At 46.4% G+C, this 57,671-nt stretch carries 50 protein-coding genes (2 of these 50 cut by a window edge); 22 read left to right on the forward strand and 28 right to left on the reverse strand.

Features of this window, described 5'->3' with window-relative positions:
• Positions 1-911, reverse strand: the 5' portion of a protein-coding gene (locus tag H8K55_RS05155) for a LysR family transcriptional regulator (RefSeq protein ID WP_186941014.1). 4 nt of this gene lie to the left of the window's left edge; the window shows 911 of its 915 coding nt (coding positions 1-911); its start codon is at positions 909-911; the stop codon falls past the left edge of the window.
• 183 nt (positions 912-1,094) lie between these two features.
• On the opposite strand from H8K55_RS05155, the gene hmgA reads away from it, so the two are divergent.
• The 6 genes from hmgA to H8K55_RS05185 all read left to right on the forward strand — a co-directional run bounded on the left by hmgA (position 1,095) and on the right by H8K55_RS05185 (position 8,696).
• The gene (gene hmgA / locus H8K55_RS05160; RefSeq protein ID WP_186941015.1) at positions 1,095-2,390 is read left to right on the forward strand and encodes a homogentisate 1,2-dioxygenase; all 1,296 of its coding nucleotides are present in this window, start codon (positions 1,095-1,097) and stop codon (positions 2,388-2,390) included.
• A 141-nt stretch (positions 2,391-2,531) separates the two neighbouring features.
• Positions 2,532-3,860, forward strand: a complete 1,329-nt coding sequence (fahA, locus tag H8K55_RS05165; protein ID WP_186941016.1) for a fumarylacetoacetase — start codon at positions 2,532-2,534, stop codon at positions 3,858-3,860.
• 236 nt (positions 3,861-4,096) lie between these two features.
• Positions 4,097-4,495, forward strand: coding sequence for a hypothetical protein (locus tag H8K55_RS05170; protein WP_186941017.1), 399 nt, complete (start codon positions 4,097-4,099; stop codon positions 4,493-4,495).
• A gap of 165 nt (positions 4,496-4,660) precedes the next feature.
• Positions 4,661-5,410, forward strand: coding sequence for a transporter substrate-binding domain-containing protein (locus tag H8K55_RS05175; protein WP_186941018.1), 750 nt, complete (start codon positions 4,661-4,663; stop codon positions 5,408-5,410).
• Positions 5,411-6,308: 898 nt separating this feature from the next.
• Positions 6,309-8,177 carry a pre-peptidase C-terminal domain-containing protein gene (locus H8K55_RS05180; protein ID WP_186941019.1) on the forward strand — a complete coding sequence of 623 codons (1,869 nt, stop codon included), beginning with the start codon at positions 6,309-6,311 and terminating at the stop codon, positions 8,175-8,177.
• 183 nt (positions 8,178-8,360) lie between these two features.
• Positions 8,361-8,696 carry a zinc ribbon domain-containing protein YjdM gene (locus H8K55_RS05185; protein ID WP_186941020.1) on the forward strand — a complete coding sequence of 112 codons (336 nt, stop codon included), beginning with the start codon at positions 8,361-8,363 and terminating at the stop codon, positions 8,694-8,696.
• A 60-nt stretch (positions 8,697-8,756) separates the two neighbouring features.
• Here the strand turns inward: H8K55_RS05185 and H8K55_RS05190 are convergent, their stop codons facing one another.
• From H8K55_RS05190 to H8K55_RS05210, 5 genes are all read right to left on the reverse strand, one after another.
• A complete protein-coding gene (locus tag H8K55_RS05190) occupies positions 8,757-9,140 on the reverse strand; it encodes a TonB-dependent receptor (protein ID WP_186941021.1) in 384 nt (127 codons plus the stop codon).
• A 151-nt stretch (positions 9,141-9,291) separates the two neighbouring features.
• Entirely contained in the window at positions 9,292-9,462 is a 171-nt protein-coding gene (locus H8K55_RS05195) for a hypothetical protein (RefSeq protein WP_186941022.1), read from the reverse strand.
• A 404-nt stretch (positions 9,463-9,866) separates the two neighbouring features.
• A complete protein-coding gene (locus tag H8K55_RS05200) occupies positions 9,867-11,360 on the reverse strand; it encodes a M4 family metallopeptidase (protein WP_186941023.1) in 1,494 nt (497 codons plus the stop codon).
• A gap of 466 nt (positions 11,361-11,826) precedes the next feature.
• Entirely contained in the window at positions 11,827-12,630 is an 804-nt protein-coding gene (locus tag H8K55_RS05205; protein WP_186941024.1) for a LytR/AlgR family response regulator transcription factor, read from the reverse strand.
• A 147-nt stretch (positions 12,631-12,777) separates the two neighbouring features.
• Positions 12,778-13,983, reverse strand: coding sequence for a sensor histidine kinase (locus H8K55_RS05210; protein WP_186941025.1), 1,206 nt, complete (start codon positions 13,981-13,983; stop codon positions 12,778-12,780).
• 278 nt (positions 13,984-14,261) lie between these two features.
• On the opposite strand from H8K55_RS05210, the gene H8K55_RS05215 reads away from it, so the two are divergent.
• A complete protein-coding gene (locus H8K55_RS05215) occupies positions 14,262-14,819 on the forward strand; it encodes a cytochrome b (protein WP_186941026.1) in 558 nt (185 codons plus the stop codon).
• 141 nt (positions 14,820-14,960) lie between these two features.
• Here H8K55_RS05215 and H8K55_RS05220 read toward each other — a convergent pair whose 3' ends face one another.
• From H8K55_RS05220 to H8K55_RS05240, 5 genes are all read right to left on the reverse strand, one after another.
• Positions 14,961-15,941 carry an alpha/beta hydrolase gene (locus H8K55_RS05220; RefSeq protein ID WP_222612370.1) on the reverse strand — a complete coding sequence of 327 codons (981 nt, stop codon included), beginning with the start codon at positions 15,939-15,941 and terminating at the stop codon, positions 14,961-14,963.
• Between the two features lie 473 nt (positions 15,942-16,414).
• The gene (locus H8K55_RS05225) at positions 16,415-17,176 is read right to left on the reverse strand and encodes a putative metalloprotease CJM1_0395 family protein (protein ID WP_186941197.1); all 762 of its coding nucleotides are present in this window, start codon (positions 17,174-17,176) and stop codon (positions 16,415-16,417) included.
• A 172-nt stretch (positions 17,177-17,348) separates the two neighbouring features.
• Positions 17,349-18,128: a substrate-binding periplasmic protein gene (locus H8K55_RS05230; protein ID WP_186941027.1), complete on the reverse strand. Its 780-nt coding sequence runs from the start codon at positions 18,126-18,128 to the stop codon at positions 17,349-17,351.
• 257 nt (positions 18,129-18,385) lie between these two features.
• Positions 18,386-19,576 (reverse strand): pyridoxal phosphate-dependent aminotransferase, encoded by a 1,191-nt coding sequence (locus H8K55_RS05235; protein ID WP_186941028.1) that lies wholly within the window; start codon positions 19,574-19,576, stop codon positions 18,386-18,388.
• Between the two features lie 166 nt (positions 19,577-19,742).
• Entirely contained in the window at positions 19,743-23,426 is a 3,684-nt protein-coding gene (locus tag H8K55_RS05240) for an ATP-binding protein (protein ID WP_186941029.1), read from the reverse strand.
• Positions 23,427-23,757: 331 nt separating this feature from the next.
• Here H8K55_RS05240 and corA point away from each other — a divergent pair, with 331 nt between their 5' ends.
• The 4 genes from corA to H8K55_RS21555 all read left to right on the forward strand — a co-directional run bounded on the left by corA (position 23,758) and on the right by H8K55_RS21555 (position 27,568).
• Positions 23,758-24,723: a magnesium/cobalt transporter CorA gene (corA, locus tag H8K55_RS05245; protein WP_186941030.1), complete on the forward strand. Its 966-nt coding sequence runs from the start codon at positions 23,758-23,760 to the stop codon at positions 24,721-24,723.
• Between the two features lie 260 nt (positions 24,724-24,983).
• Positions 24,984-26,513, forward strand: coding sequence for an ATP-binding protein (locus H8K55_RS05250; protein WP_186941031.1), 1,530 nt, complete (start codon positions 24,984-24,986; stop codon positions 26,511-26,513).
• Entirely contained in the window at positions 26,510-27,199 is a 690-nt protein-coding gene (locus H8K55_RS05255; RefSeq protein ID WP_186941032.1) for a response regulator, read from the forward strand. Before H8K55_RS05250 ends, H8K55_RS05255 begins: the two co-directional genes overlap by 4 nt.
• Before the next feature lie 108 nt (positions 27,200-27,307).
• Positions 27,308-27,568, forward strand: a complete 261-nt coding sequence (locus H8K55_RS21555) for a KUP/HAK/KT family potassium transporter (protein ID WP_329604998.1) — start codon at positions 27,308-27,310, stop codon at positions 27,566-27,568.
• A gap of 122 nt (positions 27,569-27,690) precedes the next feature.
• Here H8K55_RS21555 and H8K55_RS21560 read toward each other — a convergent pair whose 3' ends face one another.
• Positions 27,691-28,026: a DUF2845 domain-containing protein gene (locus H8K55_RS21560; RefSeq protein WP_222612372.1), complete on the reverse strand. Its 336-nt coding sequence runs from the start codon at positions 28,024-28,026 to the stop codon at positions 27,691-27,693.
• Between the two features lie 732 nt (positions 28,027-28,758).
• On the opposite strand from H8K55_RS21560, the gene H8K55_RS05265 reads away from it, so the two are divergent.
• Positions 28,759-31,602: a TonB-dependent receptor domain-containing protein gene (locus H8K55_RS05265; protein WP_186941033.1), complete on the forward strand. Its 2,844-nt coding sequence runs from the start codon at positions 28,759-28,761 to the stop codon at positions 31,600-31,602.
• Positions 31,603-31,882: 280 nt separating this feature from the next.
• Positions 31,883-32,647, forward strand: coding sequence for an SDR family oxidoreductase (locus tag H8K55_RS05270; RefSeq protein ID WP_186941034.1), 765 nt, complete (start codon positions 31,883-31,885; stop codon positions 32,645-32,647).
• On the opposite strand, the gene H8K55_RS05275 is transcribed toward H8K55_RS05270, so the two are convergent.
• Entirely contained in the window at positions 32,634-32,966 is a 333-nt protein-coding gene (locus H8K55_RS05275; protein WP_186941035.1) for a hypothetical protein, read from the reverse strand. The two genes, H8K55_RS05270 and H8K55_RS05275, sit on opposite strands and share 14 nt — an antisense overlap.
• A 151-nt stretch (positions 32,967-33,117) precedes the next feature.
• Here H8K55_RS05275 and H8K55_RS05280 point away from each other — a divergent pair, with 151 nt between their 5' ends.
• Positions 33,118-35,010, forward strand: coding sequence for a potassium transporter Kup (locus H8K55_RS05280; RefSeq protein ID WP_186941036.1), 1,893 nt, complete (start codon positions 33,118-33,120; stop codon positions 35,008-35,010).
• Positions 35,011-35,137: 127 nt separating this feature from the next.
• Here the strand turns inward: H8K55_RS05280 and H8K55_RS05285 are convergent, their stop codons facing one another.
• On the reverse strand, positions 35,138-35,854 hold the full coding sequence (locus tag H8K55_RS05285; RefSeq protein ID WP_230408490.1) for a hypothetical protein: 717 nt from the start codon (positions 35,852-35,854) through the stop codon (positions 35,138-35,140).
• A gap of 246 nt (positions 35,855-36,100) precedes the next feature.
• Positions 36,101-36,493, reverse strand: a complete 393-nt coding sequence (locus H8K55_RS05290) for a DUF2845 domain-containing protein (RefSeq protein WP_186941037.1) — start codon at positions 36,491-36,493, stop codon at positions 36,101-36,103.
• Positions 36,494-36,876: 383 nt separating this feature from the next.
• On the opposite strand from H8K55_RS05290, the gene H8K55_RS05295 reads away from it, so the two are divergent.
• Positions 36,877-37,266, forward strand: coding sequence for a MarR family winged helix-turn-helix transcriptional regulator (locus H8K55_RS05295; protein ID WP_186941038.1), 390 nt, complete (start codon positions 36,877-36,879; stop codon positions 37,264-37,266).
• 33 nt (positions 37,267-37,299) lie between these two features.
• On the opposite strand, the gene H8K55_RS05300 is transcribed toward H8K55_RS05295, so the two are convergent.
• The 6 genes from H8K55_RS05300 to H8K55_RS05325 form a co-directional block, all read right to left on the reverse strand.
• Positions 37,300-37,803, reverse strand: a complete 504-nt coding sequence (locus tag H8K55_RS05300; protein WP_186941039.1) for a GNAT family N-acetyltransferase — start codon at positions 37,801-37,803, stop codon at positions 37,300-37,302.
• 127 nt (positions 37,804-37,930) lie between these two features.
• Positions 37,931-38,263, reverse strand: a complete 333-nt coding sequence (locus H8K55_RS05305) for a hypothetical protein (protein WP_186941040.1) — start codon at positions 38,261-38,263, stop codon at positions 37,931-37,933.
• 99 nt (positions 38,264-38,362) lie between these two features.
• On the reverse strand, positions 38,363-38,875 hold the full coding sequence (locus H8K55_RS05310; RefSeq protein ID WP_186941041.1) for a GNAT family N-acetyltransferase: 513 nt from the start codon (positions 38,873-38,875) through the stop codon (positions 38,363-38,365).
• A gap of 119 nt (positions 38,876-38,994) precedes the next feature.
• Entirely contained in the window at positions 38,995-39,543 is a 549-nt protein-coding gene (locus H8K55_RS05315) for a hypothetical protein (protein WP_186941042.1), read from the reverse strand.
• Positions 39,544-39,571: 28 nt separating this feature from the next.
• Positions 39,572-40,255 (reverse strand): hypothetical protein, encoded by a 684-nt coding sequence (locus tag H8K55_RS05320; RefSeq protein ID WP_186941043.1) that lies wholly within the window; start codon positions 40,253-40,255, stop codon positions 39,572-39,574.
• A 199-nt stretch (positions 40,256-40,454) separates the two neighbouring features.
• Positions 40,455-41,345, reverse strand: coding sequence for a LysR family transcriptional regulator (locus H8K55_RS05325; RefSeq protein ID WP_186941044.1), 891 nt, complete (start codon positions 41,343-41,345; stop codon positions 40,455-40,457).
• A 289-nt stretch (positions 41,346-41,634) separates the two neighbouring features.
• Here H8K55_RS05325 and H8K55_RS05330 point away from each other — a divergent pair, with 289 nt between their 5' ends.
• Complete coding sequence (locus tag H8K55_RS05330) at positions 41,635-42,687, forward strand: pre-peptidase C-terminal domain-containing protein (RefSeq protein ID WP_186941045.1); 1,053 nt, start codon at positions 41,635-41,637, stop codon at positions 42,685-42,687.
• 154 nt (positions 42,688-42,841) lie between these two features.
• On the opposite strand, the gene H8K55_RS05335 is transcribed toward H8K55_RS05330, so the two are convergent.
• Positions 42,842-43,663 (reverse strand): class I SAM-dependent methyltransferase, encoded by an 822-nt coding sequence (locus tag H8K55_RS05335; protein WP_186941046.1) that lies wholly within the window; start codon positions 43,661-43,663, stop codon positions 42,842-42,844.
• 262 nt (positions 43,664-43,925) lie between these two features.
• On the opposite strand from H8K55_RS05335, the gene H8K55_RS05340 reads away from it, so the two are divergent.
• Positions 43,926-44,744 (forward strand): alpha/beta hydrolase, encoded by an 819-nt coding sequence (locus H8K55_RS05340; RefSeq protein ID WP_186941047.1) that lies wholly within the window; start codon positions 43,926-43,928, stop codon positions 44,742-44,744.
• 74 nt (positions 44,745-44,818) lie between these two features.
• Here the strand turns inward: H8K55_RS05340 and H8K55_RS05345 are convergent, their stop codons facing one another.
• Positions 44,819-45,709 (reverse strand): alpha/beta hydrolase, encoded by an 891-nt coding sequence (locus H8K55_RS05345; RefSeq protein WP_186941048.1) that lies wholly within the window; start codon positions 45,707-45,709, stop codon positions 44,819-44,821.
• A 226-nt stretch (positions 45,710-45,935) separates the two neighbouring features.
• On the opposite strand from H8K55_RS05345, the gene H8K55_RS05350 reads away from it, so the two are divergent.
• The 3 genes from H8K55_RS05350 (at position 45,936) to H8K55_RS05360 (ending at position 49,894) form a co-directional block, all read left to right on the forward strand.
• On the forward strand, positions 45,936-46,664 hold the full coding sequence (locus H8K55_RS05350) for a hypothetical protein (protein WP_186941049.1): 729 nt from the start codon (positions 45,936-45,938) through the stop codon (positions 46,662-46,664).
• A 369-nt stretch (positions 46,665-47,033) separates the two neighbouring features.
• Positions 47,034-47,498: a 2OG-Fe(II) oxygenase gene (locus H8K55_RS05355; protein ID WP_329604999.1), complete on the forward strand. Its 465-nt coding sequence runs from the start codon at positions 47,034-47,036 to the stop codon at positions 47,496-47,498.
• Between the two features lie 293 nt (positions 47,499-47,791).
• The gene (locus tag H8K55_RS05360) at positions 47,792-49,894 is read left to right on the forward strand and encodes an SPFH domain-containing protein (protein WP_186941050.1); all 2,103 of its coding nucleotides are present in this window, start codon (positions 47,792-47,794) and stop codon (positions 49,892-49,894) included.
• 83 nt (positions 49,895-49,977) lie between these two features.
• Here the strand turns inward: H8K55_RS05360 and H8K55_RS05365 are convergent, their stop codons facing one another.
• Complete coding sequence (locus tag H8K55_RS05365; protein WP_186941051.1) at positions 49,978-50,433, reverse strand: Lrp/AsnC family transcriptional regulator; 456 nt, start codon at positions 50,431-50,433, stop codon at positions 49,978-49,980.
• Positions 50,434-50,598: 165 nt separating this feature from the next.
• On the opposite strand from H8K55_RS05365, the gene H8K55_RS05370 reads away from it, so the two are divergent.
• Positions 50,599-51,108, forward strand: coding sequence for a hypothetical protein (locus H8K55_RS05370; RefSeq protein ID WP_186941052.1), 510 nt, complete (start codon positions 50,599-50,601; stop codon positions 51,106-51,108).
• A 158-nt stretch (positions 51,109-51,266) separates the two neighbouring features.
• Here H8K55_RS05370 and H8K55_RS05375 read toward each other — a convergent pair whose 3' ends face one another.
• Entirely contained in the window at positions 51,267-52,265 is a 999-nt protein-coding gene (locus tag H8K55_RS05375) for a hypothetical protein (protein ID WP_186941053.1), read from the reverse strand.
• Between the two features lie 476 nt (positions 52,266-52,741).
• Here H8K55_RS05375 and H8K55_RS05380 point away from each other — a divergent pair, with 476 nt between their 5' ends.
• On the forward strand, positions 52,742-53,212 hold the full coding sequence (locus H8K55_RS05380) for a hypothetical protein (protein ID WP_222612374.1): 471 nt from the start codon (positions 52,742-52,744) through the stop codon (positions 53,210-53,212).
• Positions 53,213-53,474: 262 nt separating this feature from the next.
• Here the strand turns inward: H8K55_RS05380 and H8K55_RS05385 are convergent, their stop codons facing one another.
• The 3 genes from H8K55_RS05385 to H8K55_RS05395 form a co-directional block, all read right to left on the reverse strand.
• On the reverse strand, positions 53,475-53,975 hold the full coding sequence (locus H8K55_RS05385; RefSeq protein ID WP_186941055.1) for a hypothetical protein: 501 nt from the start codon (positions 53,973-53,975) through the stop codon (positions 53,475-53,477).
• Positions 53,976-54,193: 218 nt separating this feature from the next.
• A complete protein-coding gene (locus H8K55_RS05390) occupies positions 54,194-54,862 on the reverse strand; it encodes a hypothetical protein (RefSeq protein ID WP_186941056.1) in 669 nt (222 codons plus the stop codon).
• A 301-nt stretch (positions 54,863-55,163) separates the two neighbouring features.
• Positions 55,164-57,671 carry the 3' portion of a methylmalonyl-CoA mutase family protein gene (locus H8K55_RS05395; RefSeq protein WP_186941057.1) on the reverse strand. It continues 876 nt past the right edge of the window, so the window shows 2,508 of its 3,384 coding nt (coding positions 877-3,384); its start codon lies off the right edge, out of view — the gene reads right to left on this strand; the stop codon is at positions 55,164-55,166.

Consider the following 57,671-nt stretch of genomic DNA (forward strand, 5'->3'; position numbering starts at 1 on the left):
CGTTTACTGTCGGAAAAACACTCAACCAATAAATTGCGCAGCCACTGATTGCCCTCATCTTGTGCAAAACGCCGATGCCAAAAAATATTCGTTTGCAGCGTCGGCAATTTGATGGGTGGCTTGCTATAACTCAATCGAAACGGCGCAGCTGCGCTGGCAGCAAGTTTTTGCGGTACGATGACCACCAGATTGGTGCTACTAACAATATATGGTACCGACGAAAAATGTGGCACGGTAAAGCTATTGCTGGCAGTGATCCCAACCTTTTCCAAGCTTTGATTGATCTTGTCGTAGGGATTTTCACGCGTCGATACGATCAAATGTTCAGCACTCAAAAATTCCTTGCTCGACGTGCCTTCACGCATAAGCGGATGATCTTGCCGATACATACAAACATAGTCTTGCCGAAATAAGCGACGATGATAGAGCGCATCGGAAACCTGATCAAACGCACCTAAGCTTAAGTCTATGCGCCCGGTTTCCATTTCTGCCATCAAATCAACATTATTTGCGCGCACTGTTGCGATCTGCACTTGTGGTGCAAATCGTCGGCATTGCTCTACCAAGATAGGCATAAAATACATTTCACCAACATCGGTCATCGCAATCATGAATTGACGCTGACTGCTGGCTGCGTCAAATGATGCGTGTTGATTTAATGCCTTCGTAATGTGACTAAGTGCTGCGGCAACAGGATCGGCTAGTTGCTGGGCTAAAGGTGTTGGCTGCATACCCTGCGACGTGCGCACAAATAATTCGTCATCCAAAGCCTTACGCAAACGTGCAAGCGCATTGCTCACCGCGGGTTGCGATAAATTGAGCTTGCGCGCAACACTGGAAATTTGCCGCTCTTGAAACACTTCCTGAAATATCACCAGCAAGTTCAAGTCTATATCTTTAGCTTCTATCATTTTCGCCCCGCAAGGATTGCACCATTATTGATTTCATGAATGATCTACATTTTAGTATTTCTATCGCAAGAAGGACAGGTTTGCACTACATTAGCGAATATCACAAGAGTCTGCGCCCCACTTTTGGTGGAATGCGCTACCAATTTCTAGACCAATTGAGTTTAGTCTCACTATGGAAAGACAATGAATACACATTACATGACTGGTTTCGCGAATGAATTTGCGACCGAGGCATTACCTGGTGCCTTGCCGCATAATCAAAATTCGCCGCAAAAATGCGCCTATGGTTTATATGCCGAACAAATTTCCGGTACGGCATTTACTGCACCTCGCCATACGAATCGTCGTTCATGGACTTACCGCATTCGCCCAGCGGCGATGCACCAGCCATTTACGCAAATTGAGAATGGCTCGATGACCAATGATTTTGCGCAAGTGCCAAGTAGCCCAAATCAACTACGCTGGGATCCGCAAGCTATGCCTGCGACGCCAACCGATTTTATTGAAGGTTGGTTGACCATGGCGGGCAATGGTTCTGCCGACGCGCAAACCGGCTGTGCAATCCATTTATACGCGGCCAATCGCGACATGACGGATAAATTTTTCTACAACGCCGATGCCGAATTACTCATCATTCCGCAGCAAGGCCGTTTGCACATTAAAACGGAAATGGGTTTGATCGATATTGAACCGCAAGAAATCGCGGTCATCCCGCGCGGCATCCGTTTTCAAGTCAGCTTACCGGATGGCGACGCACGTGGTTATGTCTGTGAAAATTTTGGTGTCATGTTAAAGCTGCCAGATCTCGGTGTGATCGGATCGAATGGTCTCGCTAATCCACGCGATTTTCTGACACCAACAGCTTGGTATGAAGATCGCGAAGGCGATTTCGAATTAGTCGCTAAATTCAGTGGCAATTTATGGCGTGCGAAAATCGGCCACTCTCCACTCGACGTGGTTGCCTGGCATGGCAACATGGCACCGTACAAATACGATTTGCGTCACTTTAATACGATAGGCTCAATTAGTTATGATCATCCAGATCCGTCGATCTTTTTGGTCTTGCAATCGCCTAGCAATACACCAGGTGTGGATACGATAGACTTTGTGATTTTCCCACCACGTTGGTTGGCCGCCGAAAACACTTTCCGCCCACCTTGGTTCCATCGCAATATTGCCAGTGAATTTATGGGTTTGATTCACGGTCAATACGACGCGAAATCAACAGGTTTCCGTCCGGGTGGTGCAAGCTTACATAACTGCATGAGCGGTCATGGTCCAGATGCGCCGACCTTTGAAAAGGCCAGTAATATGGATACCAGCACACCACATAAAGTCGATGACACGATGGCGTTTATGATAGAAACCTGTACTATCCTTAAACCAAGTCGTGCAGCGATGAGTTCCCCGCAATTGCAAGCGGACTATTTCCAATGCTGGCAAGGAATTAAGAAGAATTTTAATCCTTCACAAAAATAAATCATTCACTTACTTTTGTGAAGTAAAGCAAAGCTAAGATCACAACAACGCACCATGTACGCAAAACGCAGAGAGAAAATGATCGCTCTGCGTTTTCTGCTTACTGCGTTTGAACATTTTGTCTAATAAAGAAAGTCCACTATGTCTGTACAACTGAATGAAACGCACAACCCAGCATTACGTAGCTGGGTCGCTTCTGCAAATGATGGTCACACCGATTTCCCGATTCAGAATTTGCCATTCGCCGTTTTTCGCCGCGCTGGTAGCAATGAACAATTTCGCATAGGTGTGGCGATTGGCGATCAGATTCTGGATCTCAGTATCGCCTTGCACGCCGGTGTTTTTGCCGACATCAGCAATGCCGCGTTAGCACATGCGTTAACAGCGTCGACTTTGAATGCACTCATGGACTTGGGCAATCAAGTTTCCGCACAAGTGCGCCTGGCGCTGTCAAAAGCGCTGCGCGAAGCTGCTGTCGCGCAAAAGCAATTAGTCGGCACTCTGGTAGCGCAAGCGGATGCTGAATATGCCTTGCCCGCACAGATCGGTGACTACACTGATTTTTACACCTCGATACATCATGCGACCTCGGTTGGTAAATTATTTCGCCCAGATAATCCATTACTGCCAAACTACAAATGGGTACCGATTGGCTATCACGGTCGCTCTTCGTCCATCGGCGTATCCGGCCAACAATTCCGTCGTCCTGTCGGTCAAACCATGCCACCGAATGCGACCACGCCATCGTTCGGCCCGGCCAAGCGTATGGATTATGAATGCGAAGTCGGTGTGTTTATTGGTCAAGGAAATGCACTGGGTGAAGTGATTGATATCGATCACGCGGAACAACATGTCTTCGGCATGTGCCTGCTCAATGACTGGTCTGCACGCGACGTACAAGGCTGGGAATATCAACCGTTGGGTCCCTTCTTGGCAAAAAATTTCGCATCAACGATTTCACCATGGGTCGTCACTTTAGAAGCCTTAGCACCGTATCGTAAGGCATGGAGTCGCGATGCGACTGATCCACAGCCTTTACCCTATCTGGACAATGCAGACTTACGCAGTACCGGCGCTTTCGATATTCAACTCGAAGTCTTATTGCAAACCGAAAAGATGCGCGCCGACGGTACACCAGCGCAACGCTTGTCAGTATCCAATTTTAGCCATTCATATTGGACGGTTTCACAAATGGTCACGCATCACACAGTCAATGGTTGTAATTTGCGCGCAGGTGATTTCTTGGGTTCTGGTACGCAATCAGGACCGCTCGCGGAAGAAGCGGGTTCTTTATTGGAACTGACCGAAGGCGGCAAGAAACCCATCGTCTTTAGCAATGGTGAGCAACGCATTTTTATCGAAGATGGCGACAGTATTATCATGCGTGGTTGGGCACAAAAAGATGGTGCTCCGCGTATCGGTTTTGGCCAGGTTGAAGGTCGCTTATTGCCAGCCCGACATATAGTTTAAGTTCCACTTTTTTTCTCACGACTTGGCGCGCAAATTTTGCGCGCTTTTTTTGTTCCCAAAATGGCGACACGGTCTAAATAGCCGACCTATACTCACTTACTTGCACCAAAACCACCTTTTCCACGCAATTGATCAAGCGGATATCACTTTTTCCTTCTCTAAAGTTCGAGAATTTGCTTAAATAGCTGCACGTATTGAGATTTCTATTTTGGCCTATCATTTTCAGGAAAACCATGGTGCCTTCACTTAAACTAATTAAATTTATTACGACAATTGCTCTCGTGTGCACTGGACTGCCTGGCTGCGCCTCAGGAAAGCCTGGATCTACGAATCAAGCCAAGGCTGCGCCAGCGCCCGGATCGACTTCATCTACAGGCACACCGATCTACGCCCCAATCAGCAAAGCAAGCCCAGAATCAGCCAATGCCATCAAGATTGAAAGAGTCCCGTTTGAGTTAGGCGTTTCGTCTGTCACTGTAGAACGTATTGCCAAACAGAATAGCTGTCAGTCGCAAAAAGGTGCTGGCTTACTCTACAAAAAAGGGCCAATAGAAGTGTATCGTGTTGAATGTGAAGATGGACAAGAAATCAAAGCCCGTTGTGAGATGCGTCAATGCGAGATTTTCAAGCCTTAGTACGATTCACCAAGGTTCAAATTAAGGTGAAAATTAAAACGCCAATGCCAATGAGTGAATAGACTGAAATCAGCGCTGTCAGCAATTTGGCCTACGCATAGCAGACTCATGCAAAGTGCCCCATGAACTCAAGGCCATCGACAACATTGTGAAAGCGAAAATCAGATGCGATTACGCCATCATGTTTTATCCGTATTGTTGACCTCATGTTGCTTGTCGACCTTGCCATCCCAAGCGCAGACATTAACCATTGCATGGCGCGAAAAGCCACCGCATCAATATATAGAAAACGGGCAGGAAAAAGGCATACTGTTAATGCTGGCAAAGCACGTGTTTGCTGACAGTAAATTAAAAACAATATTTGTCGAAGAACCCGCGAAAAGAATCTGGCAAAACTTTAAAAATGGGAAAAAAAATTACTGTTCGTTTGGCTGGTACAAAATCGCTGAACGCGAAGCGCTGGTGCAATACAGTGACAGCTTTTACAAAGATCCTCCGCACACCTTACTCGTTGGGAATAGCTCGCTAACACAAGTGCGCACGCACAAAAATCTAAAATCCTTGCTCGCAGATCCTAGTTTAAGTTTGGCTATTGTGGACGGTGTTTCCTATGGTGACCAACTAGATCAATTATTTTTATCTAGCAAAAACAAAATTATCCGCAGCAGTGCCGCGCCTATGATTATGGTCAGAATGATCAATGCAAATCGTGCGTCCATGATGTTAATCGACAAGGATGACTGGCACTATTTAAGCAGCAAAGATGAGCAATTAAGTGAGCTTACACAAGTGGATGTAGAAGGCATGCCCGCGGGTCTTGATCGGTACATCGTCTGCAGTAAAGATGTGGCGTCAGATACCATGATTAGAATTAACAGTTCACTAGCAAAAATCAGCGGCACGAAAACCAAATAGAGTTATATGGTTGTTCTCACTGAACAGCAGCCAGTTTTTCCCTAACAGTATCAGGCAATTTTTGCATTCGTAATTGCCATCATATTTGCGCCCATATTTGTGTCCATATTCGCATTTTCACTCGCCGTCTCTGGCTATGACGCATACCTCGTAACACGTTAGATTGCCACCAATTCTTCTGCATGCGATTATCAAACCTAAGCTAAGGCGTTCGCTAACCACAGTCCTTGGTACCCCTGCCATCCAAACTCTGCAAACACAGAAACATCTGTAAAAGTAGTGACTTTGCGGCTAAGCACTTCTATGCAAATCATCACAGGCACAATAGCAGTGCTTGGGCCAAATCACTTGGTCTCTCCAGATAAACCACTAAACCCTTCACATAGTACCGTGCCGACATGCTGCGATGCTAATTCATGAAATTGCAAGTAGACGAGTACGTTTCGAAAAAGAGCGCGGACTCGCACAAGATTGACAAAAAACCACAGTCATATAGTCACAATATTAAGTAATTTTTAGTAACTTATCCTATTACAAAAACAAACTAAAAACTTAATTAGATGTTACAAGATCACAAATGACAGAATTATGCTTTGAGCTTTGCCCTCAAATAAAATTTATCTAAAAGTCATGCTGTTTGTATATACAAATTAGATCAAATTCAATATACCAAAAGTATATTGAATTAGCTTCAATTTCTGTTTAACTCTGTGCTCGCTCTACTTTTCATGGGTAATTTATCTGTGCAGATTCAAGCAGATTTCCCATTTTGGGCGAATGCCGACCATAGTGGAATACGAAACACAAGCATGCACATCACGGCGACCGGCATCTAAGTCATCAACTCAGTAAATAAGCACAAACAAATCAACAAACAAAACCTATAGAGGGGACAAACATGAAAAAAACATCGTCGCATTCTCATTCGCATTCACATTTCGTATTGCGCTCTGGCTTGCTCGCGGCATTATTAGTCAGCGCAGTTAGCGCCATCGCCGCCGACACACCCGCCGCACGTCAGGAAATCGGCAGCGCCGATGCTCTGATCCGCACATTAGCAAATCAACACGCCAATCCCAACACCCGTGCATTGCTATCCCTGAATAACAATGCTGCACAAACTAAGCATTTAGATACCGACATCACTGACTACCACTTCAAAGATGGTATTTTGTCCGTCTCAGGTAAAGCGCGCGGTTCAGCCAATTCCAGTTTCTACTTGAAAGGCAGTGCTAAGAATTTGCATGGCTATTTGATCAAACATGACGAGAAAAAAGCCTACGAATACAGCACTGATGCGAAAGGCATAGTAAGCGTCACCGAAGTAGCGATCAGCAAAGTCATTCCCGATTTGGATGAGCGCTGGTTGAAAGCGACTACTGTCAATAATCTTGCTGGTGCAATTCATCCTGTTTACAGCCCTATGGCATCACGCCAGGCGCCCCATATTGGCCCCTACAATAACGAAGACGTCACCAAGCTAGAAAGTAAGCCTGGCAGCCCATGGGTGTTCTACCTGAATCACTCTGCTGTCATGAGCGGCAGCACCCCACTCAATGGCGTGACCAAAGAAAACATGTATCGCGCCTGGCAAATCGTGGCGGATCAATATTCGATGTACAACATCAACATCACCACTAATCCAACTGTCTACAACACAGCTAAATCAGCGAATATCTTGCGCACAGGCGTGATCAATTTCGTGAATCAAGATGGTCGCTCCAACGCGCCACTAAGCGCATTCGGCACCACTTCTGCCGGCACTTTGTATCGCAACCCTGCAAGTGGTTTTGACTACGGTTACGGCATAGGGATGACTGCCGCACATGAAGTCGGCCATCAGATGGGTATGAACCATGATCACGGCGGCACTGGCGGCGAATACTTTGAAGGCATTGCCGCCTATCAGTGGGGCCCTATCATGGGCAACTATTGGATGGGTGCCAACTGGGCAGCTAGCCGCTGGACCTGGAGCAAGGGTGAATACAATACTGCGACTAATTTCGAAGATGATTTGCGTATCATGAACGTCAATGAATCTATCCCTTACGTGACTGACGATAATCCCTCAGGCAAAGCATTGGCGCTGGATGCTGCTGGAAATATCAATCCACAGACTAACTTTGGTCAAATCGAAAAAACCGGTGACACCGATGCATTCACTTTCACGGTGACAGGCAATGGCAAATTGGATTTAAAAATCGACCCGATTGAATACTTCGGTATGTTAGACGTCGATGCGAAAATTTATAACGCAGCTGGGACACTCATTTCCAGTAGCAATAAAGCAGTAAATCGCTCAGCTGAATTTATCGGCCTCAATTTAAGTGCAGGTGATTATCGTCTGGTCATCGCTGGTGGGGCGGAAGGTACGCCACAAAATGGTTTCTCTAACTATTCCTCACTCGGCTATTACGCGATGAAGGGAACATTGGTCGGTAGCACACCGCCAGCCGATGTAATGCTCAGCAGCGGTGTCGGACTCGCTAACCAAAGCGCGGCGACTGGCACATGGAAATACTATGCGATTGATGTACCTGCAGGTAAAACTAGCGTGGTATTTTCATTAAATGGTGCAAATGGAGACGCCGATTTGTATTCACAACTGAGCGTGAAACCAACGACGGCTGCGTACAAGTGCAAATCAGATGGTGCTACTTCAGTTGAAACCTGTACCGTCAATGCACCAAGCGCAGGCCGTTATTATGTTGGCGTGTACGCTTATGCTGCGTTCAGTGCTTTAACCGTGAAAGCCACAATTAACTAAGCTAGCAATATCCCATAGTTAAAGTAATTGAACTGGCGGTGAATTAAAACCTCACCGCCTTTTTTATTGCTCAGTCTCGCAAGATCTTCACTTAAATTCGAGCTACATCAAACATCGTGATGGCAATTTCAAAGAACTGGTCGGTTATACTAACGGGTCTAACGCATTTCTATGAAAGAAATTATGTCTCAGCTACCAGCCTGCCCAGTTTGCGGCATGGAAAACACCTATCCCGATGGTGACAATTATGTGTGCGCCGATTGCGGCCACGAATGGCCTATGCAAGCTGCGGCCGAAGAATCCGATGAGCGCATCGTCAAAGATTCCAACGGCAATGTCTTAGCCGATGGCGATGCCGTGGTCTTGATCAAGGATTTGAAAGTGAAAGGCTCTTCGATTACCTTGAAACAAGGCAGCAAAGTGAAAAGTATCCGCTTGGTCGGTGGCGATCATGAAGTCGATTGCAAAATGGATGCCGGAAACTTTATGTTGAAAGCTTGTTACCTGAAAAAGGTATAAAACAAAACGGCGCGAACCTGTACACAACAAGTCGCGCCGCTCTTCGATACAGATGAGTATCTATTTGGATGTAGGGGCGCGCAGCACCATCCACAACATCATCAACACGCCCACCAGCACCGCTAGCGAAGAACCCGACAATAAAGGTTCAAGTTTGCTTTCAGCGACAAAATTTCCATACAGCAGAAATAAGCCCGAACCTATGCCAACGGCACCCAAATGATGCAGCACGAATTGCACTCGAGCTAGGGCACCCGTAAATCCCACCAGCCACAACTTATGGATAATTGCGTAAATCATCGATACGACAAAGCCAATCAATAAAATATGTGCGTGCGTGACATGCTGTCCATGATCATGCGACGCTGCCATGAAAATCCCTAAACACATCCCTATCGCAGCAAAACCCAAAGCAGAAATCAAATACTTTCTATCGAAGCCCATCTCTGTCTCCTTATTTTTTATGCAGTGTTTTATTGTAGAGTGCTTGCCACTTTTTTCAGCAAGCGCATTCAGCTTACGCACGGGAAGAAAGCCTGTCTATCTGAAATCAAAACACTGTCGTAAAAAGACTAAAATTCGACATTATTAGGACTTATGGCTTAGGACCTAGGCAAAATTGTGCTGGCCGAAACTTCATTGCGTAAGGTGCGCCGTGCGCACCATACACATTGACTGCGGCTTCGGTGCGCACGGCGCATACATGGACGCCTCCCGTTTGCAAGGGCATTGTCAAATAAAAATAGACGGAGTCGATTTCAGCCATACATTCGGTCTTTATTGCAGTCGATTGATGACTGCTGACACATGATGAAACACGCTGATGGTCGCTCAATCACCCTATCGTGCTTATCGCACAGTGCGTCTGGCGAGCTTTTGACCATCCTGGTCTGACCTGTCCTGTATTCCCTACTTTGGCACATTGCGATGCCGTTTGGTGGGGAGGCGTCCATTTCATTACCCTACGCGATGAGGCGCTAGTCAATGCAATGTTGCGTCAGTCGCAAAGCTATTCAATCTTCTCAATTTGACTTTGAATTTATACAAAAATAAAACTCAAATTATCACCTACAGCAATATCGTCTACAGAAAAACTTGGAAACAAAACGACAGACGAAAAAAAACGCCTGATGTTGCCACCAGGCGCTCTAAATTACACTGCCGAAAATCTTAAGGCGCGCAGCTTACACCTACCGCGGCGAATGCTGCTGTTACGTCAGCTTTCACGTAACCACGATTCACTGCAGCTTTTTCTACACCGCATGCACCTTGGTTAAATGTGCTGCTTGCAGTCCAGTACAGACGATTTGCATCGGCCATGACTTGGAAGGCTTTTTGTACATTCCAACCAGTTTTAGTCGCCAACAAGTAGAACGCTTTGTTGTACACACCGCTGGAGTAATGCACATCTAAAGTACTTGTGTACTTAGAGGCATTGTCGATAGAACGGCCATCTTGTGGTGGGTTAGCCATATAACGCAATGCGCCAGATGCTTTGAAAATCTCTTGACCAACCAAGAAATCGTTCGAACCTTTCATGTAGAACTCTGCTGCTTCACCCGCCATATCGGAGAAGGCTTCGTTCATACCGCCAGACATACCAGAGTAGACCAAGCCAGAATTTTGCTCAGTAAAGCCATGGCTCACTTCATGCGAAGTAACGTCCAAAGATACCAATGGATAGAAAGTCGTTGCACCGTCGCCGAAATACATTGCTGTACCATCCCAGAATGCATTTTCGTACGCACGTTTGTAATGCACGCGCATCAACAGTTTTTGACTGATTGGACGCACGCCTACCCAAGCTTGGTACATATTGAAAACCACGCCACCGAAGTAGTGTGCGTCATTCATTGGTGCGTAGCCACCATTGATCGTTTTCACTGTGTTGCGTGGGCAAGTAAAACTATGTGGTGCGGATGGCACTTTGGTCAATGAATTCATGTTGTAGGTTGCTACGTTAGTGCTGTTTAACGAGCAAGTAGAACCTGATTGAGTCACATCTAATTTACCGTATTTCACACCATATTCGTATTGGCCAGTTTTTGTATTGCCGCCAGGACCTGTGCCGACCAATGCATGGTTGATACCTTCCCAGTGGCTGATCACAGCACCAGTGTTAGCATCTAACATGTAGAAAGGACGACGTGGTTCGTCAGTGTTAGTGGCATTGAATGACACAACATAAACCAAATGTGCAACGCCGTTTTCACCGCGCTTTACAAACATTTTGGCTTGTTCATTTTCAGTTTCAAAAATCTGTGCGTGCGTTTTTGCTTGGATCAGCGCATCGTTCTTGGAGAAAATTGGGCGGATACTTGGCAAATCACGTTCGATGTTGCGCAACACGGCGCCAGTCATTGTTGAGCCACCATTTTTGGCGACATGTTCAACCACGGCTTCATTCCAAACAGGAACACCTTGGAACATTTGTTGATGACGCACGACCTTTAAACCACTTGCATAGGTCATGGTACGCTCAGGCTTTAGCTCGGCAGCATGATTGCCACCAATAGCAAGAGAGAGATTGCCGCCCAGAATTGAGCTGCTGACTTTGCTGGAACCAGTTAACACTTCACGATCAGCCGCTTGTGCGCTAAATGCACCGGCGATCAAAACTGCGATTAATGCTGGACGTACTGCGATGTTGTGCTGCTTTGCCATAATTAAGTATCCCCAAATTTGTAAATAATTATGAACAGACAGAAGTTATCGAAATTAGCAAAACATGTCTGCTGGTTTCACACCGATCTCAAATACCAATCCTTGATTTCAGCGCCCGTAGCTTTTGGCTACCGGTATCTCCCTGAACGTTCGACTTGACCCAATTCATCGATATTTTTCTTGGGTTCTGAATTTGTATGAAAAGTGTACCAATAAGTATCTATTTGTACGATGCAAAATTTTAGATCAAGCTATTCTAAATATAGGAGGAAATCATGGGGTTTCATAGGGAAATACTAAATTTAATACACTTTAAAAAATATTTTATGCAGTTGTAAAAAACAAACGCTCAACTAAATAATGCATATTATTTAGTTAATTTTACGTACATAAAAATCAATAAAATTGTTAATTAATGGTGGTAAAGACAATATACGCTCATCGCGCCATTGCCATACCACTTCCCTCATTCGCGAAATAAATAGGTGAAATTACGACTGACCAGTAATTTTTCAGGATGTCCCTTCAAAAATACCTGCATTCTTTCCGCATCGACTCGCTCTGCCGCTGAGATAGCCCTGGCGTTGACCACGGTGGAACGATGAATTTGCCAGAATTGATCGCCATCAAGACTGCCCAACAAATCCTTTAAGGGTGTTCTGAGCAAAGCTTCGTAGTCGGCCAGAACTACACGCGTGTACTTGGTATCTGATTGAAAAAACAAAACTTCATCAACGTCTATTAATTTAATTTGCTTACCCACGCTAGCCTTAATCCATTTCATTTTGGGTGACTTCGTGCCAGGCACACCGCCTGCCATGGAGGCTTGCAAACCGCGCAGTATGGTCTCGACTTCGATGGCCGCAACTTCATGTTGTCTGGGTTCGCTTGATTCTGCTTGCATCCTTGTCTGCATCTTTTCCTGCACTCGGTGTATGGCCTTTTGCAAACGCTCTTCTTGTACGGGTTTTAATAAATAATCGATAGCGCCAGCATCAAAGGCATCAATCGCATATTGGTCGTAGGCCGTAATGAAAACGATGTGTGCGGATTGTCCGATTTTTTGTGCAACTTCGATGCCAGATAGTCCCGGCATACGAATGTCCAAAAAAACTAGCGCTGGTTCATGTTCTAAAAATCCGTCCCAGGCATCATTACCATTTTCTGCCACCATCACGATCTCAGCCTTCGGCCACAATTTTGCCAATTGCGTGATTAATCGCTCACGCATTAAAGGTTCGTCTTCGGCAATCAACACTCTTGTTTTCATTGCTTATCTTCTTTCTTGTTTTTTCTTTGGATTTTCGTTCGATTTTTCATTCGATCTTTCATTCGATTATGCATTCCAGCACTCTCTCGACTGCCCTTATGTATTGCCGGCTTGTTTGCCACAATCTAAGGCTACGCAAACCACAAACTAACATCTGGGAATACTCACCTCAGCAATCACACCACCCTGTTCAGCTTCAAAGATGGACAGCGCTGCATGTGCGCCGTATTGCAAACGCAGACGATCCCGCACATTTTGCAAGCCTATGCCGGGATTTGGCGTATCACTTAATCCTACGCCACTATCTTGGACGGTAATCAATAAATCGGTACCGCACTTTTCCGCACGGATATCGATACGACCACCGCGCAAGGCAGGCTCTATGCCATGCTTAATCGCGTTCTCGGCTAAAGTTAATAGCATCATGCTGGGTATGCTAATGGCCTTCAAATCCGTCGACAAATCCAAATGAAAATCCAGACGTGCGCCCATTCTGACTTTCATGACTTCCAAATACGCTTGGATCAAATGGAACTCCTCCGCCAAGGTGATTTTCTCACTGCGCATTTCACTCATACTGGCACGCAGAAATACAATCAGATTCGCCGTAAGTTCTGCCGCTCGCGGTGCTCCGTTTTCTGCTAATTGTTGTACGGCGCCCAAAGTATTAAATAAGAAATGTGGCTCAATTTGCGCCCGTAATAATCGTAATTGCGACTCACTGGTTTGCCGCGCATTTTTCTCGCGCTCTGCTTCAAGTTCTAATTGTGCGGTGATGGCTTCGTAATTCTTATTGCGCCATACAGCAACAATACCCACCAACAGTGCATAGATACACCCCATTATTCCAGCGACCATTAACACGCGGGGTACGTCCTGAACGATACTGGTCCAAATATCTTTGCCACGTAGCATGGCACCCAAAACAGTACCGCCTAGCAAACCCAACGATACACCCAAAAATGCATTCGACAGGAAGCGCACAGGCCGGAACGACAAGCGCCTATAGTTAAACCAAATACCAATCAGAGAAACCGCTACCGCCCAACCGATCAGATTAGCAACAGCGACCAAAATCCACCAGTCCAGCTTAGGTCTAAAAAAGTGTAGCAGCGCGCCGATCATAGAAAATACCGCGCTCAATTTCAGCACTGCCATCCAGAATGCCATGCCCTGATATTTGACAGAAAACTGGTGCAATTGTGTGCGTTCAATCGAGGTCAATTTTGTCAATCGAAGCGCGAAGTGGCGGCGCCACGGGATTGAAATTTTCTGGGCTTCTTCAGGATGCAATAAGACGTTGAGCATTTCTTCGTTCCAGTCTTGATACCAAGTCGATATTTTTTTCCACATCTTCTTTTTCCTCATTGATCAAACCATTGCAGCTGGTGCAAATGAACACAACTGCTTGCGCCTGAGTGCGCCCTGCACGACGTCAATGTAAATGGACATCGATACCGACTCCAGATGATTACGACCAACGACGAATTGATCTGGCTCAAATACGAGCGCTTTGTTTTCAAAATTGCGCAGAATACGACACTTCCACACTGATTCTTTTACAGAAATAAACAGACATCGCCTAAGAATCGCCTATGATAGTAAGGTCGATTACCCACCTAGGAAATCTCATGTCCATCCCAAAAGCTCTCCCCACCGTCAGTGATGAACGCTACCACAAACTGAGCATCGGCTTGCATTGGTTTATGTTGATGCTATTGATCGCAGTGTACGCATGCATAGAATTGCGTGAGATTTTTCCGAAAGGTAGTGATCCGCGTAAAGCCATGAAAATGTGGCATTTCATGTTGGGCTTATCGGTATTCGCGTTTGCCCTATTGCGCCTGATCGTTCGCTTGCGTCAGACAACGCCGGCGATTATTCCGACTCCACCGGCATGGCAAGAACGCATTGCAAAAATCATGCACATCGCGCTCTATTGTTTAATGCTGGGGATGCCAATAGGAGGCTGGATGATACTCAGCGGAGAAGCACAAATAATTCCGTTCTTTGGCTTAGAGCTCCCGCCACTGATTGCTCCAAACAAAGAACTCGCGGACACGATAGAGGACTTACATGTCACCTTTGGCAAAGTCGGCTATTTCTTGATAGGTCTCCATGCGTTGGCGGGTCTCTATCACCATTACATCGTGAAAGACAATACCTTAAAACGGATGCTGCCACACTAAGTTCAGGACGGTTCAGGACGGTTCAGGATGGTTTAGGCTGGCTTGGCAACAAAGCCAGCAAAGCCTGACGTAAAAAAATAGCGCATTCAATTCGATGCGCTATTTTTTTATTTGCATAGTGAGCAATGAACATCCACTATTTCAGGCGTTTTTTGTAGCACAAGCCTTCTTTAGAAACGCCACTAATTTCTTCAAAAAATCGGCATCTAGTACCAAATTTGGATCACTGTAAGATGCAACTTGCTGAGCGTTGTCGGCAGGTACTGACTTCATAATGTGATTCATGCCTTTGACAACATGCAGTTCTGCTTTAGGCTGCGCCTGCGCCAATAACACGGCTTGACTAACACCGACTTGAATATCGGTATCGCCTTGAAAAATCGCCACTGGCATCGCCAATTTTTTGATTGCATCGGCTGGCACAACCTGGAACCATGACATCAAATAATTTTGCACACTAGGACGATACAGGGCTAATAAGGGCGCTGGAACGTCTTTCACAAATTCGGATTTTTCCATGCTGCTTAAAATACTTTCATTGATTTTTGCCAAATCAGCTGGAAGTTTACTCGCCAATTGTGCACGCAAAATTTTTGCTGCAGATTGGGCTGGACCAGCAATCGACACATAGGCCAGCACTGGGCTATCCAAGACCGCAAGCAGACCCAAAGTAGAGCCTTCGCTATGCCCGATCACTGCGACGCCACCGAAGCGGGGGTCGCTACTCAATTGCTTAATCCAAGCTTGCACATCGCCGACATAGGTTTGAAAACGCAGATTTTCTTCCGCACCACCGGCGGCAAAACTTTCGCCAACGCCGCGTTTGTCGTAGCGCACAGAAGCGAAACCAGCGATCGCTAATTCTTCCGCTAACATTTGCAAGCTATTGTTTTTTCCGGGTAATGCTGGACTATTACCATCGCGGTCGGTTGGTCCTGAACCGGCAATAATCAAGACCACTGGTGGCTTGGTTTTATGTCCTGGAATCAGCACACTGCCATACAAAGTATTCACACCTTCTCCGACCGTGATCGTACTCTGAATAAATTCGGCATGAACGGGCATCCACACCAGTAATAACAAGAGGCAAGCGCAACGCTGTAGTGTAGAAAAAAAACGCATGAGCAACTCCATATCATGTAGAAAATTAGCTAGGGTCTGTTGACCTATATTTTAGTCAAGATCAGTGGCAATCAAGCGAAGATGAAAATCACCCTCCCCAATTTCATAGCAAGATTTTAATGCAAAACTTTGGAAGTAAGAAAGTCTATGAGGATGCAAAAAGGAATCTTATAGCTGAGCTGATAGCTGAGCTGAGATCGATATTGTTAGCTCTACAGATCATAATTCAACAGTGAATCGTAGTGACATGGCACAGATACGCGCGAACATCGCGTCGTTGCTCGGTAATTAGACTTGAACACCACAGAACTCTCGCCTTAGTGGGAAGGGCTATGGTGAAATTTAACTTTTCTGAACAACATTCTCCATTCAGCAAAATGCCCAACCGCATCGCAAGCACAATCATGGCTTACTACGAGACGGCCAAGCACACACAGCGGCACTGACTGATAGATAAACTCGCAGTCTGCAATTTAGGCATAGACGTTAATGGTCGGCGCAATGCTATTCGTGCTATAGGCCTGTTGAACTTGATCGATGCTTCTTTGAAGCTTGTTGATGTCGTCAGAGTTTGTTGCTGCGTTTTCTACTTTCGATGCCTTCTCTGCGCTTGGTGATCTTGGTGCATCTTCAGCCGTCATCGATTTGTCGACCGATTTGTCGACAAGTTTAGCGCTCGCCTCTAACATCAATTGCCCATTGGCCTCAATTTCCATTTGCTGTGCCATTGCGGCAACAGCGCGGTCCTGTCCAGATGGATCTGCTGGCGCTAAAGCCGCCGCTTGAATTTGTCGCGCGCGTGCAATGGTATCTTCTGGCGTGCGTCCTGGTGAAGTATCAATACTAACTTCACCACCAACGGCGTAGTCCACACCATCTGGTCCTTTTTGGTAAGTAAAACTGGCACCTGAAGTTGCTAGGCCGCCACTCGCTGCCAAATGTGCCATTTCATGCAAACGTACCTGACGATCCCGTGCTTGCAACTTCGCTACTTGCGCCGCTTCTGCCGCGCTCAGTTGAGTGGATTTTTTTGTGGTAGAAGCCGACTCGCTCGTAGCGGCATCTGAAACACTCGAACTCGTCTCTTTACTTTCTTGAGAGACGTTTTGCACTGCGCCAGTGTCAAGTTGTGCGGAAGCCAACAACTGTCGGCGGTTGTTTGCATCGATTGTCGCGCCCCCGCCAATTGCGGTAATTGAGAAGGTCGACGCGGAGGAAATGCCACTAATGCCCATACCAAAGGCTCCTGTCATACTGACAGAATAGTCACACAACTCTCAATATGCAAAGCTTGCGGTAGGGCATGATTTTTATTGCCAAGATTGACAATGAAAATTCGGTGCTTGAGCACGTAACTAAGTACTAAGCTAAGCACAAAGCTAAGCGCCGAACAAGGCACAGAAAATACTATTGATAGTTTTTGAATGACAAACCAAAATCGCGATAAATCTCTGCGACCCGACCTCGCTTGACCATGTCGCGCAGACTATTCGACAAAGCCGGCGCCAAGAGTTTATGCCGGGAGAATTTCGACATTCCATAGTAGCGAGCAAGTGACCGTGAGGCCTGATATTCGCTCCAGGCAACACGCGCATTTTCAGCTGGCGTTAATGCCGCTAGAGCCGCTTCTTTGTCGTTCACGATCATCACATCAAAACGGCCTGCGATCAACATTTTGACCATATTATGGTCATCATGTGCGCCGACTCTGTGCATCGTTTTATCAAGATCAAACTGTGGGAAATATAAGGTGCCTCGTTTCACACCAATTTTCATTTTCTTTAAATCATCATAAGCCTTGATCTGCTGCTCCTGCCCCGCCCGCGTCAAAAAAAGAACCGGATGACTTTCAACGCCGATAGGCCCCAAAAACTCCATAAACATTGCGCGCTCATCGCTCTTAAAGACACCAGGCACAAGATCTGTAATACCGTTTTTCATGTCTTCCAAGGTGCGCGGGAAAGGTGCGATTCGCCATTGCACTTGATAACCTAGGCTGGCCGCGGCCTCGTTTAAGATCACAACAATCGGGCCGGTGATAAGACCTGTTCTGTCATCTGCTACTATTTCTGGTGGCCTCGGTCTGGCATCAGCAAGTAATATTTTTCCTTGGGCAGATAAATCCTCCATTGGCAAAAAAACCAACAAAGGCAACAACATCGCCAACAAAGATTTTAGGATAGTCATCGCGTGTTTCTATTAGCCCGATTAGTCCGATTATCCGATTCTTCGTTCGAGACAATCAATTTAGCATCGAAAATAAGCAGATCAATTCTAGCAAAAATTGCGGACTTACAAATTTCTTGACAAGCTTTTTGTTGCCATTGCCCATCGAAAAATACGGCAATCTGTATCTAATAGTTTCAAGAGCCAATTCACATATCAATACAAGAATATTTTCTACTACAATTTATCCATGCAACTGACAGGTGAATCACAAAAACTCAGGCCTGCTTCATCCGCCAACTCTGTAAACCATGCGCAATCCTGTCGACCGCTTGCTGCAACCGAGACAAATTTTGTGTGTAGGCAAAGCGCACATGTTGTTGCGCCTGATATTGGCCGAAATCTAAACCGGGCGTGAAAGCGACGTGCTCAGTTTCTAAAAAGTGCTGGCAGAAAGTATAGGCATCACCGCCAAACTCGCTCATGTCGGCATACAAATAAAACGCGCCTTGCGACTCAACTGCGATCTTAAAACCTAAATTGCGCAAGGCTGGCAATAGGAAATCACGCCGTTCGGCAAAAGCTTGTCGGCGCTCCTCGAAGATAGCGATAGTCGCAGGCTCGAAACAAGCGAGTGCCGCATATTGCGCCATGCTCGAAGCGCTGATGTAAAGATTTTGCGCCAGCTTTTCCAACTCTGGAATCGCCGCTTCTGGTGCGACTAACCAGCCTAATCGCCAGCCCGTCATGCCAAAGTATTTTGAAAAACTATTCAGCACATAAGCGTCATTATCGACTTCCAACACACTGGCCGCGTCCACGCCATACGTTAAGCCGTGGTAGATCTCATCGACGACCAAGTGCCCGCCTTTTTGATGGATTGCCTGCGCTACCACCGCCAGCTCGTGACGGCTAAGTAAGGTGCCAGTCGGATTTGCAGGTGACGCTAATAAAGCACCCACAGTGTTCTCCTGCCAATATTCGGCAATCAGTTCTGGGGTCAATTGATAACGGACTTCGGGTCCGACGGGCACTAATTTTGCGGACGCTTCTATCAATCGTAAGAAGTGACGATTGCAGGGGTAACCCGGATCTGCCATTAGCCATTGCTTACCGGGGTCGACCAATAAACTGGTGGTCAACAATAAGGCTCCAGAACCACCCGGCGTAATCATGATACGCTGTGGTGCAATGCTCAAGCCGTAACGTTGTCGATAAAAGTCACTGATCGCTTCTCTTAACTGCGGCAGTCCACGCGCCGCGGTATAGCGGGTATGGCCAGCAGCCAGCGCCGCTTGTCCCGCCGCGATAATTGGTGCTGCGGTGACAAAATCGGGTTCGCCAATTTCAAGATGAATGACATCATGACCTGCGGCTTGTAATTCATTCGCACGTGCCAGCAATGCCATTACGTGAAACGGCTCTATCGCCTGACTGCGAGCGCTGAAATTACTGGTGGATGCATACATGATTTTGCGGAAGGTAAAAAAATGACGGTGGAGAAATAGCGAACAGTGTAATCGCCAGTGCCTGCTTTAGGAAATACTAATCAACAATTACCCTATCAGGCAAAGTGATAACCTGCGAGCTTCCTGTGGGTTCCCTGTTGGCATCCTATAGCGTCCACTAAATTCCTCATGCCGCTGGCAGTGCCGTACCTGTTGACATAGCTAATGCCACGCGCAATGCCATGAGTGCTTCATCGTAATCATATTGCTGGATATGCTGATCCACTTGCGCAAGCATCTGCGCATCCAAACTCTGCAAAAAGATAGGGCGTTGCTCTTCGAAATATTGCGGACAATCGCCACTGGAATTGCTCAATAAGTCCATCAAATGCTGCACTCTGAGTTGAACTTCGTCTTCACTGATTTGTGTCGATTTCGCATCGGCATCTACGCTGATTAAAGTTTGTGGCAAATGTTGTTTTAGCTCTGCCAAAACTTGATTCAGCGACACCACCAACTTCACGCAAATTGGCTTGCAACCGTTACGCAAACTAGGATCTTGCTGCGCTAACTGCAAGGCAAGTTCTAATTGCGAAGCGTCGGCATGGAGTTGCTTCGCGCCTATGCTGCCTGCTAGTCCCTTAAGGGTATGCGTCAGGATCAAAGCTTGCGCATCGTTCGCCACCGCCAGTGCATCTTGCAAGTGTCTGCCAGTGTGCGCCTGACTTTCAGCAAAACGACTCAAGACTTTGAGATACAGATCGCGCTTCCCCATCATCAAGCTCAAACCTTGGTGGCTATCGATATGTTTAAATCGATGAAACTCAATATTCGCAAGCATATCCGCATGATTTGCGTAGGTCTGGCGTGTCTCTTCCAGTGCCAAGGGGTGTTCGACCGCTAGTGCATACTCATCGGCTTTCGTGCTGCTAGCCTTATGTCCTAGCCAGCGCGACAAGGTGGTAAACAAGGCATTAGGTTGTACTGGTTTCGCCAAGAAATCTTGCATACCTTCATCCATACAACGTTGGCGTACATCGGCCATCGCGTGTGCCGTCATCGCAATGATAGGGATAGGATTAAATTTCGCTTGTCGGCGAATTGCCTGAGTCGCCTGATGTCCATCCATACCTGGCATTTCTAAATCCATCAAAATCAAATCAAAGGCGCTTGCTTCCACCTGGTCCAATTGCGCCAATGCTTCGTGCCCGCCATTGGCTACTACGACTTGTATGCCCACTGTGGCTAATAATTCCACCGCAATTTGTTGATTGATTTCATTGTCTTCAACGAGCAGTACCAAGGTGTCTTCGTAATGGCGTTGAAGATTTGAAATGCTACTGCCCATTTGCAATAAAGTCGCTTCGCTGCAAATATCGAAAGGCAGACAAAATGTAAAATGCGAACCTTGACCAAACTGACTATGTACCTGTATCGCCCCACCTAATAAATTCACCAACTGATTCGAAATCGACAATCCCAATCCGGTACCGCCGAATTTGCGACTGGTCGAACTATCTGCCTGGGTAAATGCCGAAAACAGGCGATCAATTTGTTCAGCGGTCATACCTATGCCTGTATCCGCCACCGCGAAATGCAATAGCAAACCCGTGGCATCATTGCTCCTATCGCGCTCATCCATCGATACGCTTAAACGCACTTCTCCGCGCTCAGTAAATTTGATCGCATTGTTGACCAAATTAATCAGGACCTGTCCCAAACGCATCGCATCACCGACTAAGAAACGCGGCACGTCTGCGGGCACATCGATTTGCAATAGCAAGCCTTTTTCATGGGCTTTTTGGGCGGTGATGGTGGTCACGTGATTCACGACATCATCCAAAGAGAAAGGACTGAAATCGACTTCCATCTTGCCTGCTTCGATTTTTGAAAAATCTAAGATGCTGTTAATGATGCCCAACAAAGCATTGCCTGCGTCGTGGATCTTGTTCAAGTAGTCACGCTGTTTCGCATTCAAATCAGTACGCAGCGACAAATAGGCGAGGCCGATAATCGCATTCATCGGCGTGCGAATCTCATGGCTCATGGTCGCCAAAAATGAGCTCTTGGCTTGATTCGCTAATTCCGCTGCTTCCCGCGCATGCAATTCTGCCGCCATTTTATCGGCCAACATTTGTTGATGTGAACGCTGTGCTTCGGCTTGCAGATCTTGGTCCAGCAGAGATGCGGTATGCACTATGGTGCGGACTTCATCCGGACGATATTGATTAAAATCTGGTTTGCCGCCGACCAATAACATTCCAGTCAAATGTCCTCGATGGGTAAATGGAATCAGCAGGGCATTTTCACCGGCAATATCAACTAGCGATGGCGGCAAGCGGGATGTCAATATACGTGCCAAGTCGCCCCCCAAGGCGTACACTCTGTCAGGCGCAGCAAGAAAATCACCGGCTATTTTTCGGCAATACGCTTCGTGATACGTGTAGATGGCGCTTTGCGCACCACTGGTGTAGGCATGGAAAGCGCTCAAATAATGTGCGACTAACTGACTTTGACCTTGCATCTCTGGCGCATTTGCCAGCGCAATTTGTAATGCCTCTTGCTGTGCCCGCCATTTCGGATACAACCAGGTGCGTACTAATTGTTCAGAAAATCCACGCCAGGGTTTGTACAGTGCCAACAACAAAGATCCACACACTACATCGAACAGTAAAGTTTTCCACCGAGTGTCCAAATGCAGTAGTGGCGCGATGACCAATTGCATGAGCGCCAAAGCCGCCACCAAGCCCAGCGCCAGCAATACATATACGCTAAAACGATTGATCGCAAAGCTGAAATCAAATAGGCGATTTTTCAGTACGGCGTAACCCAAACCGCCGTAAGCAAGAAAAATAATTGAAGAATTAAAAGACTCAAAATACGCTAATGCATGCTCTTCATCCATAATGCGAAACAAATTATGAAACAGATAAATCGCATAGATATTCCCCATACAAAAGCCTATCCAAGCCAAACGCTGGCGGTTAATGCCACTACTGACACGCCAAGAAATAACCAAAGCACCTAAAGAAAAAATCACGGAAACAATGGCGAGGACACGCCTCCACAAACGCAAATTCAACCATTCACGTACTTCCCACGGCAACATGCCGAGCTTAATCAAGATATGACATAAGGTATAGCTGGCAAAACACAAGACATAGACATAAAACAACCACCGCACCGACGACAAGCGCCAGTGCGGGCGGTCTTCCGGAAAAATCAAACAAAAATAAGTGAAGTACACATAGCCGACAAATAGTTCTATCGGAAAGACAAAGACGGTCAGGAAATCCTGTAGCGCACCACCCGGCAAGAAGGGGATGAAGGTATCGGGAATAATCGCCAGCACCGCGAATGCTAAAGCGCGCATAGGTACGCTATTCGCATGACGCCAGACCAACATGCAAATGATGAACAAGGCGATAAAAGTGGTGGAGAATTGAGTTAATGTGATGCCTAGCAAAATATCCGCATAACGCAGATTTTTGGGTATAGGTTGTAGTTGCAGGTGTATGGCTGCACTCTCTGGTGGATCTGTTTTATCGGAGGCGCTTACTTTAAACCAACGTACACCAACACGATCATCCACCACCAATAGACGAGACTGATCTCCCAAGCGATCGAATACTATAAGATCACCTGGTTTTGCCCCGGCGAGCAGCAAAGGCGAAGCTGCACTGAGTTTCTCTATCGGCAAACGATAATTCTTATCGGGTGTACCGAATGTCACACCCAACTCAGCCGCCACTTGCGGCGCGGCACTACGCTGCCAATAGCTACTTGCCCAAAAATCGAGTACGCCAAAAATCACGACCAGACTCAGCATCAAGATCTTAAATTGCAGATTAGATAGTAGTGCTTTTGTCATTGATGTTTGTGGTCAGAACAAAATCGAGGTTTCTACAAAACCGCGAAGAGGATAGTCAATCATCGATTCTAAAGGTGAAGTGCTAGTTTCTAGCAATTTCCACAAAAAAATTGTCGAAAATCACTGTTTTTTGTTGTGCAAAGATAGGATTATTGAACATCTTAGTTAAGGACTCTTTGATTCAATTGTGAATTAAGCATATTTAGCTTTGCCCTGAGCAAGCGAACAAATGTACTCCCAGCACACTCATGCGCTTTAAACATATAATCAATCAGTCTGTTGATCATTCAATAATTTACACTTCCACTATCAAGAATCGAAAGAACGCTCCATGCTAATTAATTGTGTCGCCTATCAGGAAGGCAAAAAACTGGCTGACATTTTGGTGGAAGATATCAGTGAATACGTCAAGCGCAGTGATTGTTTTGTCTGGGTAGCCTTAAAAGATGCAGAAACCGAAGAACTCACGCAGATGCAAGACGAATTTGGTCTACACGAATTAGCGGTGGAAGACGCGATGAAAGGCCATCAACGGCCCAAAATCGAAGAGTATGGCGACTCACTGTTCGCTGTGATGCAAACCGTCGAGATCATTGATGGTGAGCTATCTGTCGGTGAAGTAGATGTCTTTGTCGGTGAGAATTATGTGCTCTCTACCCGCAATCGTTGCCAACAAGGTTTCCTAGGCGTGCGTGCCCGTTGCGAACGTGAGCCGCATCATTTGATGAAAGGTTCGGCCTTTGTTCTGTATGCCTTAATGGATGCCGTAGTAGATCGCTATTTCCCGGTGGTTGATGCCTTAGAATCCGAACTGGAAACCATAGAAGAACATATCTTCATGCAAGGTTCTCAACGTTTAAATGTGGAACAGTTGTATCAACTTAAACGCAAGGTCATGATGTTGAAACATGCGGTAGCGCCGCTGTTAGAAGCGGTCAGCAAGCTTGATGGTGGACGAGTGCCACCGATCTGTGTCGGCACGCAAGAATATTTTAGGGATGTCCATGATCATTTGTATCGTATTAACACTTCTATAGAGTCGATCCGTGACACCATTAGCACTGCTATTCAAGTGAGCCTGTCGCTAGTGAATATCGATGAAAGTGAAGTCAATAAACGGCTTGCGGCTTGGGCGGCGATCTTCGCAGTCGCAACAGCCTTCGCTGGAATTTGGGGTATGAATTTTGAACATATGCCGGAGTTAAAATGGGAATACGGCTATCCTGTAGCGCTCGGCACGATGACTAGCGTTTGTGCCTATCTTTACTATCGCTTCCGGAAATCTGGCTGGCTATGAATGCCATTAGATGTACCTCTGAATTCTGCCACACAGATGCGTTATGTAGCGGCCTACCTAGGTGCATCTGTGTGGCAAATCATTCAGCACGTCAAGTGATCGATGATGAACTCTAAAAACTTAGAATCTCTTACTCAACATCGCCACGACAGAAGTCTTACCCAGAAATTTTCCATTCACAGGTGCTAGGTGCAAACAAAGTGCAAAAAATTGCGAGTATTCCTAACGCTTTTCTAATGTGCCCTATGTTAGGCTTTCGTATGGCGATCACTTTTACTCAAATTTTTCTGCGCGTGCGGGCATGGCTAGGCCTGCTCTTGTTGCTATCAATGGCAACGCTGCTATCGTTTTTTCTTAGCCCTTATGTCAGCTTCACCAGCCAGGCGATGGTGTTTGTATTGGTCATGACTATCGCTGCCTACCAATTGGACAGACTGCAGTCCATCGTCGGCGCAGTCCTTTCGGTTTTGCTGCTGAATTTCTTTTTTGTACCACCCACCTGGACTTTTCATGTCGAGCAGTCTGAGCATTTGATTGCGCTGGGGACGATGTTGATTGTGGCTTTGAGCATCAATCAATTAACCACTCGTCTAAAACAAGAAACCGTACTTGCCCACTTAAATGAACAACGCGCCCGTCAATTACAGGAGCTAGCGATACGATTAGCAGTCACAGAAAGTGTTGCGGACATTTGTCAGCTTGGCCAACAAGGATTTGGCAACGCATTTCACGATCGAAGCTTGTTAGTATTAGCAGATGACGATTTCAACAGTAAAATTCCTGGCGCAGTATCACAACAACAGATCGATGGCTTGCGATACTGCATGAAAGAAGCGCAAATTCTTGGTGCGGGGAGCCTGCGTTGGGGCGAGCTGGATGACTGGTACATTCCTATAGGAAAGGCGGGTCAAATTATTGGCGCAGTCTTAATTCAAGCAGCACCGCGTGACGACAGCGATGGACTGGAACACGCAAAGGCGATTTGCTCTTTATTAGCACAAGCATTCGAGCGATTACAGCTCAACGTGAATATGCAAACAGCGCAAAACGAAGCACAAAAACAGCAACTTCAAAGCACCTTTCTCTCCGCTATTTCACATGATTTACGCACGCCTCTGGCGGTCATGGTCGGTGCCGCAAGTTCGCTACAAAGCCAGCGCGAAAAACTCACTCCAGATCAACAAGACCGCTTGCTACAAAATATTGTGGACGAAGCCAATTATCTGACCAGCGTTACTGAAAACACTCTGCAACTAGTGCGCCTGACGCATACCGAAAGTAGTTTGCGGCGTGATTGGGAATCGATAGAAGAAATCGTCGGTGCTGTGTTAGCCAGAATCAAGCAAGGCAGCAATGAAGTACGTATTCAGGCGACAGTAGCAAAAAACTTACCGTTACTCCGTCTCGACCCGGTACTAATTGCTCAGCTACTCAGTAACTTAGTGGACAATGCCTTGAAATATAGCGATGAGCAGGTGGGACTGGAAGTCTCCATCCAACGCGAAACGCACCCAGCATTATTACAAGTTACAATCAAAGATCGCGGCCCCGGCATTCCTGATGCCGAGCATGACAGTATCTTTGTCGCCTACTCACGATTAGCGCACCACGATCAATCCAATCAACGTAGCGTGGGTTTAGGTTTAGCGGTATGCCGTGCGATTGCCAAAGCACACGATGGCAAATTGATCGTCAAAAATAGAAGCGGTGGCGGCTGCTGTTTTTTACTCACGTTACCTATCCCTGAACTGCCCCCTTTCAATCCAGAACTTGCGTTAACCATCTCATGACGATACGTGTACTCATTGTCGAAGACGATAAAGAAATCCGCTCACTGATACGTGCCAGCCTGAGTGTAGAAGGCTTCGAAGTGCAGACCGCCACCTCGATCAGTGAAGCGAGCGCCATGTTACAACATGCTTTGCCAGACGTACTTTTGCTCGACTTAGGACTACCTGATGGAGATGGCGAACAGTTGGTACGAATGTTACGGGCACAGCACAATTTACCCATTTTGATCATCTCTGCACGCCATCAAGAAGCACAAAAAATTCGCCTGCTCGATGCCGGTGCGGATGATTTTCTCACTAAGCCATTCAGCGTACCGGAACTCTTAGCGCGCATGCGCGTCGCCCTACGCCATCGCGGTACGCGTCTGGCCGCCGCTGTCACGGAGTATATGCAACAGGATCTCCATATCGATTTGGCCAAACATACTGTGACTTTGCGTGGACAAATCGTCCATCTAACACCAACCGAATTTAATCTACTGGCTCGATTAGTACGCAGTGCTGGCTATCTAGTCACACACCGCCAATTGCTTAGCGACGTATGGGGGCCAGAATATGTTGAGCACACGCATTACCTACGTCTGTATATGACGCAACTCAGAGCCAAGATAGAAGATCATCCCGCCGAACCACGCTACTTACTGACAGAAACCGGGGTTGGTTATCGGCTGGCAATCATGGACTAATATCCTTATGCCTTCCTAACACCGAAACAAAGGTAATCGTAGCCTGTTCAATTTATGTCAGGTTTTTACGAGCCAGGTTTCCAATAATCAAGACACACAAGACAATTGGTGGATAAATTATTTGGGCCCGTGATTGTGCTGTGGTTTGCGACACTGTCGGTGTTTGGCATACTGCAAATCGTACAGCAGCCCGCCATTCTTGCCGCCCTTAATCCATTATATGCAATCGAATTTTTATGGGCACAGGACGCACTTGTCTTTATCGTCGTCGGTGCGGTGGTTCTGGCGTTCACTGGCGCTGAGGCGCTGTATGCGGATTATGACTTTGGATGCTTTATTGGTCGTGTCATGTTCCTTCAAAATCATTGAAGGCGGTTGATTTCCTTTGGTACTAGGTGCCACCATCTTCACCATCATGGCAATCTGGCGTCGTGGCCGTGAGCTGCTGATCACTCACATCCAACAAGATGATCCTCAATTATTGCCATTCATCACAGCACTATCTCAAGACAGTATGCCCACTCCTCAACTTGGATTTCAATCTCGCGCTCGTATTCCACAGAATGGCGATTGCCATGTGTTGGGACTGACGGTGAGACTTGATTGCCATTCGATTGACGCACCCCAATTCGACGTCGCTCCACGTGCTGATCGCGCGTCGTCGGGTGACCGCACTTTTTCATTACCTCCACTTTATGCATGCCGACATCGATCACGTAAGAGTTACAACGAAAAGCAAGTGTTTGTGCCATATCGGGTGCAAGTAAGAGTAGGAGTAAGAGTCCGAGGCTCAAGGCGCACATCAAAATGCTGCGATAAATTTTCATATGGGAAGTAAGCACTACCCCGATCAAAAATAACGAAGGTAGTTTGGCTTAAGGACTGGGGATTTGGGGCGGTTGCAGGCGACATCAACAGTTGAGGCAATTCACATAACGCCAAGTGCAAACTTACAACAAATTTTACTTAACTATCCTATATAAAAAGTTAATGAGAATACGCATTTAATGCTCCGTGAAATATTCCAACCAAAAAACGTCGATAAGTACTACACCGTTTTAAGTAATAAAAATAGGCACAAGATCAAGTGAAAATTTGGAAAATAAGTTTTCTTTTGATCATTTCATTTGCTAAATTTCCATTTAGAATTTAAATTGCATTAATATTAACTTTATGTGCGAAGTATTTCTCTATCTTAGTCATCTGACTTTGATCAAAAAAAATATTTTTTACAATTGGAAGCAGAAAGTTCCCTGATATTCAAAAAATATTTGAATCGACAATGAGTTACAAGTCAATAAAAATTCTAAAGGTACAGATGCAACATATTAAGAATATATGTTGCGAGTACGATCAATGTATTTGTAAAAATAATTACATCGAATCGTACTTTTATCGCCTGCAAGTAACTTCCCGTTTTACCAAAACCTGCAAGTTATAACTGCTCGATATCCGTATAAAAACCAAGCTAACAACTTAAGAGACTTCTGCGGCATAAAGCAAATCTTAGTCATGAAACGCTTGGGCACAACAAAGAAAACTTCCAAAAGGAATAAACCATGCTGACTAGAAAGAATAAATTAAAGAAGAAAATTTTGCTTCAAGCAATCACCCTGACATTTAGTAATATTGCAGTAGTGGGTGTCGTCCAAGCACAAGATAATGTCCCCACACAAAAAGTAGAAGTCACCGGTTCCAGTATCAAACGTATCGCATCCGAAGGTGCGCTACCGATTCAAACCATTACTGCCGAAATGATAGAACGCAGTGGTGCAACATCAATGCCGGAATTATTACAATCCATGCCCATCATGCAAGACGTCTGGACTAAAAGTGCAGGCGTTGGTGCTTCAGGACAAGGTAACGGTATTCAAAACGCGAACTTACATGGCATAGGGAGTAACTATACCCTCACCTTAGTCAACGGTCGCCGTATGGCAGCTTTTGGCGGCGGTGGTAACTCTAGCGATTTAAATGCGATTCCGCTCAGTGCAATTGAAAGGGTCGAAATTCTTACTGATGGTGCATCGGCCATCTATGGTTCAGATGCCGTAGGAGGGGTGATTAATTTCATTCTCAAGAAAAATGCCACTTTCAAAACCATCGAGGCGAATATCAATCGACCAACACAGGGGGTGCCAGGAACGACCAAACGCATGAGTGCGACCTTTGGCTTCGGTGACATTGCCACCGACAAATACAATATCATTCTTGGAATTTCCGCCAACGACACTAGCGCTTTAGATGCAAAAGACAGAAAATTTAGTAACACTGGTATCCATCCATTAAGCGTTAATGGTAAACCGTATGCCATCGTCGAATCCAACGTCAATTCTTCCCCTGCAAATTTAAATATCACCACCAAAGACAAAAAAGTCACCAGCTTTAACCCAGTACTACTTTCCACTGGTAGCTGCCCTGTCGATGGCCATGTGGCAGTCGGTGATTTATGTCGTTTTGACTTCGCACACGTAGTCCAGCTTCAAGGCCCTGAGAAAGAACACAAAATCTTCTCAACAATGAACTTTGATCTAGCAGAGAATCTGAATTTTTATGTCGATGCATGGATTTCCAAAAACGTCCAGACCCCCGAGTATGCGCCGCCAGCGGGTTCCAGAACGCTAACGCTAGGAAGTCCTTTATATAATAAATATGTTTTACCAAACTTGCAAAAATATAACATTAATCCGACGAATGTCACACGAGCAACTTATACCTATCGCTTAATGGATGCTGGCCGTCGTGGCGTTGAAACTGAGGCTAATGCTCGCCACCTTGCCTTAGGCTTTCAAGGTAATTTAAAGGGTTGGGATTATGATGCGTCGTACACAATATCTCAAAGTCTACGCATCAACAATTGGAAAACTGGCTTTCTTTACGGCTCTAAATACAATGCCCTAATCGACGAGGGCAAATTCGATCCGTTTGCTGTTCCTAATGCCGACTCCAAATCAGCCATGTCATCAGCTGTAATTCGAGAGGAATGGTATCGTAATCGTGGCACCAACTCCATCTTCAATGCACGTGCCTCTCGCCCGCTGTTTGATTTGCCCGGTGGTGCCGCCATGATTAGCGTCGGCGGTGAACATTACACAAGGAGTTTTGTCTACACTCCTACAGCACTAGGAATGGGACGAAACACTATTCAACCAAATTATACGGAAACTATTTTGGGTGGAGACCAGGGACTACTTCCAACCGATGCCAAACGCAAAACTTATGCATTCTTCTCCGAATTGTTTATGCCCGTCAGAAAAGATTGGGAAGTATCGGGGGCTTTCCGTTTTGATCATGCAGATAAAATTCACTCGAATAAAGTATACGATCCTGACGGTAATCCCCTCGCTCCTGCTGATGTAGGCAAATCTTATTCTGGCATCACATATAAACTCTCTACCGCCTTTCGCCCAATCTCGAATTTACTCTTAAGAGCATCGATAGGCTCTTCATTTACTGCACCGTCTCTTTACGATATAACAGATAAACTGGACTATAGTGGCACCACTTCAGCGGAGTATCCTTGCCCAATAACTAAAGGCCCCTTACTCCAATACTGTGAACCAGGCAATGCTTCTTACGGTGTCTTTTATGGGGGAAATTCCAGTGCAGGCCCTAATGGTTTAAAAGCAGAACGCGCTCGCCAGTTCACTGCTGGATTTCGCTACGAACCTAACGATATGTTTTCGATAGGCTTTGATTGGTACAAAATGAAAATTCGCGACCAAATCTTGACCTTGAGCTCAACTGATGTCTTTACCCGCCCACAAGATTACCAAGACTTATTTAGATCTTGGTTTGACACAGATGAAAACAAGACCTTGATTGCGGCTCAGTTAGTTAGTACTAATCGCTATAGCTCACTGATGCAAGGGATAGATTGGGATCATTCATTCAAAACAAAGACGGCTTTTGGTGCTCTCAAACTTGCTTGGACTGGCACCTACGCCATGAACAATGAATACCAATACCCTGGAAAAACTCCAATTGGTCAAATCGCCAATGCCGACAATGGTGGATCAGGACTACTAAGATGGAGTAGCATGCTAACTGCAACGCTCTATGTTTCTAACGTCTGGTCACATATGTTTTCGATGAAAAATACTGCGGGCTACCATGATCGTTCATATACAGCCGCAGACAAAATGGTTCTGGAAGTATTACCCAATGGCACCTATGGCCCTGCCATCGATTACAAAAGCGATGTAGGGCGCGCGACGATTTTCAATTGGCAAACTAGGGCGGTAATTAACAAAAATTTGAGCGTCAGTGTGGGGGTCAAAAATTTACTCAACACCGATCCGCTATTTTCAATTTCCACCCTTGGCGATTCACGAGGCTTTAATTCTCGCTTGGCCTCTCCTCTTGGAAGGCAGATTAATTTAGTGGCGAAATATACTTTCTAAGCCTAAGGTTCCACTTGTGTGAAGGTCAGGACCAGTCCCGACCTTCATCAAGTACATTCCCACCGCAGCATTTCAATGGCTGCAGCATGCTTGAATCACTGTAAATCGCAGAAGTCCCCCTCTAGACAATAAAATTTCCCTAACACACCTAAAATGGTTCGCATTTTCACATCTAAAACTAAATAGAACATTCCCGCTATCTAGTCCGAAAACAGCCGGACAAGCTTGAGCCTTGCGCTTTACCCTGTGACCTCTCTTCTAAACAAACACAGGATAATCCATGACTACACTTACAGGAAAAATCGCATTGATCACTGGTGCCAGCTCTGGTATCGGCTACGCTACCGCCAAATTATTTGCCAATCAAGGTGCACAACTTGTACTGGCAGGCAGAGATAGCACCAAGCTTAATCAACTTGTTCAAGAAATTCATGCTAGCGGTGGACAAGCAATCGCGCAGGCAGGTGATGTCAGAGATGAAGAATACAGTGAGGCACTGGTTAATCTGGCGCTAGGCGAATTTGGTGGTCTCGATATTGCCTTCAATAATGCGGGAATCTTAGGTCGCATGGGAGCGACACCTGAGCTCACGCTGGCAGACTGGGAGTTCACTTTGCAAACCAATTTGAGCAGCGCATTTCTTGGTGCAAAATATCAATTACCCGCCATGCTTGCCCGTGGTGCTGGCTCTTTGATTTTCACTTCAAGTTTTGTTGGGTACACGGTAGGTTTTCCTGGTATGGCGGCCTACGCTGCCAGTAAAGCAGGACTCATCGGCCTTACTCAAGCACTGGCAATCGAGTTTGGCACTCGTGGCGTACGCGTCAACGCCTTACTACCCGGTGGCACCGACACACCAATGGGTGCCAGTATTACGGCCACGCCGGAAGCACGAAGCGCAATTGAAAATTTACATGGATTAAAGCGCTTAGCCAACCCAGATGAAATAGCCAAATCAGCGCTCTATCTGGCGTCAGATGCATCCTCATTTACGACGGGTACAGCACTTTTAGTTGATGGTGGCATTTCGATTAATCGTGCATAAGTCTGGCTAAAAGCAGGCAGCGGAATTGCAAAATACCATTTGTGTCAGCCTCACCTGCAAACTTAGCGCCGAAGCTGGCGAGTGCCGAATAGATATCCTTTTTCCCCGCAACATCTGTTCCTTCAAATTTCGGACCGTCGTTGGTAACGCAAGCTGCTGGTTCTAATTCCGTTTTGCTTAGATCTATATACTGATTAGGTGGCAAGGGCATCCAGACCGCTTCCTCCCGATTGTAAGCAACGGTCACGCTTGCGCCACTGCTTACCGTTGGTGAAGCATCAAGCGCGAACTTGGTCTCAGAGCCAAAATAGAAGATCATCCCGCCGAGCCACACTACCTATTGACAGAAACCGGGGTCAGCTATCGACTCGCGATTGTCGACGACAATTCCAATGACAATTAAGATCCTTATGCCTTCCTAACACCACGCCAAAGACAATAAGCACCTGTTCAATTTTTGTCAGGTTTTTATGAGTTCAACATTTGAAAATGATCACCCCCAACGCGAAAGTGTAGCGGCACTGACCTTAGGTGCTCTCGGGGTTGTCTATGGTGATATCGGCACCAGTCCGCTATATACAATGAAAGAAATTTTTAGCCCGCACACTGGCGTGCCGCTGGATGCGCAACATATTATCGGGGTGGTATCCGTGATATTTTGGGGCTTAATGACGGTTGTGACGCTCAAATATGTCACCCTGATTTTACGTGCAGATAATCGCGGTGAAGGTGGGATCATGGCCTTAACCGCATTAGCGAGTAAAGCGGCGGGTAGCACCCATGGTCGTCGAGTTGCCTTGCTCTTAATCGGCGTGTTGGGAGCTGCTTTATTTTACGGCGATAGCGTGATTACGCCCGCGATTTCAGTACTTAGTGCGGTGGAAGGTTTAGAGGTAATCTCACCGCAATTCAAACCCTATGTGTTACCGATTTCAGCCAGCGTTTTGCTAGCACTATTTGCGATGCAACGCTATGGCACTTCGGTTGTCGGCAAATTATTTGGACCAATTATCGTACTATGGTTCGGCGCATTGGCGATTGTTGGCATTCATCAAATTGCGCAAGAACCAGCGATTCTATTGGCTTTAAATCCTGTGCACGCAATTGCATTTTTGTGGGCGCAGGGTGCACATGTGTTCATCGTCGTTGGCTCTGTGGTATTGGCATTTACCGGTGCCGAAGCGCTGTATGCAGACATGGGGCACTTCGGTAAAAAACCGATACGTCTGGCGTGGACTGGTTTAGTCTTGCCCGCACTGGCTTTAAATTATATGGGGCAAGGAGCACTACTGATGCATGATGCGAGTGCTATCGACAATCCTTTCTTCCAATTATTCCCTGATCAGTTATTGGTTCCCGCGGTCATCTTAGCCACCCTGGCGACCGTGATTGCATCACAAGCCGTGATCTCTGGTGCATATTCGATGACCAAACAAGCGATGCAACTTGGCCTCTTGCCTCGTATGCGAGTGCACTTCACTTCCGTCAAAGAAATCGGTCAGATTTATATTCCTAGCGTGAACTGGATTTTATTAGCAGGAGTGTTGTTAACGGTGCTTGGCTTTGGCAGTTCCTCCGCGATGGCAGGCGCTTACGGCATTGCGGTCACAGTGACGATGTTGATCACCACTTTATTGACCTTCTTTGTGGTCAGACACGGTTGGCGCTATCCTTTGCCGCTGGCATTGGTAGCGACTGGCGTATTCCTCGCTTTGGATACCTTGCTGGTGATTTCTTGTTCCTTAAAAATCATCGATGGCGGTTGGTTCCCATTGATTTTAGGTGCGCTGATCTTCACCGTCATGGCAACTTGGCGTCGTGGTCGCGAATTACTGATTACGCACATACAACAAGATGATCCTGAACTGCTACCTTTCATCACCGCCTTATCCGCAGACAATATGCATCGCGCCGCCCGTACGGCCATCTATGCGGTTGCCAATCCTGATACGGTGCCACAAGCGTTGATGCATAATCTCAAACACAATCAGGTGCTGCATGAACGCAATTTGATTTTGACGGTAATCTTTCATGACGTGCCATGGATAGAAGACAAAGAGCGAGTACAGGTCGAAGAGTTGGTGCCAGGGTTTTGGAAGGTCAAAGTAAATTACGGTTTTAAAAACGAACCCGATTTGCCGAAAGCCTTAGAACTCTGTGAGCAACATGGTCTGCCTATCAATTTATTCGAGACCTCGTATTTTCTTAGCCGTGAAATTGTGGTGCCCACCAGAGGTACGGGCATGGCACATTGGCGTGAACTATTGTTCGCCTTAATGTCACGCAACTCACGCAGCGTGGTTGACTTCTTTCACTTGCCGAATAATTGTGTAATTGAACTCGGAACGCGCGTGCAGATTTAAGCTTGGCACATTGAAGAGCCTTGAGGGATCGATGCGCGTATGCCCGCTGCATCGATCTCGCGCTAGTTCGCTGAGTAGTTATAGCAGCATCAACGTATCAATGTTTATCGCTTCTATCGTTTTCTGATTATGGAAGGATGGAGTCCGACTGCAACGTGATTCCAATAGATACAAAACGCGCATTCTGGCCTTGCCCCGTGCGATTTCCATAGCTCGCGCTGAGCTGCAGGCGATCCGCGATTAGAGCGTGCCGGATACCAAATTGAAATTCGGATTTACCATACTGTTGACCAAAAACTTCCGCGCTTAATGCAGTCTTTTCTGTCCATTTCAATTCAGTTCCTATGCCCCAAGACGCGGCATTTTGTTTGAATGTTGCTGTCCTCACCCAGCCCACATTAGTATGGACGAGTACTCTGTCATCACTGAATGACCAACTGACAGGCACCCGTGCATACAGATCCCCATTAAAGGTTTGATGAGGGTCAAACTGATTGCCTATCACAAGTCCTGCACCCCAACCGTTAATGTCCAGAGGCTTAAACACAGTCTTCGCTTGTATCTGTGCTCGCTTATTGGTTCTGATGTCGTCGTAGACTACTGCACCGCCGAATGCTAATTCAAGATTTCCCGTAAAATTGCATGCTGGCACCGCCCAGTATTCAAAACCACGATAATTTTTTTGACGCCAAGATTCTATTTGGCAGGATTGGTATGCCACGATTCCTGCGTCATCGACGATCATGGGACGTCCGGCCTGCGCCAAACTCGCCCAAGCGAGTGCAGAAAAGCCAACTAACAATCGAGATACGATCTCAGAACTTCTACGAAAAATGTGCTGCATGTTCATTTTTTCCTAAAGCCCGCAATAGTAAACGTGGCTTGGCCCAAATCGCTCGTTATATTAAATCCCGACACTAAACATTCAGACTATTCGGATGAAGGTCGGTCGCAACCAAACGCGGTGCAGCGCTGCTGCAGTAGAGAGATTAATGGGGAAAAATGACAGCTTCAAGTCATAGTCGACGGATGTCATCCGCAAGGCACTATTGCTGAAACTTAGGTTGGAATAAATTTAGGTATGTCAAACCTATTGACCATAGCTCAAATCTTGTATCGACTTCAAGCGTCCATCTTCAAAAACCAGCAATTGCATGAAGCGTTGCGGACCAAAGTTATAGACCCATTCTTCAATCTGGATCTCAACTTCACGTTCGTAGTCAACACCGTTGCGCGTCACTTGAGGTGGTGTCGCAGGTGCGGGTTGGAGGTTTGAGTTACTTTGACGGACACCAAGTCTCCGACGTTCGATGCGCTGATCGCGGGTCATGGGATTGCCGCATTTTTGTATGATCTCCGCTTTATGCATGCCGACATCAATCACATAGGTATTACAACGGAAAGCAAGTGCCTGCGCTGCGTTGGATATACCAAATCCAGCTATGAGAACGCTAAGTAGCGCTACGGGAAGATGTCGTTTCATAGAGCAACTCAAAAAGAAAGGAGATCGTCAGAGATATTCTGATGTTTGGGGCGAGATGCGAGTCATTTGGAAAAAAGTTTCGAACAACAGCTGCGAACATATGCGAATCTTTAAATAAACGTTTGAAATCACACTATGGTTGACTGCTCAATGTTGACGGCAAAATACAAACACTAGCAAGACTAGCGAGTTTGGCTACATCAATGTCAGCACCAAAAATAACGTAAAAAAAGAATAGCACTACACATCGCAACACATCAGCCAGCGAACATACTTGACAATTCAAGCATAAATCAATCACCATTCAAACACTGCTTAACTTTACTTATAGGTGCAATGTGAACGACACAACTTCAACAATTTCCCCAGCTTTGCAACTTCTTATGAATCTGGCATCCGTACAGGCCCAAATGCTGAGAAAAATCGACGCCCAACTCAGCGCACATGGCATCAGCTTTACCGAATTCTTAGTCATGCATCACTTATACCAGGCACCCAACTACACTTTGCGCAGAGTAGATTTAGCAGATTGTGTCAGCCTTACCGCGTCAGGTGTCACGCGCTTGTTGTTGCCGATGGAGAAAATTCACTTGATCGAGAAAGAGCAAAATCCCCGCGATGCGAGAGTCAGCTTGGTCAAGCTTTCGGATACTGGTATCGAGCTACTGCGAGATGCGCTGGCCAGTCTGAATCATGGTACGGAAAATCTGACCCGTGGCATCGATGACACGCAAATCGAGCAGCTCAATCAATTGCTGACATCGATGAGATAAGGCTGTAAAAATCCGCGTCAAAGTAATAAAGCATCACAGTACCAAGCGATAACGCAAACTGGGATCCGCGCCGTCTTTACCCGGCAACTCGCCATGCGCGTGCAAGCCAAGTTTTTCCAACACGCGGATGGATGCGACATTTCTCGCCAATACTAAGGCGTGTAAATCTTTAAAACGATGTAGCTCTCGAAAATGGGTGATGGCGGCACTGGCAAATTCAGTCGCATAGCCATTGCCCCACGCGGCGGGTGTAAAGCGATACCAAAGATTAGGCAAACATTCGCCGGAAAAGTCACGCATGCTGACCCCACCACAACCGATCAACAGTTCGGGAGCATCGCGCAATGCAATCATCCACGGACCAAAATCATGCGCCTGCCAATGAGCCATCCATTCATGCAACATCGCTCGCGTATCATCGAGTGAAGTCGGGACAGCGAGCGGACTCAGTGCAGCGGTACGTGGATCAATATAGAGATCATGCACAAGATCCAAATCAGATAGCTGCGGTAAGCGGCACAGTAAACGTGTTTGCATAAAATTTTCTCGATCAAAAAAATGTGCAGTCAGCAGCGTCCTAGCAATTACGACTTAAGCACCCGTTTCAAAAATTTTTATTCGAATCGAAAGAGCCGACTTCTCGTGCAGGGCAACCGTACAAACTTTATAGAAATCGTCCAAAAGCCCAACGCACGAATCGCACACCCACAAAACCGCACAAACAAGCGGATGCAAATACGACCGCAATCAACGGTAACATCGTCAACGCAGAGCTTCCATCTATCAAGAGAAAACTCACCAGTCCTGACAGTAGCAAAGCGAGTAATGCACCAAACACAAATTGGAAATAGCAAGGCCGAAACCAAGCAGACAGCGCGCTAAGAAAAAAAGTGCACCAAAAGCCTGCGTTCATGTCGGAGCTGATCGCCGCCACGGCAAGAAACACTGCGAAACTCAATGCGCCATGAAGAGAAGGATGGAGGAGAAAAGTGCGCATGAGTAGTTAATAACTTATTGAATAGCTTGGAAAATAAATTGATGGCTAAGTTTCGGACTCAGGCATTGAATGAAATCAATCCGGTCTTCACCCAGTCAATTAATCAAAATCGATTGCATACAATTTCAATTCTCTGTTGCCATCAGGATGCATCATTATTTTTTCTAAATACATACCAGATTTTTCTAACAGCGCAGATGAACGATCATTATCAAGACGCGTCGTTGCCAATACCCTCGGCAGATGCAATTGATGCTGCGCATAATCGAGCGTCGCCATCGCTGCTTCTATGGCATACCCCTGCCCACCGTACTCGGGCAGAAAGGCGAAACCGATATCGGCATGCTCAAGATAATCGCGCTTAGCCAAACCGCACATGCCAATGGCGATACCTGTTTCTTTCAACTCCACCAAATAAAAACCATAACCAAGTCGCGCATAGTTTGCCATCGCCCCCAGCAAAATATAGTTGCGCGCCTCCTCCAGCGTACGCACACCACGATCCCCGATAAAGCGTAACCACAAGGGATCGTTAAGCAAGACAAGCATGAAGGCGGCGTCATCGACCGTCATCTGACGCAGGATCAAGCGCGGCGTTTCCAAGATTTTCATGAATCACAAGACCTAAAATTGATCAGTAAAGAAAAAATGAGCCGAACAATTGACAGGCAATTGCCACAGCCCAATATGCACATGCTTTCAAGCTTCCGAACTAATACATTTTCAAATGGCTACGTGTCGTCGCCATCTCGCAAAGGTGAATACAACCACTCGAAGGCATTATTTACCGCGTCTTCGTCATTGTCGAATTCGATATGGTAGTGATGGCAGTGTGGGGCAGAAATATTAATCTGCCCTTCGACAAAACCATTCTTCTTAAGTATTGCCGCGAATGAATCAATCGGGCCATAGGCGTAAATAAAATTATGCTGGTCAAATATAAACTGGCCTTTACCCAATACAGATGAGACCCACAGATGCTGCCTACCGTCTTGCTCAAAATAGTCCTGGTGCTTATATAAGAATAGCTCAAGCTCATCATATGAAAGTGGATAAGGAGACTGATATCGACCAGACTCCTTACCTAAGCGAGATACAAGCAAAACATGTAAAACACCAAATTCTCCGCCTATTTCCTTACAGAACTCAAGAATCAAAGGAATCTCTTTTGACTTGCATCCTATACGTAAGCGAGAAAAGCTAGGGTATTCCTCTCTCTGATAGAGATCATTCCAACGCAGTTCAGTTTGATTTTCTAAATCACTAATTTTGAATAACATATATCTCTATTTTGGTAATCGCACCTAATCATTGCGACTTGATATCGACCTTATCTTTCAACGCATTTTTCAATTGCATAGTCTCGTCATACATAGTCTCAAAGTCCACCAGATTCAGTGTCATTCTCCACACAATTTGTGGTTTCGGCCCCGGGCTCATCGCCAGTCGTACCGCGCGTTTGCAGCTGGCATAATTGTCTATGGTCGCTGAATAATTGATTTGCAAACCCGCCGCCGCTTCACATTGTGTCAATGGTGTCGAGTCTTTGCCAGCACGTTTTTCTACCCATGAGGCTTCAGTAGTACCACGCACGGCAGCCGGTGTACCGTATTTCGCCGACATATTTTTTACTAAGTCGGGGACCAAAACTTCTACGTTAAAACGTTCACTACGACTAAGTGCGACGACTTTGGAAGTCACTGGACTAAAAGCCACCATCAAAAAATCGGGCTCTAAATTTCTACCATCTTTTTTGTAATGCGCGGTAGCGATGCGCTCGGGCAAACCTGCTTCCGCCTTGAACGTACTCTTGCGCCAAAAATAATAACCTTCGTTTTTTAGTGCCAATTCCATCTCGGCTTGCGTCGCACCAATCTTTACACCGACGGTTTCCATACCTTTGACCGTGGTTTGCGCTTGAGCAAAATTCGCATAACTTGAAAACGCGACAAATGCAGCAAATATAGAATGCACCAGTTTTTGTTTGAACATATATATCCAATGAAATTTAAGTAAATGTGGTAACTTATTGAGGTAACTTATTGAGGCAACTAAATGAGCTTAGACAAAATCCGAGTCAAGGATCTCACAGCATTTTAATGCCGTTTGCATTTAATGCGTTTCATTTTTTCAAGATCAAGATTAATAAAGATACCTGAGAGAATTGCTGTTGGACAATGCACTCAACTAATTACCAAGCAGGTTGAGCAAATTGCAGCACCAGAAAATCAAGCAAGGCGCGCACCGCCGGAGATAAATGACGACGCGAAGGATACAAAGCATAGATATGCATACTGGGTGGATGCCAGTCGGGCAAGACCAGGCTGAGTTTGCCTTGCTTCAGGTATTCATTCACCAAGAAAGTTGGCTGCATCGCGATCCCTCCGCCCTCTAAAGCGTAGCGCAAAACCACAGAGGTTTCATTTGAGCTCAGATAACTGCAAATGGCGATCTCCACATGCTGTTCTGCTCGCGTTAAATGCCATACACACTTACCAAAATTGGCATAACTCAAACAACGATGTTCAAGTAGATCCTGTGGCTGTTGCGGTAGCCCAAATTGTTCCAGGTAGCCAGGTGAAGCGACCAGCACAGAATCACATACCGCTAAACTACGTGCCACCAACATAGGATCGGGCGTGTTACTGACACGAATCGCAATATCAATACGTTCTTCAATCAGGTTAACAACATCGTCACTCGCGCTCAAATCAATTTTCAAATGCGGATGCTGGCTGACAAATTTTGTGAGAATGGCTGCCACATGCGTTTGTCCTAAGGCGACGCCGCAAGTCAGTTTTAATTGACCACGTAGTTCATGTTTTTGACTAGCGCTTTCTTCTTCAATTTGTTCCACCAAACTTAACAAATGACGGCTGTGTTGCAATAAGGCTTCTCCTGCCTGTGTGATGCTGACGTGACGTGTGGTCCTTTGCAAGATGCGTGCGCCCAACCAGCTTTCCAAGACGTCGATGTGACGCGTCACCATCGCGCGCGACATCGCCAGCTTTTTTGCGCTCAGGCTAAAGCTGCCGCTCCGTGCTACCTCGGTAAATACTAGCATCGCCGTCAGTCTATCCATGATACCTAGCCATGATTTCTATCCACGATTTGCAAGAAATATGAAACAAACATGTTCAGTATAACTTATATTTATTTGTAGTCATTTTGTTTACGATGTGATTTCGTAGCGAAATGAAGACACTAGCTTGTATTGATATAAAAAAGCGGAGGGTGTCTCCATGTCTTTACGAATATTCCACTGGCAATGAATCAACAATATGCGTTTCGCCAAATAGGAAAAACGCCATATTCAACTCACTGCCGCTGATAAACATCATTACTAATATAAAACATTAAAGAGACAAATCATGACGATAGAATCAAATCAAAGGCGTAAAGCCCTACAACTTTTCAGTGCCAGTTCCTTGTTCGCGGTAATGGGTAAAGACGCCACGGCTGCTACCTGTAAAATCAATAAAGAAAGTACCGCTGGCCCTTACCCCAATGTCAGCCTGCTCAATCGCAAAGATTTGCGGGCAAACACGAGTGGTAATACCGCACTCAAGCCCGGCGCACTACTGACCTTAAGGATCCGCTTGGTCGATGTCGCAAACGGCTGCGCGCCGATTAAGAACGCCGTAGTCGACATTTGGTCGGCAGATGCAAAAGGCGTGTATTCAGGTTATGCGGCATTTGGCACACAAGGTCAGGATTTTTGTCGCGGCTATCTCAAAACGGATGCGAATGGCGTGGTGGAGTTTGACACCTTATTTCCTGGTAGTTACAGTGGCCGTGCAATTCATATTCATGTGGCGATTCAAGGCTCAGCCGCACGTGTCAGCCCGAATGCCAGCGGCGCCAGCTTAGCCAGCGTCTTTGTCTGTCAACTGTACTTTAACCGCACTACCGTCAACCAAGTGTTTAGCAGTAATCCCATCTATCAACAGGGTGCACCGATCACACCGAATGAATCCGATAGCATCTATCTCAACGAAGGCGGCGCGGGCTATCTGGTGAATGTCACGCAAAGCGGTAGTAATTACATTGGTGACGTAGAAATCGGCGCAACCCGTGCGGCTGTCGGCAACCCTAAAGATGATACGCCACCGGTTGCGACGCCCATTGCCAATGGCGAAATCGTGAATATTGCACTCGCGACCAATGCCAGCAAGCTGTTTGCTATCACTCTGCCGACGGCCAAGAGTTCACTGAGCTTTAAGTTATCAGGCGGTACCGGCGATGGTGATCTGTATGCGAAATTAAACAGTGCACCAACCATCAGCGACTACACCAAAAAATCGGATGGACAAACCAATGCGGAAGTCATCACTTTTACTAATCCTGTTGCAGGCACCTACTATCTATTGGTGAACGCGTATGCAACAGTGAGTGGTGCCAAATTGACCGCCAGCACGACTTAAAGAACTGAGCTTCACTGCAGGGGAATTGGCTAGTAACACGGTTCTGTACTTTGCTACAGAACCGTGTTGAACAGTTTCAAACTGATAGCTCGAAGTTCAAAGTTCAGAGCTTATTCGGAACTTATTCGGAACTTATTCGGAACTTATTTGGAGCTTAAGGCTTCACAAACTTCAAAGTCATGCGATCGCTTTCACCGATGGCGGCGTAACGTGCGCGATTATGGTCTCCATTCGCGAATGAAGGCGGTAATGACCACACGCCATTGTGATAGTCGGCCAGATCTTTAGGATTAGCATTGACTTCGGACTTCGCTGCCAATTTAAAACCCGCTTCTTCCGCCAGACGAATCACATAGGATTCATGCACATAACCGCCACGCGCATCCGGCGCTTGACGCATACCTGCTGGCAAACGGTGATCGACCACACCAAATACACCACCCGATTTTAAACTAGCGAAAACGGCTTTAAATGCAGCGCGCACATCTTCATCGCCTTTGCTCACCCAATTGTGCACATTACGGAACGTCAGCACCATGTCGATACTGCCGTCTTTAGCAAAATCAAATTTTTTCTTCGATGGTTGAAACACGCCCATCTTTACCTTGCCGTATACCGCAGGGTTTGAATCTAATAATTTCTTAAACAAGCGGGTATAAAAACCTTCTTGATCTTCTGTTAAAGGATCGCCTGCACCAATCAAAGTGCCATTGGTACGCAGGTATGGCGCCAGAATTTCTGTGTACCAACCACCTTCCGGCACCAATTCTACGACCGTCATGTTTGGCTTAATTCCAAAGAAACTTAGGGTTTCGTAGGGATGTCTGGCGGGGTCACGGGTCACATTATCTTTATTACGAGTAGGTGCTGCGACCGCGGCTTTTAGTGCTGCATCTTCTGCATGAGCAAGTGTCGGTGTCGCGAAACTAGTGGCTGTTGCGCTGGCAAACAGGATGGCGTAGATCCATTTTTTCATGAATGTCCTTTGGTATTTTTTCGTTTAGATTTGACCTTGATAAGAAGTACTTCTGCCATAGCGGCTCTTCCAATGTCAAACGACATCATAATGCAATTTATATCTGCGTAGATTTTTTGTTACGTGAGGTTTGAGATTTTTTCTGCACCAGCTTTTTAGAGTCTTTGTACTTTGAAGCGGTCTTGCCTTCGCTGTTATGATCGCTAATGATCGCTACAAGCAATTCGCCACCCGTCTCCCCTCATCATCGCGAGGAAGTCCCATGAGCCAACTACACCGCCTGCTGCGCAAACCTTTCTTCGGACGTTTTGAAGTGCCTTGGATCTGGCCTGGCGATACCGACCAAACGACTTGGGAACGGGTACGTTTTCGGAGCACTAATGGCGCGCATTTACAAGGTTTATGGGGCGCCGCATTCAATTCAGAAACTAACAAAGCGACAGCGACTTTGGTGCTTGCGCATCCCATGGGCAAAGCGGCGAAAGGCTTCTGGCTGCGCTACGGACATGCTGATTTATTCCGACAAGCAGGTTTCAATGTTTTGGTATTTGATGCTAATGGATTTGGCGAAAGTGAAGCTGCGTCTTTCGATTATCCGGCCGATATACTCGCTGCCGGCATCTGGGCACAGCAGCGCCACTCTGAATTGAAAGTTGGTTTAGTCGGCGCGTCATTCGGCGCAGGCTGGGGTCTATGCGCTATGGCACGCGATGGCAGTCCGTATCAAGCGGCCGTACTCGAAGCTGCCTTCCCCACGCTGCCGGAATTTTGGAAGCATTATCCAGTCGCTCATGCAGCACTGCGCATGTCACAAATCGTCTGGCCCAGTTTGGAACGCAATCTGAGGCCAGAACGACAAGCGACGTTGGTGAAGAATAATCCGGCAGTGCTACTAATCTATGGCGATGCCGACATCTATACGCCACCGAGTCACGGCGAACGCCTGCAACGGGCGTTTAGTAATGCAGCAAGCGCGGAGTTGATGGTGTTAGCTGGCGTTGATCACACCTTTGCGTATCGGGATGCGGGGGAGGCTTACCGGTCTCGTGTTTTACCATTTTTGCAGAACGCTTTAGCATAGACAGCGTGCGTCTTATCGTTCAATTTTGACCAATATGGCTAGGCCGCTACGTACGCGTTCTAGCCATATTTAACTCAACCTAGCTTTTGAATAAAATTACAGTACATCGTCCTCACTTGCGGATCTTTGTTCAAGGCGCTGTGCGTGCCATTCGGTACCATATAATAATTTTTGTCTTGACTTGGCATGCTCTCAAACAATTTGCGGCCTAATTCGGCTGGCGTTGAGACGTCATTTTCACCAGTGATCACCAAGGCTTTTCCTATAAAGGCAGAAACAGCGGCTTGGTTATCGACTGTTTTCAAATTATCGGACACTGTCACTGTGACAAAAGGCCGGTAATACCAAGGAATTCTCGCATTAATTAATTCGTAGGGATTCGTGCTACTCCCTTCTAACACCAGACCATCAACCGGACGATTCGCAGCAATATAGCCGGCCATAAAACTTCCCAATGAGAATCCATAGACCACGAGTTTTCCTTGCGTCTTAGCCCGAACATGATCATAAATACGCAAGGCATCTTCCTTCAGTACATGGACGTCTGGTGCGCCATTGCTGCGTCCATAACCACGATAATCAAAGGTGGCGAAATTCGCCGGACAAGCCGCATACAAATTCGATAGGAGCGGACCGTTTTCATCGACGTGCGTCAAATTTCCACCAAAATATAATACGGTTGCTTTGGCTTCAGGCTGCGTAACACTCACGCCCTTGATCGTCACATTCCCCTCTTTTATTTGCGTGGCATCTGCACCTGATGCCTGCACGAGAATTGCTTCTTCTTTCAGCTGCGCCTGCGGCAACACTTTGTTCAATTTTTCTGCATCAAATACGGCTTTGGTTTTATAGCCGGTCAAATTATCTGGACGAATCAAATCTGAATCTTTCACCGCAACATTTTGACAAGCAGTTAAGCCCAAACTGAGGCTGCCCACACCAGCCAACACAAGTAATTTACGCATAATGTCTCCAATTGTTTTTTTCATCTATCGTTGCATCGTCTCTTAACTTTGCTATTCTCGATAAGCGCAAGCATTATTCCAATATTTTTCTTTTTATTCAAGATCTTGGTTTATTGATGCACCAGCCATCGCACACTAGCCTATAATCCGTGTGACAACCACACGCAATCCCGCTGCGATTTCTTCGCAAAGCGTTTCACATCACCCGTCTGCAAAGAGCATTTCCATGAACGACAAAGAATTAGCCTACCGTGCTACGCTGTCAGAAGCCTGTGTCTGGCTACAAGCACAAACGGGCAGCACATGGAACCTATCTCGCTTAATAGAAAATGGGATGACGCCTTATGTCTGGTTAGACTATGACGCGCAATATCCTGAATTATTCGGTGATGCGAATGGCGGTTTTGCGGCACCCATATTTTTTCAAGATGACACGCAAAGATTAGCCGCTGGTAGCGAAGACGTTCTGATTACGATGACGAAAGATGCCGATAAAATTGCGATCCAGTTGCCACCGCCGGGTATCCGCGCTCCATTGGCTGATCTACGATTTCTGCGTAAAGATTTAAATCGCCTAGTAGCGAAAATAACGCAAATAACGCAAACGAAGAAAGATACCTTATCGGTCAAAGTGCAAAAAACGGAAGTAACAGAATCTCAAGACGGCATCACGCAAGCGCAAGTCTTATTCGCTTTTAGTGGCTTAGTTAAATTTAATTTAGAAAAGGCCTTGATGAGCGGCGAAGCAATTTTTGGTGATGAAGGGGCGCGCATAAAACGTAGTGCGAAGGGGGCGAAAAGCAAATGGCTATGGCATCCCGTCACGCTGGCTTTAGGATTAAATGATGGCTATCGCGTCCCTATGTCGCGCCTGAAACGCGTGTTCACAGAGCATGATTTTTTAACCCCGTGGGTCGAGCAATGGAATCACACTTTGGCACTCTTAGGAGAATAAGTGTGCATGGAATTAGCTGCAAAAATTAAAGCAAAGATCAAACGAACAATGTACTGAAAGTTGTAGAAAAACGAAATACCAACTTCCCTCTTTCTTGGGTCTATACGATGCACATGCACGATTATTTACCCCTACAAGAGGCACGCCATTCCGTACTCGATTCCCCCTGCTGTTCCAACTGCTATTCCAACTGCTATTCCAACTGCTATTCCAACTTCTGCTCCATTCATAACGGAGGCCAGTTTTCCAACACTATGCGATAACTTGATCCAGCATGGCTGGTCTCAGCACAACCTATTTTTAACGCACGAACTGAGTGCGATCCTGGCATCGGAATGCCGCACCCTACACACAGCAAACATGCTAAGCGTGGCACGCGTTGGAGGTCATCAGCAGGTAGGTCTGCATACGCAACTACGCAGTGACCAGATCGCTTGGCTGGAAGCCGGTCAATCGCTCGTGTGCGACGCCTATCTAGTGATGATGGAACAACTGCGCGTCTACCTGAACCAAAGTCTGTATCTGGGCTTAGATAACTACGAAACGCATTTTTCTTTCTATTCTCCGGGAGCGTCTTACAGCAAGCATCTGGATCGTTTTCACAACGATGATGCACGCGTGATTTCAGTTGTGATCTATCTCAATGAAAATTGGTGCATAGAGCAAGGAGGTGCACTTCGCCTGCATCCTCATCAACTGCCAACACTAGACATTGCACCGATAGCTTGCCGTATGGTGGTGTTTCTCTCGGCGGAGATGCTGCACGAAGTCCTACCCGCGACGCGGGACAGGATGTCTTTGACCGGATGGTTTCGACGACGCTTAAGTCCTTGATGATTTCAAAATCTTTTACAGTGTCCGTTGATGATGTATTCATAGACGTTCACACACCTCCTGCAATTCCTCAAAAGATACTCCAAGAAAACAGCAGCAAGCTTCTTCACATTATTCAAGTAAAACCGGCTGGTTAAAAATTCGAAAATTTGCCATTGTTGAAAATATTTCAATTACTATACTGCTTCAACGAACCACAAAAACTAGCAACCGAACAAGCTAAAAATAATTATCTTGAAGTCGCGAAGTCTGTGGACTCGTTAACATCCAAATGAAGATTAAAGGGGTAAATAATGAACGGTTTAGAAAATGTGAGTGCATTGCCTTGGTCGTACTCATGGATTTTGGTTTTGGTTTTACTCGTCATCGCCTGGCGCAGAGTGCTTTGGTTTTTTGGGGTCATTATCATCCCCGACAATATGATAGGTCTGGTGACCAAGAAGTTTGTTTTATGGGGCGAGCATAAAGATCTGCCACCGGGCAAAATCGTCGCCTTAAGCGGCGAAGCGGGTGATCAGGTCGATACGCTGGCGTCTGGCGTGCATTACGCTTTATGGCCGTGGCAATACACGGTCGTGAACGCAGAATTGACGATCATTCCTGAAAATTTTATCGGCGTCGTTGAATCCCGTGACGGTAGCCCATTGAATGATGGTGACATCATCGGCCAGCATGTCGATTGCGATATGTATCAAGATGCGCGCGCCTTCTTGACCGGTGGCGGTCAGCGTGGCCCGCAAGGTTTGGTCATGCCTGAAGGCTCATACCGCGTCAATACTTTACTCTTTCGTGTGACCAAAGAACCCGTCACCTCTATCGAAAAAAACCAGATCGGTATCGTCGAAGCGCATGGTGGATTCCCGATTCCAAATGGTCGCGTATTAGCTCGTCATGTCGAATCAAATATGTTCCAAGATGCACAAGCTTTCTTAAGAGGCGGCGGTGAACGCGGACCGCAAATCTCGGTCGTACCGAATGGTCAGTATCGTATCAATCCGCGTTTGTTTAGCGTGAAAGCTGTGAATGTCATCGACATTCCAGACAATATGGTCGGCGTGGTCACCACCAAAGAAGGCGCACCACTGAATACCGGTGAAATTGCCGGTAAAGAAATCGCGAATCACAATATGTTCCAACACGGACAAGCTTTCATCGATGCGGGTGGCTATAAAGGCTTGCAAGAACAAGTCATCCTTGCTGGTCGTTACTTTATCAATCCTATGTTCGCGACCGTAGAAATCGTCGAAATGACCAAAGTACCCATCGCGAATGCGGGTGTCGTCATCGCCTATGTCGGCGGCGAAGGTGAAGATGTGACCGGTGATAGTTTTAAACACGGCAATCTGGTCAGAAAAGGTCAAAAAGGTGTGTGGGTAGAACCGCTAGATCCGGGCAAATATCCTATCAATCCTTACACCCATAAAGTCGAATGCGTACCAACTGCGAACGTGGTGTTGAACTGGGCGACTGGCAAAACCGAAGCACACAACCTCGACAAAAATCTGTCGACAATTACGGTGCGTAGCTCTGACGGTTTTACGTTTAACTTGGATGTATCACAGATTATTCACATCCCCCGCACCGATGCACCGAAAGTCATCGCGCGCTTCGGTAATGTCGCGAGTCTGGTCACGCAAGTATTGGAACCCACTATCGGCAATTACTTCCGCAACACGGCACAAGGCTCGGATGTGATCGACTTTCTAAAAGGCCGCGCACAACGTCAATCTGATGCTAAAAATCGCATTGCTGAAGCGCTGCTTGAATACAATGTGATGGCGGTCGACACCCTGATCGGTGACATATCTCCACCTGATGCTTTGATGAAAACGCTGACCGATAGGAAGATCGCCGAGCAAGAACAAGTCACGTTCAAAACACAGCAATTGGCACAAGTCGCACGCAAAGAATTGGCGCAAGCTCAAGCGATTGCTGACACCCAATCTAAAGTGGTGGCGGCTGAACGTGAAGTTGAAATCTCACAATTCGCTGCGAGCGCGATGGTGAAAAAAGCCGAAGGTGATAAGAATGCCCGCGTCTTAAATGCAGAAGGCGATGCGCGTTCCAAAATCGTCAACGCCGAAGCGGATGCGCAAGTGTTTAGCGTAGTCGGCAAAGCCAAGGCTGAAAATACCCTGGCAGTCGGTACTGCGGAAGCCGAAGTCATACAACGCAAAACCACGGCGGTCGGACAAAGCAATTACGCCTTGATCGAAGTTGGCAGAGCATTGGCAGAAGCGAAGATTCCTTTGGTACCGCACATCATCGCCGGTGGCAATGGCGCGGAAGGATCTGGTTCTTTGGTGAATGTATTGTTGGCTAATTTGGTTAGCCAAAATTTGGCGAATGCTGGTAAAACAATTGAGCCTGTGGCGACAAGTAGTGTAAAAAACTAGACCTTATTTGTGATGAAAACGGTGAGTATCCTGACTCGCCGTTTTTCAGAATAATTCAGAATAATTCAGAATAATTTTCCGCCTTACCATTTAATCTGATCAGCGGGTAAATACCCTCTTCCCTCAAACTGCGTTGACAACACAATCGCTGTCTGCGTTCTACCAATTTTTCCCAGCGATTGAATAAGGCTTTGCAAATGTTCCGGAGCAGCTACCGCGACACGAATAAGCGCACATTGTTCACCTGTCGTCGCGTACACGGCAAGCACTTCCAGATGCTGGCTTGCCCATTTGTCTAAATCATCATGCGAATCTAAGGTAATATTGATCAAGGCCTCAAAACTATAGCCTAGGGCACGTAAATTGACCTGTGCCGCAAATCCCTGTATCACTTGTGCTTCTTCCAAACGACGCACCCGTTCCGCCACCGCCGGCGAAGTCAGATGAATCCGACGACCAATTTCTGAATAACTCAAACGCGCATCCGCCTGCAACAATGACAGAATCTTTCTGTCATAACTATCGATTTCTAATTTCAAAGTAAACCTCGCAAATAAACTTCAATTGTGCCTGTTCACGGTCGCGAACACTTTCAAATTCACATGGTGGTCTGACATCCACCACACTATCATAGAGCACTCAAAACTATGTCACAGATTCATCAGCGCGCATACTCATCGATAATAATAGAAAGTAAGATAAACATGAAACCAACCACAAAACACCATAACGGTTCTTCAATCAAAGTTGACCGAAACGCACAAGCAGGCGACTTTGATTTTCTCTCGGGACATTGGAAAATTCAACATCGTCAACTCAAATCTAGTCAGCCAGAAGTCTGGGATAGTTTCGAGGGAGAAGCCAGTTGCTGGTCTATCTTAAACGGCACCGTTAGCATAGAAGAACTACGGATTCCAGCGCGCGATTTTAGCGGTATGGGCTTACGTATATTAAATCAGGAAAAACAAGTCTGGTCGGATTTTTGGATGAATGCCAAAAGAGGCATACTCATGACCCCGGGTGTAGAAGGTTGCTTCCATGAGGGGCGTGGCGTGTTTATTGAAGAAAGCCAAGAGGGTGAGCAAAGCACTCAAGTGCGGGGCGTGTGGGATAACATTACAGCCACCACTTGCCGCTGGCAACAAGCCAGTTCTAATGATGGCGGTGAGACCTGGCAAACAAATTGGGTAATGGATTGGGTAAGAGAGGCTTGATGCCTTTGATGCGCCTTGAATTATCCTGCTGCTGACCACATCAGCTGGAACCCGCATCGTGATACCCGATCAAACCCGAGATGCGATGAGACTTGCAAGTTCAGAGTTGGCGGCAATGTTTTTGCTCTCTGCAAACTCAAGCCGCCTCTTTGATGCAATTAAAACTGCGGCTTATTCGCCCGCGCTTTTTCTTCGGCTTCACGTTTTTGCTTCAGGTATTCGGCCTGCAGCGAGTTCATCGTGTTCACATCACGAATCAGTGCAGGGGAATACATCAGCATGGTGTAGCTTTGAATCAAGTCTGTATTCGATTGCATGTAAGCACTGACCGTCAGCGCTAACGCACAGGTGTTACGAAAATTATTTGGGATGGTCACAGAATCCGTAATCGGTACATGCATTGTGTACGGCAGCGAACCACAAGGTCCCGATTTGGAATCCAAATTATGCGATGCATATTGCTGACCATTCATTCCATAAGACCAAGCAAAATGCGGGTAATTGGCACGATTACGTTCAGAGATAAGCGTATTCGGTGCATCGTATTTTTCAAATAAGGCTTTTTTGAAAGTTTCCAATAAAAGCGGTTGATCTTTCGGCAGTTCGATATGGCGATTAACCAGCCAAATGTTGCCTGCCTCGTTAAAATACACCGTAAACTGATCCGTCGGTATCGTGTTCGCAGGGCCAGCTTTCGCAGTCACCCCGCGATAATTATTCACCATAATCTTCAGAGTTTCTACGCGATAAGCTGGATTGAGCTTTTTGATGAGCGGTAAAGCATCATTCACATTCATTCCTAAGCTGATACCACCAATTTCTGGCTTGCGAATAGACCCAGCAAACTTAACAAAAGAATTCGAATCCAGCAGCAAACCCGGCGAACCTGGGATAGGCATCCCATCCAATTGCACAACGCCTTCTTTGACAGGAGTAGACCCTATTGGAGTAGACCCTATGCTGCCAGCGGTGGTCGATGTGCCTGTTGATGTGGCAGACTGTGTTCCCGCAGTTTGTTCTGGCTTAGACGCACTCTGCTGCCCTTCTTTGACACTATCTTTAATGATCTTCTTAAGACTAAATCCAGACGACTGCGCGCTGACATGAACAGGTAATAATGCAAGACCTGCTAAAAAAAGTGGGGCTATAATTTTCATGAGTAGATTCAAGTAGATTAAGAAATTACGACCGAAATAACGGTGTTTGCACCTTATCCATGAGACGTTTCTTCCAAGTGCGTTTGGGCATTGTATGAGAAATTATCTAATACACCAATTTATTTTGATAACTACAGAATTGAATACCTAATTACGGCTAATGTCGATATATAAGTCTAAGTAAAAATCACGATAAAAATCGTATGACTGGCCCAACCCGCGTCGCTAGAATTTTCAAAATGCTGCTATAAAAATTTGGTATAAGAAAAATATTTGAACGATAAATCGCTGAAGTGCTTTGTAGCACAAGATGTTTCTGCTCTGCATGATTAAGGTCTATAGGCTTATTGGCACTTCGCGTGAAATCCACCTTATAATGCACGCCCTTGTTCACGCACTTAATTGAGTCAATCGTCTTTATGTACATCACCAAAAATTTCTCGCGATACACACTAATATCACTCACAACATTTTTAATGCTCTCTGCCTGTGGTGGAAATTTCAACGATAAACTTGGTGAAATTCTCAATGAATCAAAAATTCTTTCCGTTAATATTACGCCGAACCCTATACCAAAACCGAATGTCAATACGCCTACGCCATTCTCAATAAAAGTTAAGGTGGATATCACAAGCGTATTCGATGTCATCACGGTGAACCTGAAGAACCCTGCCAACTCAGACCAGTATTCTTTGTTGGCTTATCCTAGCCCGTGCATGACATCTAGTAGTGCATGTGGCGTGACCACATATGAGATTCTGTGTGATTCTTATATCGCAGAAAATAACAGCACATTGAGAACATTATCCTGTGGTGACATGAAACGCGCAGTAACATTGCCTCCCGGTACTCACCCTATGCTACTTGAAGTACGTCATTTAGACATATTGGGAGGTTTTTCAAAGTTCGCCGACGATTCCACAACGGTGAATTTGCTCATTCAATAAACTAGAGGCCGCAAAGTAAGGCGCGATACGTTGCGCTTTACCCATTTATTGGATTTTCGGAATTTATCATGCGCTAGAAACCTTGAGCTAAACACACACAAAAAGTGATAGGCATGCAATTGGTAAATCGTAAGGCAGATGCAACCACGCCGCCAGAATTTTCAAAATGCCGTGATGATAATTTGAAACAAAAGAAAATATTTGGACTATAAATCGTCGAGGTCGATTTACAGCGCGGGTTGCACCCGCCCTCATGAATGAGTTAGTCAGTATAGTCTACGCCACGACAGCCGTTGCGAAGCTCATAATTCAAGTCTTTAGAAATATTGACTTCATCTGACATCAAATCAATAGGAAAAATCATAGGAATTCTCTTCCACTGATTTGACTTCGAAATCATAATCAATCCCCCCTCAATGCACTTCGCCTTTACGCCAGCTTGACTTTGAATCACAATTTCAAAGTCGCCCGTACGTTGTGCTTTCTCCTGCTTGACGCTAGTGACCCGATCAAACGGTGAGCAAAATCGTTCAGTATCAGAAAGAGAAGAAATCACGAAGCAATCATAGAAATTGCCTAAAGGTGTTTTCTTGCTTTCGACTTTAGAAATAACAAAGTAATCGTGTGAAGCACCTGTGCATGCACCAGCAAAGATCGCGCCACCTACTGCGCGCTTGACTTGGTCGTCGGTTTTCGCGTCTGCAATATCGACGACATCTTTTTGGTAGATTTCTGAGCAATAAATGCTGTTTGGTTTTAACAAATCCGTTGCCTCAACGTTTGAGACGCAACACAGCGTGATGCATAAGCAGAGAAATAGTCGGATCATGTTTAGTCGAAAATGTGTTTGATTCGTAATTGTAAAACGGCTGCAACCCGCGCTGCCAGAATTTTCAAAATACCGCGATTGTAATTTGATGCGAGAGAAAATATTTGAACGATAAATCGTTAAGGTGATTTGCGGCGCGGGTTGCACCCACCCTATCTTGCTGGCTCGAATAGTTCTATCGAATTTTCCTCAAATAAAGCATCATCATCCCAACCAAATTCGACGAAAATGAAGCGATTTTTCGATTCCTTTGGATGATATTCAAAATAGCGAGTACCTTGTCCTGCTCCGTAGGAACCACAACCAAAATCTCGTGGAAATTGTTGTAGGCCTCTCTCAATTCTTCGTCGATAAGAGCTCGGCCTCGGGATCAACTCCAACAACACCTTCCCTCCAGCTTTGTCGTCGCTCAAGAACTTCGCTCTGATTCGGTGACGAAGACCAAAATCGACAGGCTCACAAAACTTACGGGCCGATACCTGGGCGCGTCGTACCGATCTATAGCGCTGCCTTCCTTCGAATTCGAGTTTAGCAATCACTTGCTCACGAATCGCGTCTTCTATTGATTGATTCTCAGGCTTCGTAAAAACTTTAATCAGATAGTGACTACCGAATATCACATCATCGCCTAAACGATGTTGCATTATCCAATCATCTTTCTGTCGCAACTCCCATTGGTCTTGCGAAGGATCACAGCTCTTGTAGTTAATTCTCACGCCCAAATCTCGAAACTCGTATGCTTTCCAGGTACAACCAGCTCCGGCGTCACGCAAGCGATTTTGCGCAGTACTGCTGCCAGTGTAGGCTAGAGAAAGGAGCAAGAAGAAAAAGGTTGTGATTACCCGACGAGATCTCATAATAGGCGCAGGTGAATAGATAATTGATTCAAAACCCGAAGCGTATCACGAAGCAATCAAGACACAAATGACGAGGCACAGCGTAAGGCGGGTTGTGCACGACGGAGCAATATGTCGATATTGCGTTTGCCAACTAGCGTCATGACATGCCGGAAAATTCAATTAGCGGGATACAGAGCTAGGCGCTTCCCGCAGCAATACTGAAGTATTGCGAGGATAAGCAACGAAGCTATGTGCCCGCCAATTGGATTTAACGGCGTGCCATTTACATGTTGCGACGATACTGCCCCCCAACCTCAAACAAGGCCGTAGTAATTTGCCCCAAAGAACAAACCCGCGCTGCATCCATCAATTTCGCAAACACGTTTTCATTATTAATCGCCGCTTGCTGCAGAGCTGCCAGCGCCTGTGGTGCGACATCCGCATGACGTTGATGGAAGTCTGCCAAGCGCGTGAGTTGCGATTGTTTTTCTTCGTCTGTAGAACGGGCGAGTTCTATCTTCTGTGGTGCTTCTCCGCCTTTAGGATTGCGGAAGGTGTTGACGCCGATGATAGGCAGAGTGCCGTCGTGTTTCAGGTGTTCGTAGTGCATGGATTCTTCTTGGATCTTGCCGCGTTGGTAGCCGGTTTCCATTGCACCTAAAACGCCGCCGCGTTCTGCTATGCGTTCGAATTCTTGCATCACGGCTTCTTCTACCAAGTCAGTGAGTTCTTCAATGATGAAGCTGCCTTGGATAGGATTTTCGTTTTTCGCGAGACCCCATTCGCGGTTGATGATCAATTGAATCGCCAAAGCACGACGAACCGATTCGTCAGTCGGCGTGGTGATCGCTTCGTCGTAGGCATTGGTGTGCAAGCTGTTGCAATTATCATAGATTGCAATCAACGCTTGCAGTGTGGTGCGAATATCGTTGAAGTCGATTTCTTGTGCGTGCAAGCTGCGGCCTGAAGTTTGAATATGGTATTTCAGTTTTTGGCTACGATCGTTTGCGCCGTACTTGTCGCGCATCGATACCGCCCAAATACGGCGGGCAACGCGACCTAAAACTGTGTATTCTGGGTCCATGCCGTTGCTGAAGAAGAAGGACAAGTTAGCGGCGAAATCGTCGATGTGCATACCACGTGCGAGGTAGGCTTCGACGAAAGTGAAACCGTTTGACAAGGTGAATGCGAGTTGCGAAATCGGATTCGCACCGGCTTCAGCGATGTGGTAACCGGAGATCGACACGGAGTAGAAATTACGCACTTGGTGATGCACGAAATATTCTTGAATATCGCCCATCACTTTGAGTGAAAATTCGGTCGAGAAGATGCACGTATTTTGACCTTGATCTTCTTTCAAAATATCGGCTTGTACGGTACCACGTACATTCATCAATACCCATGCGCGGATTTTTGCCGCCTCATCTGCAGTTGGCTCGCGTTTATTGTCTGCGCGGAATTTATCCATTTGCTGATCAATCGCAGTATTCATGAAGAAGGCCAAAATCGTTGGTGCCGGGCCGTTGATCGTCATGGAAACCGATGTCGCTGGATCACATAAATCGAAACCATCGTACAAGACTTTCATGTCTTCCAAAGTCGCAACCGATACACCAGAGTTACCAATCTTGCCGTAGATATCAGGACGGATAGCTGGGTCTGCGCCGTATAAAGTCACGGAATCGAATGCAGTTGAGAGACGCTTAGCGTCCATGCCTTGCGATACGAGTTTGAAACGACGATTGGTACGGTAAGGATCACCTTCACCGGCGAACATACGGGTTGGGTCTTCGCCTTCACGTTTGAATGCAAACACGCCTGCCGTGAATGGGAAAGAGCCTGGGACGTTTTCTAACATCAACCAGCGCAAGATTTCGCCGTGGTCTTCAAAACGTGGCAAGGCAACTTTGCGTATCGTGGTGCCGGATAAAGATTTTTGTGTGAGGCGGGTACGGATTTCTTTATCGCGGATTTTGACGACGTACTCATCACCAGCGTAGGCTTTTTGCATATCTGGCCACATGGCGACGAGTTTTTTGGATTCTGCGTCTAGCTTGTTGTCGCGGTCTACGATCAACTGCTCTAGCGCGATGAAAGTTCCCTCCCCCGAATATTCACCACCTTGGGGAGGGTTAGGGTGGGGATGGGTTTGCGTCGAGCTGACACTTAAACCCATCCCCCTCCCTGCCCCCCCCTTGAAGGGGGAGGAGTCTAACAACATCTGCTTAGTCGCTTGCAATTGCTGACGTTCGCGTGCAATACCAACTTGCTTGTGCGTGTGCTTGTGATAGGCGCGCACGCTGTCGGCAATTTCTGCCAGATAGCGGCTGCGTGCAGGTGGCACGATCACATTTTGCGCACTCGAGGTTTTGGTAGTCACCACTGCGAGTTTGCTTGGCTTCGCTTTGAGACCACGTGCCACCAATTCAGGCAAAATACCTTGATACAAAGCCGTCACGCCATCATCGTTGAAACGTGAAGCTTGGGTGCCATAGACTGGCATTTCGTCCGGCTTTTTAGTCCACAATTCGCGGTTGCGTTGATATTGTTTTGCCACATCGCGTTGCGCGTCTTGTGCGCCTTTACGATCAAATTTATTGATGGCAACGAAGTCAGCAAAATCGAGCATGTCAATTTTTTCTAACTGTGACGCGGCACCAAATTCTGGCGTCATCACGTACATCGACAAATCGACGTGCGGCACGATTGCTGCATCGCCTTGGCCTATGCCTGAAGTCTCAACAATCACCAAATCAAAACCTGCGACTTTGCACGCGGCGATCACGTCAGG

Origin of the sequence: Affinundibacterium flavidum (assembly GCF_014284175.1) — a bacterium.
GTDB classification, from domain to species: Bacteria; Pseudomonadota; Gammaproteobacteria; order Burkholderiales; family Burkholderiaceae_D; genus Undibacterium; species Undibacterium flavidum.

Bases quoted from the DNA above. Each gene is read 5' to 3' on its own strand.
- H8K55_RS05280 (WP_186941036.1), top strand. From the start codon at position 33,118: ATGAGTTCAACATTTGAAAATGATCACCCCCAACGCGAAAGTGTAGCG.
- H8K55_RS05295 (WP_186941038.1), top strand. From the start codon at position 36,877: ATGAATCTGGCATCCGTACAGGCCCAAATGCTGAGAAAAATCGACGCC.
- hmgA (WP_186941015.1), top strand. From the start codon at position 1,095: ATGAATACACATTACATGACTGGTTTCGCGAATGAATTTGCGACCGAG.
- H8K55_RS05370 (WP_186941052.1), top strand. From the start codon at position 50,599: ATGAAACCAACCACAAAACACCATAACGGTTCTTCAATCAAAGTTGAC.
- H8K55_RS05330 (WP_186941045.1), top strand. From the start codon at position 41,635: ATGACGATAGAATCAAATCAAAGGCGTAAAGCCCTACAACTTTTCAGT.
- H8K55_RS05320 (WP_186941043.1), bottom strand. From the start codon at position 40,255: ATGTTCAAACAAAAACTGGTGCATTCTATATTTGCTGCATTTGTCGCG.
- H8K55_RS21560 (WP_222612372.1), bottom strand. From the start codon at position 28,026: ATGAAAATTTATCGCAGCATTTTGATGTGCGCCTTGAGCCTCGGACTC.
- H8K55_RS05240 (WP_186941029.1), bottom strand. From the start codon at position 23,426: ATGACAAAAGCACTACTATCTAATCTGCAATTTAAGATCTTGATGCTG.
- H8K55_RS05215 (WP_186941026.1), top strand. From the start codon at position 14,262: ATGTCCATCCCAAAAGCTCTCCCCACCGTCAGTGATGAACGCTACCAC.
- H8K55_RS05205 (WP_186941024.1), bottom strand. From the start codon at position 12,630: ATGAAAACAAGAGTGTTGATTGCCGAAGACGAACCTTTAATGCGTGAG.
- H8K55_RS05325 (WP_186941044.1), bottom strand. From the start codon at position 41,345: ATGGATAGACTGACGGCGATGCTAGTATTTACCGAGGTAGCACGGAGC.
- H8K55_RS05305 (WP_186941040.1), bottom strand. From the start codon at position 38,263: ATGCGCACTTTTCTCCTCCATCCTTCTCTTCATGGCGCATTGAGTTTC.
- H8K55_RS05265 (WP_186941033.1), top strand. From the start codon at position 28,759: ATGCTGACTAGAAAGAATAAATTAAAGAAGAAAATTTTGCTTCAAGCA.
- H8K55_RS05220 (WP_222612370.1), bottom strand. From the start codon at position 15,941: ATGCGTTTTTTTTCTACACTACAGCGTTGCGCTTGCCTCTTGTTATTA.
- H8K55_RS05200 (WP_186941023.1), bottom strand. From the start codon at position 11,360: ATGGCAAAGCAGCACAACATCGCAGTACGTCCAGCATTAATCGCAGTT.
- fahA (WP_186941016.1), top strand. From the start codon at position 2,532: ATGTCTGTACAACTGAATGAAACGCACAACCCAGCATTACGTAGCTGG.
- H8K55_RS05310 (WP_186941041.1), bottom strand. From the start codon at position 38,875: ATGAAAATCTTGGAAACGCCGCGCTTGATCCTGCGTCAGATGACGGTC.
- H8K55_RS05210 (WP_186941025.1), bottom strand. From the start codon at position 13,983: ATGTGGAAAAAAATATCGACTTGGTATCAAGACTGGAACGAAGAAATG.
- H8K55_RS05250 (WP_186941031.1), top strand. From the start codon at position 24,984: ATGGCGATCACTTTTACTCAAATTTTTCTGCGCGTGCGGGCATGGCTA.
- H8K55_RS05225 (WP_186941197.1), bottom strand. From the start codon at position 17,176: ATGGGCATTAGTGGCATTTCCTCCGCGTCGACCTTCTCAATTACCGCA.
- H8K55_RS05285 (WP_230408490.1), bottom strand. From the start codon at position 35,854: ATGCAGCACATTTTTCGTAGAAGTTCTGAGATCGTATCTCGATTGTTA.
- H8K55_RS05380 (WP_222612374.1), top strand. From the start codon at position 52,742: ATGCTCTCTGCCTGTGGTGGAAATTTCAACGATAAACTTGGTGAAATT.
- H8K55_RS05315 (WP_186941042.1), bottom strand. From the start codon at position 39,543: ATGTTATTCAAAATTAGTGATTTAGAAAATCAAACTGAACTGCGTTGG.
- H8K55_RS05340 (WP_186941047.1), top strand. From the start codon at position 43,926: ATGAGCCAACTACACCGCCTGCTGCGCAAACCTTTCTTCGGACGTTTT.
- H8K55_RS05350 (WP_186941049.1), top strand. From the start codon at position 45,936: ATGAACGACAAAGAATTAGCCTACCGTGCTACGCTGTCAGAAGCCTGT.
- H8K55_RS05185 (WP_186941020.1), top strand. From the start codon at position 8,361: ATGTCTCAGCTACCAGCCTGCCCAGTTTGCGGCATGGAAAACACCTAT.
- H8K55_RS05180 (WP_186941019.1), top strand. From the start codon at position 6,309: ATGAAAAAAACATCGTCGCATTCTCATTCGCATTCACATTTCGTATTG.
- H8K55_RS05275 (WP_186941035.1), bottom strand. From the start codon at position 32,966: ATGATCTTCTATTTTGGCTCTGAGACCAAGTTCGCGCTTGATGCTTCA.
- corA (WP_186941030.1), top strand. From the start codon at position 23,758: ATGCTAATTAATTGTGTCGCCTATCAGGAAGGCAAAAAACTGGCTGAC.
- H8K55_RS05335 (WP_186941046.1), bottom strand. From the start codon at position 43,663: ATGAAAAAATGGATCTACGCCATCCTGTTTGCCAGCGCAACAGCCACT.
- H8K55_RS05290 (WP_186941037.1), bottom strand. From the start codon at position 36,493: ATGAAACGACATCTTCCCGTAGCGCTACTTAGCGTTCTCATAGCTGGA.
- H8K55_RS05230 (WP_186941027.1), bottom strand. From the start codon at position 18,128: ATGACTATCCTAAAATCTTTGTTGGCGATGTTGTTGCCTTTGTTGGTT.
- H8K55_RS05190 (WP_186941021.1), bottom strand. From the start codon at position 9,140: ATGGGCTTCGATAGAAAGTATTTGATTTCTGCTTTGGGTTTTGCTGCG.
- H8K55_RS05270 (WP_186941034.1), top strand. From the start codon at position 31,883: ATGACTACACTTACAGGAAAAATCGCATTGATCACTGGTGCCAGCTCT.
- H8K55_RS05195 (WP_186941022.1), bottom strand. From the start codon at position 9,462: ATGGCTGAAATCGACTCCGTCTATTTTTATTTGACAATGCCCTTGCAA.
- H8K55_RS05255 (WP_186941032.1), top strand. From the start codon at position 26,510: ATGACGATACGTGTACTCATTGTCGAAGACGATAAAGAAATCCGCTCA.
- H8K55_RS05300 (WP_186941039.1), bottom strand. From the start codon at position 37,803: ATGCAAACACGTTTACTGTGCCGCTTACCGCAGCTATCTGATTTGGAT.
- H8K55_RS05235 (WP_186941028.1), bottom strand. From the start codon at position 19,576: ATGTATGCATCCACCAGTAATTTCAGCGCTCGCAGTCAGGCGATAGAG.
- H8K55_RS05345 (WP_186941048.1), bottom strand. From the start codon at position 45,709: ATGCGTAAATTACTTGTGTTGGCTGGTGTGGGCAGCCTCAGTTTGGGC.
- H8K55_RS05375 (WP_186941053.1), bottom strand. From the start codon at position 52,265: ATGAAAATTATAGCCCCACTTTTTTTAGCAGGTCTTGCATTATTACCT.
- H8K55_RS05175 (WP_186941018.1), top strand. From the start codon at position 4,661: ATGCGATTACGCCATCATGTTTTATCCGTATTGTTGACCTCATGTTGC.
- H8K55_RS05360 (WP_186941050.1), top strand. From the start codon at position 47,792: ATGAACGGTTTAGAAAATGTGAGTGCATTGCCTTGGTCGTACTCATGG.